Source organism: Pseudoduganella sp. UC29_71 (genome assembly GCF_042693265.1).
In the GTDB taxonomy this organism is placed as follows: domain Bacteria; phylum Pseudomonadota; class Gammaproteobacteria; order Burkholderiales; family Burkholderiaceae_D; genus Rugamonas.
Genome location: NZ_CP170549.1, coordinates 4704477 through 4762147, shown reverse-complemented (window position 1 = coordinate 4762147; position 57671 = coordinate 4704477). Strand labels below are relative to the sequence as shown.

Genomic DNA, 57671 nt, shown 5'->3' with positions numbered 1-57671 from the left:
GGCCTGACCGCCAGCGACGCCACGCCGACGGTGGGCTACACCGGCCACGTTAACGACGCGGACACGGGACTGGTGTACATGCAGCAGCGGTACTATGATCCCGTGGCGGCGCGGTTCTTGAGCATTGATCCGGTGGTCACGGATGCCAACACCGGGACGAGTTTCAACCGCTATGCTTACGCGGCCAACAGCCCTTACAAGTACACCGATCCGGATGGCAGGCAGGAAAGAGCTGCCGAGGGATTCGGCGCTGCAATGGCAAGAGACCCGAGGTCAATGGAGGCTTTCGCTCCTGCGGCAGCAGTAGTCACAGCAGTCATGGCAGCGCCGGTGGCTTTTGAGTTGGGTATGGCAGCGCTAACAAATCCTGTTGCGGTGAATTCCGCTGTGGTCACGCTTGGCGAAGCTGTTGGTGTTACGGGAACCGCAGGCGTATCGGCAGTTGCTGGAAAAGAGGCAGTAGCGGTTGCGGGAAAAATAACTGGCTACACCAAGCACGGCCTTAATCAAGCTATCTCAAGAGATGGTGGTAGAGGCGTATCTCCCACAGCAATTCTATCGGCAGTCAAAGACCCTGCAAAAGTTACCGAACAAGCGGGCGGAAAAGTTGCATACACTGGCAAGGATGCCAAAGTCGTTTTGAACGGTGACGGAAAAGTAATCACCATTATCCCAAAGAATAGTGAAGCTTCGCGCGATCCGAATGTGAAATGAAAATGAGCAAAATAGCACCGCATCTTCTTGTACTTCTCAACGAGATCGTTGAAAAGCATAAACTTGGTCTGCCGCTAGAAGCGGTGTTGACCGGAGGGCAAGGGCTTGATGAACACGAGCGCGAATTATTGATCGACGCGCTTGTTTTTGAGTTCACTGAGACTGGTCTTCACGCAGACGACGAGCCTAATGAGCGTGGGAGGGAAATCGAAACGCTAATAGATTTGTTGGGTGCCTCGCGACGCCCATAAGTCATGAGGGGCAACATTTCATCACGAGCGACGCAGTAGCCGCGATTCCCCCGACTTGGTTCCGACTTGGGGCCAGCCCAGACTTCGCAGCGGCGGACATGATGGAACACCTTGGCTACTCCGGGTCTCTTCCAGCCAGACTTAGAGAAGCTCCCATAACTGCCTGAACTCCGCGCGCTCCAGCATGGCGCGCAGGCGGGCGGCGAGGTCGGGGGCGGTGGCGCCCAGGGGGTCGGTGAGGCGCTCGATGCGGGCCAGGTCGAGGTCGGCGACGGCTTGCTTGAGGGCGCTGCGCAGTTCGGCCGGCAGCGGCGCAAGCTCGGCACCGGACAGCGGCGCGTGCACGGCGGCGGGGATGGTCAGCGGCTCGCGCAGGAAGTGCAGGCCGAGCTGCAGCTCCAGCATGGCGAACAGGTCGTCCTGCTCCAGTGGCTTGCGCAGGAAGTCGTCCGCGCCCGACTGCAACGCTTCGCGGCGTTCTTCCTCGAAGGCGCTGGCGGTGAGGATGACGATGCGCGGCTGCTTCAGGCCGGGCTGGGCGCGCACGCGGCGCGTCAGTTCCAGGCCGTCCAGGCGCGGCATGCGCCAGTCCATCAGCACCAGGTCCGGCTGCAGCGCCAGGATGCGTTCCTGGCCTTCCACGCCGTCGCGCGCTTCGTGCAGGTCGAAGCCGAGCGGGGCGAGCAGGGTGTGCAGCAGCATGCGCCCGTCGGCGTTGTCGTCCACCACCAGGATGGTCTTGCCGCGCTCGGACTCGGGCAGGCCGGCCACGCGCTCACGCGCCTGCGCCGGCGACAGTGCGCCGGGGCGCTGCTGCACCGTCAAGGTGAAGCTGAAGGTGGAGCCGGCGCCGGGCGCCGATTGCAGCTGCAAATCGCCGCCCATCAACTGCACGAATTCGCGGCTGATGGTCAGGCCCAGGCCGGTGCCGGCCTGGCTGCTGGGGTTACCGGCCTGGATGAAGGGCTGGAAGATGCGGTTGCGGTCGTCCTGCGAGATGCCGGGGCCGGTGTCGATGACGGCAAAGCGCAGCCGCACGGTGTCGCGCTCGGCCGCGCTGCCGCGCACCTGCAGCGTGACGCTGCCGCGCTCGGTGAACTTGACGGCGTTGGAGAGCAGGTTGAGCAGCACCTGGCGCAGCTCGGGGCCGTCGGCCACGATCACTGGCGGCGCGCCGGCCACGTCCAGCTTGAGGGCGATGCCGCCCTGGCTGGCGCGCAGGCGCAGCATCTCGAGCACGGATTCGAACAGGCCGTACAGATCCACGGGCAGCAATTGCAGCTCGGTGCGGCCGGATTCGATTTTCGACAGTTCCAGGATGTCGTTGATGAGGGTGAGCAGGTGGTGGCCGGAGCGGTTGATCATGGCCAGCTGCTCCTTCTGCGGCGCGCCCAGCACGGGGTCGTTCTGCAGCAGCTGCGAGAAGCCGATGACGGCGTTGAGCGGGGTGCGCAGCTCGTGGCTCATGTTGGACAGGAACACGCTCTTGGCGCGGTTGGCCGATTCGGCACGGCTGAGCGCCACCGACAGCTCGGCGGTGCGCTCGCGCACCAGTTCTTCCAGGTGGGCGCGGTGGCGGCGCAGTTCGTCCTCGGCCTGCTTGCGCTCGGTGATGTCTTCCACGCAGCCTTCGATATAGGCCAGTTGCCCGGTCTCGGGGTCGGCCACCGGGCGCGCCACCACGTTGACGTACATTTCCTTGCCGTCGCTGGGGCGGCGCATCAGCACGGCGGTGCGGTGCGAAATGCCGCCGCTGCGCTCCAGTTCCTCCTGCCAGCGCAGGCGCGCCGCGCGGTCTGGGTACAGGTCGAGCACGTTTTGCAGGCGCACCTGTTCGCGGGCCTGCACGCCCAGCAGGCGCATGCCGGCGTCATTGATCTCGTCCAGCATGCCGTCGCGGTTGGTGCGGAACAGGGGAATCGGCACGTCCTCGTACAGGTTGCGGTAGCGCCGCTCGCTTTGCTCCAGCGAGCGTTCGCGCGCGGCCAGCTGGTCGGTGACGGCTTGCAGCTGGTCGAAGGAATTTTGCAGGCGCTCGGCCATGTGGTTGAAGGCGTGCGCCAGTTCGCCCAGTTCGGCCAGCGGGCCGACCGGCACGCGCTGGCTCAGGTCGCCCGCCGCCATGGCGCCGGTGGCGCGCGCGATGCGGCGGATGGGCGCCGTCACCATGGCCGACAGCACGCTGGCGGCGACCAGCGACAGCAGCAGCGCCAGCGCCACCATCATGGCGGACTGGCTGTTGCCGGTGCGCACGCCTTCCTGGTACCACGCTTGCGGCAGCGCGGTCAGCAGCAGCCAGTCGTGGCTGCCGTTGCGGTCCAGGTAGGGCGTGGCCTGCATCAGCCAGCGCTCGCGCGCCAGCGGTTTGCTGGTCAGCACGTCGAATGGCAGCTGCTGCGGCTTGCGCACGGCGGCGTAGCTGCCGGCATGCACGCGCAGCGCTTGCAGCGCGGCCTGGGCGACGGGGTCGGCGCCGGGTACGGCAGGCTGCGAGCTGGCGATGACGCGGCCCAGGCGGTCGATGACGATGGCGCGGCCATGGCCGGCCAGCGGCAGGGCTTGCAGCACGCCGGCCACGTCCTGCGCCTGCGCGTCATTGCCGGCCGCCTGGCGCGCGGCCACGTAGTCGTCCAGCCGCAGGTTGATGTTGTCGGCGATTTCCTGGTGCAGCCGGGCGGCCAGCTTGTCGGCCGAGGATTCCGCGCTGCGCAGCGTGAGGAAGGCGGTGGCGCCCACCATCAGCAGCACCAGCGCGATGAAGGGCGCGGCCAGGAAGGCGGGGATGGGCACGCCACCTGCGCTGCCGGCGGCGGGCGGTGCGCTGGCGGGGGCGGCGCCGGTCCATAGCCATTCGCGCTGGCCGAAGCGGCGCTCCTGCACGTGGCGCGGCAGTTCAGCCCAGAACATGCCGGTGCGGCGCGCCAGCGGCAGCGCCAGCAGCATGGCGAACGGCGCCAGCGCCCAGGTGATCAGCGTGGTAAACACCAGCGCCGGCGTCACGCTGCGGTAAGCCAGTTCGGGCGTGAACTGCGGCGACGTCACATAGCCCCACAGCAGCGGTTCGATGGCCATGAAGGCCAGCACGAACAGCACGTACCAGCCCCAGGTGCGGGCGCGGCGGAAGTCCGGATCGCGCCCGATCAGCTGGTGCGCCAGCCAGAAGCAGGCCGGGTTGATGAAGTAGCCGAAGAGCCAGTCGCCCAGGAAGGCCGGCGGCACGCCTTCCACCAGGTCGGACAGGCCGTAGGCGAAGGGCGCGGCCAGCAGCGCCGGGTAGCCGAACAGCACAATGCACAGGAACACCGACAAGTCCTTCAGCGATTCGAAGGTCTGCGCGCCCGGCACCAGCACGATGGCCGAGCCGAGGTAGCCGGTGATGAAGATGATGGCGAAAGTGAAGATGGCCGACAGCAGCGCGCGGCTGTTCCAGCTCTGGCTGGTGAGCCCGAGCGCCCAGCGGCCGCCGGCGCGGAAGGTGAGGCCGCCGTAGGCGCACAGCATCAGCGCGAAACCGATCAGGTAGCCCAGGCGGCCCCACACTTCAAGCAGGCTGAGGGGTATCTGGTTGAACAGCGCTTCCAGCATTCTAATGACTGCGTGCATAAGCTCCGTTCCCGATGGTGGGGGCCGCGCGGGCCGTCAGACGTGCCAGGCGCCGTCCCGGTAGACCGTGTCCTGGTCCAGCCAGACCGCTTCGGTCACGGCGAACACATCCACATGATAGCGCGCATCCTTGCGCTTGAACTGCGGTTTCTGGTACTGCCCGTGCTTGGCGCCCAGCGACAAATGGATGCCGCACATGCGCTCGAAGGTGCCGATGTCGTTGACCAGGCAGCTGCGCGAGAACGCGCGGTTCATGCCGAAGCCCAGCTCGCGCAGCCACACTTCGCCTTCGTGCGCGCGGATGATGGCCAGCATGTTGTCGAATTCGGGCGTGGAATCGATGGCGCCGGTGACACGGCCCTGTTCCACGATCATGGTGATGGGCTTGGCCGGGTGGTTCACGTGGAAGGAGGTGTCGCCGAACACGAACACGCGCACCCTGCCGCTCACCGCTTCCAGGTCCTGCGCCTCGGTGAACACCTCGCCGATGGGGAACTGGCCGCCGACGTTGTTCATGCCGCTGTAGTCGCCGATGTTGAGCTTGGCCGGCTCCAGCGGCGAATCGAAGCGCAGCAGCGCGCCCTCGCCGCTGTCGACCACGGCCGACTGCGCCGCGTCGATGCGCGCCTTCAAGGCGCGGCCCACGCCGCGGTAATAGGCCGGGTCGTAGGCCAGCGAGGCGATGTAATGCAAGCCCTGCTTGCCGGGCATGCGCGACAGGTGCACGTGCTCGATCACCTTCAGGCCGCGCTTGAACAGCTCGATGCGGATGCGGAACGCCTCCAGGCGGAAGCTGGTGGACTGGACCAGCACCACCAGGTCGTGCTGGCCCAGCTCGGCGAAGGCGGCCAGCACGTCGTCCGGGCTGACGGTATCGAAATCGATGAAGCGGCCGTGCGGCAGGGCGCGGCGGTACGCCTCGGTCAGCGCCAGGTTGAGTTCGCAGCGCCTGTCATGGACAACCAGTGCCCGCTGTGGCGGCGCGTATTCAATCGCCATGGCCAGCAGATCGGCGACGTTGCGCGCCGCCGCCTCCGCAGCATCGGGTGTCAGCCAGCCTGAGCCGCATTCGGGGTCAGACCCCGAATGCGGCTCAGCTTGCTTGGTTTGGGGGGCGGGCAACTGTGTCATTTTTTAATCAGAAGTAATACATATTGGAAGCATGAGCATTATATGCCCTGCAATTTCCTTGTACAGCGCTGGGGAGGGGCGTAAAATCGATGGAATATAGCCGGACGGCAACTTTACAGATCCGGCGTCACACTATAGGCCAGGAGGCAGCGATGAGCTCAGTGAAGGGAATGGATTTGCCGCTGGAACGGCCTGACGACGGCGACGGACGGGCGGCGCTGTTCGTGCCGACCACGGCCATCAAGGAGGAAGTGCTGCAAACGGTGCGCAAGGGCGCGGCCATTGTCGGCTTCGGCAACCACGACCGCACGCTGACCGTGTATTACGAGAGCAACCGCTTCTCCGAGCCGGCGCTGGCGAAGTGGGAGCAGAAGGCGCGCAAATGCTATGAGCGCCTGCTCGACAACCTGCCGACCACCAGCAAGATGGTCAGCAAGCCGGAGAACTTCGAGCAGGTGGGGTATATCAGCAGCAAGGGCATCGTGATCCGCCGCATGGAGGTGCTGCAGCGCTGGCTGGAGTACTCGGACGCGATGGACAGCGCGCCGGGCGGCGAAACCGTGGCCTTCGCGCCGCCGCCGCCGCCCAAGAAGATCGTCGCCGAGTAATCCTTTCTACACCACCATGATGCTGGCCTGCGCCTTGAGCGGGCAGGGCAGCGTATCGTCAAACGTGATCTCGATGGCGCTGGCCACGAAGAAGCCGCCGATGTGCTGCGCGGCGATCTCCGGCGGCGTGCCGGGCTTGGTCAGGTTCACGTCCTGCGCGAACAGGAAGATGCGCCACATGCCGTACACCGTCTGCCCGTACTTGAGCAGCAGCCGGTAGGCCAACTCCAGGTTCAGGCTGCCCGCGTAGCCGCCGTCGTTGGCGCCCGGGTCGAAGCCCAGGCCGTCGTCGGTGAGCGGGATGACGAAGTTCAATCCCTGCGGCGCCTGGAAGATGGCAAAGGAGTACAAATCCGTGCCGTGGAACAGGCTGCCGTCCTCGCGGTGGAACCTGGCGCGCACCCACAGGGGACTGAAGGCTTGCACTTGCGGCGGCGCTTCCACGTCCACCGCGCCGGCGGTGTGGATGTTGGTCTGCGTTTCCGTCACGCTGTAGCTGTAGGTGGCGCCGGTGGTGATGCGCTGGTAGGTCCAGCTGACGTCGGTGGCGTAGGGCACGCCGGCGTTGGGCGCCTCCAGCATGGTCCACTCGGCCACCACGCGCTCGCCCACGGTGAGCTCGCCGGCGGCCGGCGGCGTGGCTTCCTGGCCGCGCCAGAACGGGTCGGCCGCGTCCGAGCAGGCCACGGCGATGGCCACCGAGGCGATGGCCGAGGCCACCCCGGCCACCGTGTATTCCGGCTCGCCCGAGGCGGCGCCGTCCAGCGAGCAGCAGGTGACACTGGGGTCGGTTTCTTCTATGCTGCCGCCGACATTGAAGCTGGCCTTGCCCGCGCCCAGCGCCGCCGCGATGATGGCCACCAGCGCGGCGATGATGGCGATGATGATGGCCAGGATTTTCCACCACGGGTCGGCAAAGGGCAGCTCGCCGTGCACGCCGGCGAAGGGCGGGTTCGGCGCCCACACCATGGTCAGCCCGGTGGGCACCACGGGGCCGCCGCCGGGCGGGCAGATGCATTCCTTGCCTTCCGGCCCGGTGTGTCCCCAGCGCTTGCCGGGCAGGTGGCCCTTCAGGCCGGACACGGTCAGCGTCCCTTCCTGCACGGTGCAGGTATAGGTGTTGCTCACCGCGTCGAAGCGGGTTTCGGAGACGAAGATCTGCTGGATGGAGCGGCGCGATTCGAAGCCGTCGGCGCGCGCCAGGATGCTCACCAGCGGCTTGCCGGGGCTGGCGTGCTGGAAGTCGGCGTCCCACATCACTTGCATGGCGGCGCCGGCCGGTATGCTGGCGAAATAAAAGGTGCGCGCCACCGGCACGATGCCGGGATCGCCCACGCTTTCCAGCCACACGGTGACGTTGGTGAGCGCGCTGGAGGACAGATTGGTGATGTGGGCGGCTATGCGCAGGCCGTAGATGGCGTTGTCGAAGATGCCGTCCGGCAGCATGATGTTGGTCACGGGCTCGATGGCGAACGGGCGCGTGAGCACCTGGAGTGGGGTCGCGCTCATGCTTGTTCTCCTTGTTGTGCTTGTTCTGCGTGCCGCCGCGGCGGCTGGACCACGACGTAGCTGACACCGCCCAGCACCTTGCCCTGGCTGTGTTCGACCAGGTGCACCAGCTGGTATTGGCCGGGATGCAGGCGCTCCGCGCTGAAGGCGGCGTAGACGGCCGCCGCCGTGCCGCGCTTGACTTCCACGCGCAGCCCGCGCTTGCCGTAGTCCGCGCCTTCCAGCGCGCCGCTGTCGACGGCGCCGTCCGGCCCGGCGCTGCCGGCCGCGCCCATGTCGTCCTCCACCGCGCCGGGCTCCTGGTCCAGCGTCTCGTCGCCGCCCACTTCGGAGCCGGCGGCATAGGTCTTGGCCACGCTGACCGAGAGCACCTGCTCCTGCTGCTGCTCCTGCTCCGCCGGCTGCCCGGCGCTCTCTTCCCCGACGCCGTGGCCGTGGCCGTGCTTGCCGCCGCAGATCGGCTCCAGGCTCAGTTCCACCTGTACGGCGCCGCGCTGCGCCGGCCGCAAGTCCATCTTGTCCAGTCCCAGCAGCGTCAGTTGCCGCTGGTCCAGCTCGCCGCCGTATTCGACGCTGACGAAGGCCAGCTTGTCCTGCCTCGGCAGCGCACGCACGCTGATCACCATGGCCGCGGCCAGCATGCTGGCCATCAGCACGCTGATGTTGCGCTGCGCGATCTGGTCGTGCGCGGGCGGATCGAACACATAGCCGTTCGGCAGCGGATCGGGGATGGGATTGCTGTCGCCCGGCCCGTGCGCCACGGCCAGCAGGCACTCGTGCCCGCCGTTGACGACGACCGGCACCCAGGGCACCAGGCACAGCACGTCCTGCCCGGCCGGATTCAGGTCCAGGTCGACAAAGGCCGAGCCGATCGGGTTGGCCGTGCCGACGATCACCTGCGCGCTCGGGTCGGCCCAGTAGAAATCGATGCGGGTGCCGTTGGCCAGGCCGCTGCCGGTGTTGGCGGCGTGCGCCCAGAGATAGGCCGGCTGGCCGGCGACCGGCGTGCCGGGCGCGCCGTTCGGGTCTGCTCCAGGCACGACCCAGATATCGGTGCTGGCCCACCAGTAGGGCGAGCCGTCGCGGATGATGATGTGAGCTGGCATGGCAGTCCTTTCGGAAGCGGCGCGGGAAGACCCCGGAGTCCAGCTTATGCCGCTGCGCGCGGCGCCATTTGATGTAAATCAGACTCTGGCGTCGGCTTTGCGCAACCCGCTTGCGGAAGTCGTAGTGTTGCTGTAGGGCATGTGCTATGTTGGAGGTGACGGGCAGCAATGATCTGTCCGCGCAAAACACCCACAGGAGACGTTTCATGATCAAACATGCATTCCAGGTTTTGTTTGCCGCCGTACTGGCGCTGTCCTTGGGCGGCGCGGCACGCGCGCAGGACGCCAACCATCGCGGCACGGCCGACGAGGCGGTGGCCATGGTGAAGAAGGCCGGCGCCTTCATGGAGAAAAACGGCCGCGACAAGGCGATTGCCGCCTTCAACGACCCCAAGGGCGAATTCATCAAGGGCGACCTGTATGTGTTCATGTTCGGCATGACCGGCGACCAGCAGGGCGTGGCGCTGGCGCACGGCCAGAACGCCAAGATGGTCAACAAGAACCTGATGGAGCTGAACGCCGGCGGCGTGTTTCCGATCAAGGAATTCCTGAAAGTGGCGGGCAGCCCGGCCGGCAAGGGCTGGGTGTCGTACAAGTGGCCGAATTCCATCAGCAAGAACATGGAAGATAAATCGACCTATGTCGAGAAATTCGGCGATGTGCTGATAGGTGTCGGCATCTACAAATAGCCCCGCCGGAAAGTTCGGCTAAAATCCGCGATACAGCGCAATACGCCCCACTAAAATGGGGCGTATTTTTTTCAGGCGTCTTGCCCGAACCGCAAGGCGCTGCGTTATGATGCAAAGAACAACTTGGGCTCGCGCAGGCGGAGCTCAGGTTCCGCAAGCGGATTATTTCGAGCATATACATGGCATACAGGTGGGAGACTTCCGACAGCGTCTGGCTGGAGGACGATGAAAGTGGACAATTTCAGCTGGCGTCCAGCCAGGGCTTGAGCCGCATCGAGTGGCAGGCGCAGGCGCGCAGCCGCTTGCCGGACGTGGCGCAGCTATTGGGCGCGTCGCTGCCTGCGGGCTGCGCGCATGCGGCCATTTATCCTGAAGGTTTTGCGTTTTGTCCGGAATGCGGCGCGGCGCTGCAGGTGTGCGCGCCGCCGGCGCCGCGCTTGCCCGCGTGGTGGGGGCCGAGCAGCGCGCCGCTGCCGGTGCACGAGGCGCCGCTGCCGCGCTATGCGCCGCACGGCTTGCCGCTGACGGCGCTGCCGCTGGCGGCCAGCCTGGAAACGCGTCCGCCTGAGCCGGAAGTGGGGCAGGCGGAGCTGAAAATTCCTGCGCCGCCGAACGCGGTGTGCATGTTTGCGGCGGCCGATTTCGGCTTTGCCGCGCAGCGCTTGCTGGCGCTGGCCTACACGCGCAATGTGCTGCAGTACTGGGACCCGGCCGCCGCGCGCTGGCATGTGATGACGTGCGAGGACCATTTGGCGGATTTGACGTTCAGCGCGTCGGCGTATGCGTGGCTGCCGGTGCATGGCGGTGCGGGCGGGCAGGCCAGGCGCGGCGAGGTGGCGCTGGTGCCGTCGGCGCAGGGGCTGGTGCGGCTGGTGATCAATCCGGTCAGCGAGAGTTTTCATACCGAGGTGGTGCTGTCGGCCAGGCTGGCGAGTGCGCCGGGCATGGTGGGGCGGCTCATGGCATGCCTGATCGTGGCGGCTGATGGGGTGCGCTTGTGGACGGCGGATGCCAACGGGGCGGATGGGGAGACGCTGGAGATTGCGGCGGAGCCGGCGGGTTACGCTGCGCTAACCCGCCCTACGGAGGCTGACGCCATCCCGGACCCGGATGCGGTTGACGTACCCGTAGGGCGGGTTGATAACCCGCCGCGCGCCGCCGACGGCGTCATTCCAGCCGATGGCTGGTCGCGTCCATTGAGCTATGACGGCAAGCTGATGTGGCTGCATGCGCTGGGCCATCTGGTGTGGCGGCCGGGCAGCGCGCCGCTATGGCTGCCGTGGCCTGCGGACTGGGCGCCGCGCCTGCAACTGGGGGCGCCGGCGCGCAGCCGCGACGGGCGCTTGTGGCAGATCGGCCATCACCACGGCCAGGGTTATTCTTTCCGCGAGCTGGGCGTGGCGCAGGCGCAGGAGCATGTGCTGCCGGATGGCGCGCGCCTGGGCTTCGGCACGCTGCTGTTCCGGCGCGGCCACCAGGTGAAGAACGAGCCGTGGGACGTGGAGAACGTGGAGGACCAGACGCGCGATTCGGCGCTGGTGCTGCCGCTGCTGGAGAACGTGAGCAGCACGCGCAGCCAGCCGACCGGCCTGGTGCTGCGCATGGAGCGCCCGCCGGCCAAGGCGGAGGATGCGCTGGGCGGCGCCGTGATCCAGCGCACGCTGATCGAGTGGGTGGGGCAGCGCAACGTGATACTGGACGAAGCGGTGCGCCTGTCGCATCCGGCCCAGTGCCAGCCCTTCGTGTATGACAATTGCCTGTGGCTGCACCACCCGAGCTGGAACGAGATTCGCGGCTGGCACTTGAAGGCGCTGCCATGATGGGGCCGCTGCCGTTGCCGCTGCCGTCGTTGACGCCGCTGCCCGTCCCTGCGGCTAGTGCGCGAGCCAGAGCGGCGCGCCGTGCGCCCGGCCGCGCCCCCGTTCGCCGGCGCGCGCGCTTGCCGCTGCATGCGGCAGCGCTGGCGCTGGCCGGTGCGCTGGCGATGCCGGCCGTGGCGCTGGCCGCGCCGGTGTCGCACGTCTTCCTGGTGCAGAACTCGGGATGGATGGAGCCGTTCTATACGGACCCGGCCTCGCAGTACAAGGCGCTGGTGACGGAGGTGGTGCTGGCCGCCATCCAGCCCGGCGATGCGCTGGTGCTGGCGGCCTTCAACCAGAGCCTGCCGGGCGCGCCGTCGCCGAAGGCCCTGCTGGCTGCGAAGGTGGACGACAAGCCGCAGCGCGCCGCCGTCGCCGGCGCGCTGGCGCCGCTGGCGGCCGCCAAAAAGCCGGGCAGCAGCGCGCTGGCCGACACGGATCTCGGCGAAGCCGTCAGCACGTCCATCTCCAGCGCGCTGGGCGGCAAGCCAGGCTTGATCTGGCTGTTCACCAACAACAAGAACAGCCCGAACAACGACCAGGCCACCGCACAGCGCAACCGCGAATTCTATGAGCTGATCCACCACGGCGGCGCCATCAGGAAGGCGCTGGCCTTCCCGCTGCACATGCCGGTGCAGGGCCGCTACAGCGCCAACGGCATGATGATCTACGTGTTCGCCATCGGCGACGAAGGCGCACGCGAGCTGGACGCGCTGCTGCGCACGGGACGCTTGCAAAAAGTGATCACCGAGCCGCCCGCGCGCCTCAAGCCGCTGGACCAGGACACCGTGCGCCTGTTCCCGGTGAAGGTCGAGAACGTGCCCGGCGTGACGTTTTCCACCCAGCCCAATGGCACCCTGCGCGCCGACATCGACGCGGGCGCCGCTTCCGCCGGTTCCGGTCCCGCCGCCCGCACCGCCGCAGCCGCGCCGGCGGGCATGCCTGCCGCGCGCATCCAGTGGCGGCTGGAGAACACGATTTACCCCTACACCATCACCAGTGCGCGCCTGGCCGCGCGCTCCGTGCTGGCTGGCGCGGAGAAGCCCATCGCGCTGGGCGCCGACGCTGTGCGCGGACTGGCTCCCGGCAAGTCGCAGCCGCTCGCGTCCACGATGGAGCTGCCGGTGGCGCACCTGCCCGGCAAGTGGTCGCTGGAAGCGGTGAAGGCTGCCGGTTCGGCCGCCGTGCTCCCCGGCGCCATCGAAGTGCAGCTGAGCGAGCAAAAGCTGGAGCTGTCGCAAGCCTTCCGCGAGCGCATGGCCGCGCTGTTCCCCGGCGACCCGCTGCCCGACATCTTCACGCCGCCCAGCCAGGTGCAAGGCTCGCGCGCCGTGCTGCCGCTGGAGGTGCGCATGCAGTTCGGCGTCGCGCCTTTGCTGGCGCTGCTCGGCGGCGTGGCTGCACTGCTGCTGGCGGGCGCCGGCGCAGTGATCGCCGCCACGCGCCCGCGCAAGGTGCAGGTCACCGTGGAGGGGGAGCTGCGCACGCTGCACGTCAAGGCCGGCAACAGCCAGCCGCTGTTCGACAAGGCCGGCAACAAGGTCGCCGTCCTGAATACCACCATGTTTGGAAACACACTGACGGACCTGCGCGAAGGCGCGCAAGTCCGTCTTGGCCGCTAAGCCCATATCGAGGATCAATCAGAATGCAAAACAATACCGACCCAGGCTTTAAGATCCCCGGCAACCAGGCCGACCCGAACGCCAAGCCGGCCAGCGAACCCGCGCTGTCGCCGGTGCCGCCCGGCGGCAGCGCTGCACCCGGCACGGCAGGCGCACCCGGTGCGCCCATCGAAGTGGCTCCGGTGCAGGGCGCCCCGGCCACCGACACCTCCACGCGCGACCTTGCCATCGGCGGCGCCGTGTTCCTGGTGCTGCTGATCGTCTTCTTCTTTGCCCGCAACGCTTATTCCAACCACCTGGTGCGCCGCCGCGTGGCGCCTTCCTCGGCCGACACGGCGGGCTGGCTCATGTTCTTCGGCCTGGCCTTCATGAGCGCGGCCGCGGTGCTGGCCATTATGAACGCCGGCAAATTCCTCACCGTGGCCATCACCGGCACCTTGCTCGTTCTCGGCATCGCCTCGCTGGCTGGCGCGCTGATCACCGGCCGCCGTTAAACAAGGAGCGACCATGGCAGAATTCCCGAACAATAGCACCGGCAAAAAAGCCGAACTCAAAGTCGACCTGCGCCCCACGCTGTTCATCGGCGCGGGCGGCACCGGCATGGAAGTGATGATGCGCATCCGCCGCCGCATCCTGTCGGCCGTGTGGAACCGCCGCCATCCCACGCGCGTGGAATCCATCGGCCAGTTCCCGGTGGCGCGCTTCCTGCACGTGGACCTGGACAGCGGCGCCGTCATCGACGAGGGCAAATCGCAGCGCACCGACCCGTGGTACGAGCTGGTGAAACTGAGCGACGAGGAACGCCTGGTCGAATCGATCGACCTGCAGCAATACCACGAGTCCGACGACAGCCTGGCGCGCTTCCCGCTGATCGAAAGCTGGATGCCGCTGCGGCCGAAGAAACTGCGCTCGCTGGGCATCGATCCGTCCAAGGGCGCGGGTCAGATCCGTGCCGTGGCGCGGCTGTACCTGTACGACAAATACCCCAAGCTGCGCGGCCGCATCAAGGGCGCGCTGAATTTCCTGAGCAGTAACGCCGGCAACGAGCGCAAGGAAAACTACCAGCGCCTTGGCCTGCAAGTCGATACGTCCAAGTTCCGCATCGTCGTCATTGGCTCCAACGCCGGCGGCACCGGCGCCGGCACCGCCATGGACCTGGGCTGGATCGCCAAGGCCATCGCGCGCCAGGAAGTGGCCGACAGCCAGGTGGACCTGGTGATGTTCATGCCGTCCGGTTACGCCAAGGCCAACAAGGAGCGCACCGAGGCCAACGCCTATGCCACCCTGATGGAACTGGAAACGGCCATGCGCGACATGAACGCGCAAGTGCGCTGGGCCGATCCGGACAGCCTTACCGGCCGCGGCGCGCCGTTCGACGACGTGTATTTCGTCGATACCGCCAACCTGGCCAACAAGGCCACGCAGGACGTGAAAGACGTCTACCAGATGGTGGCCGACTCGCTGTTCGAGGACTTCGCTTCGGCGGACTTCGCCAACCGCAAGCGCTCGGTGGCGGTCAACCAGCAGCAGCACAAGCTGGGACCGTTCAACCCGCGCGTGCCGGAGCAGCGCTTCGGCGACATGCGCCTGTCCTACTCCAAGGTGTACTCGGCCTTCGGCCAGGCGGTGCTGGACACCCAGCAAAGCCTGCGCGAAGACATCCGCGCCTACGAGCTGGCGGCCCTGATGGTGAAAGCCTTCTTCGGCCTGCTGGGCAGCGACGGCACCAAGGCGCGCCGCGCCGGCGACCAGGAGCGCGACATCTTCATGCGTGAGCAGATGGCGATGTCCGAGCATCCGTTCGATGAATTCCCGGACTTCAAAAAGGGCACGGTGGACGTCACGCCGTTCCAGGAATACGCGCTCACCGACCAGCTGCTGATGGACAAGGACGAGCGCTCGCTGCTGGAGCGGGTGGAAAGCAAGGTGCAGCTGGAGATCGACCGCATCATGGGCGACTACGAGCTGAAACAGTGGCGCGAGAAAGTGGCCGAGCTGCTGCCGCACCTGGAGCGCGACGCCATCCGCGAAGCCGGCGCCACCGCCGAGACCAGCGAGGACCGCCTGAAGCGCCACACTGCCGAGCTGCTGCAGCGCCTGAAGGGCCGTGCGCGCGAGCAGCTGTATGCGCTGCTGGACGACCGCAAGCAGGGCGGCCTGGAATTCGTGCTGTCTCTGCTGGAGCAGATCAAGGCGCGCATTTCGCAGCGCGACCTGGTGCACATGGAACGCAACGGCAAGCGCTACCGCGACATCCGCGACGCGCTGCGCACGCGCCAGGTGGAGGAGTCGCTGAACAACCTGTCGCAGGCCGCCGCCAAGATGTTCGGCAGCGAGGCGCAGTCGCGCGAAGTGATGGCGCACCTCAAGCGCGACATCGCCGACTACCTGCGCTTCCATATGCTGGCCGTGGCGGCCGGGCAGTCGGTGGAGCTGCTGCGCTCCATGTCGGCCTGGCTGGGCGACACGCAGTCGGTGGACGAACAGGGCCAGGCGGTGTGGAGCGGCATCGCCGGCGAGCTGCAGGAAGGCCGGCGCTGCGTGGAAGCCATGCTGGGCGCGGTGGACCAGCGCATCGCGCAACTGCGCGCGGATGCGCAGCACGAACACGCCACCTATATGAAGCTGGCCAGCGACACGGCGCCGGAAGCGGTGAAGCTCACTGGCGACATCAGCGTGTGGAGCGAGGAAGTGCTGCTGGAGTTCGGCGGCTCGGCGCGCCTGTTCCCGCAGCTGGGCGACGAGAAGCTGCGTTCGGCGCTGCTGCTCAAGCTGTTCCGCCGCGCGCAGACGCAGCTGAGCGCCGAGCATCTGCTGGAAGGCGAGGCGCCGCCGGACCCGCTGCTGGAGCGGCTGATGGCGATGTCGCCGCAGGAGCGGCAGCACACGTTCAACGAATGGATACGCAGCGCCATGCCGTGGGTGAACGCGCGCTTCTCGGCCGAGTTCACGCCGAATGCGGACCAGTTCAAGTGCTTCATCGGCGTGGGCGACGCGAACGCGTGGCGCAAGCTGGAGGCGGAGATCAAGGCGGCGGTGCCGACCGGCTTCTTCCATGGCGACCTGGTGAGCATCGTCAATACCGGCATCGGCGGGCGGGCGGTGTGCTACATCGAGTTGTCCGGCGTGCCGATGACGGTGCTGCGCGGCTTGCCGACGTGGCGCACGTCGTACCAGATCGAGAATCCGAAGATCCCGACGCATTTGCATTTCGACTCCACGCGCTTCCGCCATCCTATTGCGCCGTCGATGGATGAACTGAACCGGCTGGCGGACGACTATGAGTGGTTCCTGCAGGCGATTGCGTTGGGCGTCATCAAGCGCAAGGCGGACCTGGCGGACCGCGAGGCGCTGTTCCAGCCGCGCGGGCAGTATCTGTTTGAAGTCGAGCAGGGCTCGGGCGAGTGGCTGCAGATCGGGAATGAATTCGCCATCCGCTCCAATGGCTTGCCGGCCTATTACCGCGATCAGGTGATCGGCTCGGTGCAGCAGCGCCTGGCGCGCATGGGAGCGCACCAGTTCGTGCTGCTGGCGGCGCTGATGCGCTACTACCAGCACCGCGTGTATCAGCCCAAGCTGGAAGTGGATGAGACGGGGGCGGAGCTGCCGTCGCCGTCGCTACCCAATATCACGGCCAAGCGCTTGCACGACGAGTGGATGAAGCGCGCGCAGGCCTTGAGTGCGGGCTTGCAGGATGGGCCGGTCGCGCCGGTGGAACGCGCGCTGGAGGTGCTGACAGTGTGGAGCGATCCGGTGGCCGGGTCGTCCACGGACGCGTACAGCTGGGAAGTGCAGCATGCGGTGGACAAGCGCGTGCTCAAACCGGAGATGCTGGCCAGCGATGCCGCAGCAGCGTGGGTGTTGAGCGCCGGGCCTGCCGCTGCCGCTGCGGGCGCCACTGCTGCTGCACCGGCTGTCGCCGTGCCGACTATCGCTGCGCCGGCTGTTGCGGCTGCCGCCGCCATGCCTGCGCTGTACAAGGTGTTCGTCAACAAGACGCAGCAGGGGCCGTATGGGTTGCCGGAACTGGCGCAGCGCATCATGGCGGGCGAGGTGGACGGCAATACCAAGGTGTGGAACATGAAGTGGGTGCCGCGCGTGGACCAGTGGAAGCTGGCCAGCGAAATGCCGGACATCGCGCCGCTGCTGGGCGCGGCCATCCCGGATCCGCATGACGATATCCCCGATCCCGAATAAGGAAGGACGTAGTGACGTACCGTTGCATCAATAGCGATTGTGGCCGGAGTTTCCCGCGCCAGGTGAACTTCTGCCCGTTCTGCGGCACGCGGCAAGCCGCCGCCACGGCGCGACGGCCCGGGACGGCTGCTGCTGCGGGCCAGTCATCCGCTGCGCCCACGATCGCGCCCAACGCTGCGCCCACCGTTGCGCCTACCGCGCCGCCGCCACGGCGTCCGGCCAACGTGGGCAAGCAGGCTGCGGCCAGCGGCATCAAACCGGAGCGGTATGCGCCGCAGGACCTGCCGCCTGAAATAGAGCTGGATTCGGCGCCTGAGGACAATGCGCCGGCCATGACGCCCGAGCAGATCGCCACGTTGCAGGCGCGGCTCAACAGGGCGCGCGGCGTGTCGCCCGACGCCGACGCCGACGCCGCCACGCCGAACGCTGCAGCAGCCGGCACCGCCGCAGCCGCGGCTACGGGCACGGCCAAGGGCGGGCGCCCGGCAGTCGCGCAGGCCAGCACGGCTGGCGGCGCCGTGGGCACAGCGGGCATGGGCGGCAAACCTCCGCCGCCCGGCGCCGCGCGGCCGCAAGCCACGCCGCCGCTGCGCGAGCCGATCGGCCTGGGAACCTGGCTGCTGGTGGCCATGATCCTGGCCGTGATCTGGTACCTGGCCAAGCCCGCCAACAAGGAAGAACGCATCGCCGCGCGCGTCGAACAGGCCGAGAAACTGACCGTCGAATGCAAGCTGGACGACGCCCGCGCCGAACTGGCTTCGCTGCGGGCAGACAAGGCGCCCGCTGCCCAGATCCGCCGCGTGAACGACGCCATCACCGGCGCCGTCCTGGGCTGCGAAAAGAAACGCCAGCGCGCCAAGGCCTGGGCCGAGCTGAAGCCCGTGCTGGAAAACGCCGTTGAACGGTCGCCGCAAGCCGGAGCGCTGGACAACGCCGACAGCCGCCTGGCCGCCTTCGCCAGAAAATGGGGCGCGGACGACGATACCCGCGACTGGGACAAACGCATCGACGGCAAGAAGGCCGAACGGCTGCTTGACGAAGCCGACGCCTGCCTGCAGCGCGCCGACCGCGCCTGCCTGGAAGCCAAACTGCTGGCCGCCGAACGCTACAAGCGCCCCGAGCTGGAAGAGCGCATCCGCACGCTGCGCGAATCGCTGTCTCGCCTGCTGGAAGCCACTGTGCTGGAGCAGAAAGCGCCTCCCGCCATCGCCAACGACCCGCCGCGCGGCGTGCCCCCACCGCTGGTCATCACCACCTCGCCGCAGACCGCGCAAGCATCCCAGCAGGCGCGCAAGATCCTGGCCGACGCCGAGCGTGAGCTCAGTCAAGGCAATTACAAGGGCGCCATGGACAAGGCGGAGATTTGTGCCACGATGATCGATGTCGGCAACCGCGAATGCCTGGGCCTGAAGCAGCGCGCAGAACGCTTGAACCGCGACATGCTGCGCTGTGTGGCCAGCGGCGCGGACTGGATTAACGACCGATGCCAACCATGATGGAGGCGTACATGAAACGAACTCTCAGCCTCACCCTGATCGCTACGCTGCTGGCCGGCTGCGCCGCGCCCGACAACGGCGGCCGCTATGGCCAGCGCAACGACGGCGGCCGCAGCTCCGGCACGGAAGGCAGCGCCGCGCAGAACGCGGCGGCAGGCGCCGCCATCGGCGCCGTGGCCGGCTGCGCGCTGGCCGCCATCGCCGGCAAGAAGTGCGCAGAGGGCGCGGCCATCGGCGCGGCCATGGGCGCCGCCATCGGCTGGACCACTTACTCCGAAAAGGTCGCCACCGCGCAGACCGTCAACAACGAAGCGCGGCGCGAAGGGCTGGCGGTGCCCAGCAACGAGATCCGGCTGAAACAGTATGACGTGTTCTCGTCCGCCAGCGTGGCGCGCGCCGGCGGCGATCCGGTGCAGGTGGTGGGCAACATCAAACTCTACGGGCAGTCGCAGCGCGTGCCGGAAGTGGTGCAGAGCATGACGCTGCTGAAGGCCAACGGCGAGAAAGCCTCCGACAAGCCGCAGATCGCGCGCGTGGAGCGTGTCGACGGCGCGGGCCAGTACCGCGCGGTGGGCGTGTACAAGATCCCGCGCGGCATGGAGCAGGGCCAGTACACGGTGCAAAGCGTGCTGCTGCTGGACGGCCGCGAAGTGGCGCGCCGCACCGCCATGTTCCAGGTGGCGCAAGCCGCCGCGCCCGCGCTGGCGCAGCGCTGAGTTCATCTCAGCTTCAGATAAGCGAGCAGCCTGCGCGGCGTCCACAGGCGCCAGGCCTCCTCCTTAGGGCTGCATGTTGCGCAGCAGTTTTTCCGGGGTCCACCTGCGGTTGGCGAGGTAGATGCAGGCGGCCGTGGCGGCGGCCAGGAACAGCACGTACCAGGGGCCGATGGTCCAGCCGGGCAGCGCCGGCCGGCCATACAGCACTGCCGCGCCGGCGGCGATGGCGACGGCGACCAGCGCGGTCAGCGCGAGCGGGGGCAGCGCCCGGACCAGCACCGCCGCGCTGGTGGCGAACACCAGTTCAAGCGGCAGGATGGTGACCTTCAGCACGCTGGCGAATGCCTCCGCCGGCGCCGTGCCCATGGCGATGCGCGCTGCCAGGTAGACGGCGGCGACGAGCAGCATGGCCGCTGCCTGGAACGTCAGCGTGGACAGCAGGATGTGCGTGCCGATGCGCTTGCGCTGCAAACCGCCCGGCAGCAGCAGGCCGCGCCAGTGCAGGTCGCGCACGGCCAGCTTCCCGGTGGTCATCATGCAGACGAAGAACAGGCCGATGGCGCGCAGCGGGCTGGCGGCGCTGTTCCAGTGTACCGTCAGCAACTGCAGCAGCACGACGTAGAACAGGATTTCGCCGTTCATCAGCATGGCCAGTTTTTGCAGAGGGCCGAGCACCGCCGGCGTGTTGTCGTCCGCAGCCTGGCGCTGCCACTGCAGCACCGTGTAGCGCCGCATGAACGCGGAGATGGGGTTCTGGCGTGGCGGCGCGGGCGCGGCCGCCAAGCTGCCGCCAGCCGGCAGCTTGCCGCCGTGGCGGCGCCATATGGCCCATGCCAGCGCCGGCCATGCAAGAGCGAGCGCCAGCAGCAGCGCAGCCGGGAGCGCGGCGAACCACGCCAGCGCCGGGCCGGGGCCGTGCGCCAGCAGCACATACAGCAGCAAGCCGGTTCCGAGCAGTTTGACGCCATGCCGCAGCAGGCGCGGCGCCATGCCCGCTTGCGCCATGGCGCGCAGCACGGCGCCGCATAGCAGCAGGGACAGCAGCGCGGGGCCGGCCAGCCAGAAAGTGGTGGAGGCGGGCATGGCCAGCTGCACGGCCGCGCCTGTGCTGATCGCGGCCCAATAGCGCGTCATGGTGGCCAGCCAGGTCCGCAGCCAGGCGTGCCATAGCGTGGCGGGCGCGCGGTGCACGTTGAGTACGCGCACCGCGTCGCACAGGCCCAGCCCGTGGTAGTGGGCGATGGCCAGCAGGACGGCGCAGCCCAGGCCCAGCATGAGCTGGATGGCGGTGTCGGCGCCGCCGCCATGGCCGGTCGACACCGTCAGCAGGCACACCCAGTACACGCCGAGGCAGGCCAGCATGATCTTGGCCACCGACGTGGTCATCGGCGGCACTACGGGCAGGGCGGCGGTTTTCATGTGTTCAGTTCCATGAACAGTTCATCCAGGGTCAGGGCGCGGCCGGCGTCGGCCAGGTGCGGCGCGCGGCGGCTGTCGACCAGGACCTGGCCGCTGGAGCGGCCGCGCCAGACCACCGCGCCGGCCGGCGGCTCGCTGCCCGGCGCCGCCAGGCGGTAGTGCTCCAGCATCGCGTCCCAGCTGTCGAAGGCTTGCAGGCGGCCGTCGCGGATAAAGGCCACGTGCGACACCACCCGTTCGAGGTCGCTCAGGATGTGGCTGGAGATGAGGATGGTGCGCTGCTGCTGGCGTTCCGGCTCGCCGCTGAAGATGGCGCGCATGAACTCGCGCCGCGTGAGCGGGTCCAGGCTGGCCACCGGCTCGTCGAACAGCAGCACGTCCGGGTCATGCGCCAGGGCCAGCACGACGGACAGCTTTTGCTGGTCGCCGCCGGACAGCTTGCTCACGCTGGTGGACAGCGGCAGGTCCAGCCGCAGCGCCAGCGCCAGGCAGCGCTCCTCGTTCCAGCGCGGGTAGGCGCGGCCTATGGTTCGCAGGTGCTCCAGCACCGTCATCCAGCCGAACAGGTCGGGCGTCTGCGCCACGTAGCCGAGGCGTTCGCGCACCGCGTCGCTCAGGTCCAGCGACGGGCAGCCCAGCAGCGTGCTGCTGCCCGCATCCGGCGCCACCAGGCCGGCCAGGCATTGCAGCAGCGTGGACTTGCCGGCGCCGTTGCGTCCCACCAGGCCAACCACGGCGCCGGCGGGAATGTCCAGGGAAATGTCGCGCAGCACGTCGCGCTGTTTGCGGTGCAGCGTGAGGCCGCGGGCGCGGATGACGGAGTCAGTCATGGTGTTCCTTTGCGGAGGAGGTGTTGATGCACTGTTCAAATAGCTTGAGCGCGTCGGCCGGGGCGATGCCGAGCTGGCGCGCCATCTGTGCGGCCGCCTGCAGCGCGGGCTGCAGCATGGCGGCCTTGTCCTGCGGGGTGGAAGCCGGCTGCGCGTCGGCGATCACCATGCCCAGGCCGCGCCGGCGCGCCAGCAGGCCCTCGGCTTCCAGCAGGCTGTAGGCCTTGCTCACGGTCATGGGGTTGATCGCGTGGTGCTGCGCCACCGCGCGCACCGATGGCAGCTCGTCGCCCGGCATGAGCTGCCCGCTGGCCGCCAGCCGGCGCACCTGCTCCACGATCTGGCGGTAGATCGGGATGGGGGAAGTGGGGGCGATGTCGAAGTTCATGCGAATTAGTGTATCACTACATCAATACACTTGGGAGAAAAAAACCGATCCGTGTGGATCGGCAGGAACGGGATCAGCGCGGCAGGGAGGCGCAGGGCATGGCGCTGCATTTGTCCGCCGCGCCCGCGTCCAGTTCGTCCCACGAGGGCAGTGCGTGCACCCGCTTGCCGTAGGCGTAGTAGCCGGCCATGCCCAGGCCGAACGCCACGCCGGCCAGTGCGGCGATGCCGGCGGCGCGCAGCGGCCCCTGGCTGCCCTGCCACAGCGTCAGCCACATGAAGCCGCCCCAGACCAGGCCAAACAGCGCGCCGCTGAACAGCGCGTTGTACAGGAAGCTGCAAAAATGCGGCGGCCGCGCGTCCACCCCCATGCGCCACAGCAGGCGCAGCGCGGGCGGCTGGTAGTTGCCCGGCTTGATGGAGGTGCGCCGCAGCAGTTGCAGGGCGGCGTTCCGCTTGTCGAGATTGGTCATGGCTGCCACGGGGATGGGGTGGAGATGTTAAACAGTTTAGCAAGCCGATGTCCCGCAAAACTATTGAAATCTCACGATTTCTGCCCGTGTTTGCAAGTCACACAGGCGCCATCGTGATCGGCACGCCGGACAGCACGGCATTGCCGGACAGCGGGTCGCGCAGGTTCTCGTCCAGCAGCACGTTCAGGTTCACGCCGGGGCGTTCGGCCGCCACGCCCATCTGCGTGCCGGGCAGGTTGTGGCCCCAGCCGTGCGGCAGGCTGACCACGCCGGGCATCATGTCGCCGCTCACTTCCACCTGCACCTCGATCTGGCGCGCGCCGTTGCGTATCGTGGCCTGGCCGCCGTCGGCCAGCCGCAGGCGGTGCGCGTCTTCCGGGTGCACCAGCGCCGTGCAGCGGTAGGCGCCCTTGGCCAGCACCGGCAGGTTGTGCATCCAGCTGTTGTTCGAGCGCAGCTGGCGGCGGCCGATGATGACCAGCTCCGCCGCCGGCGAGGCCAGGTCGGCCGCCACGCGTGCCAGGTCGTCCAGCAGCAGTTGGGGCGCCAGTTCGATCTGGCCGGACGGCGTGCGCAGCGCTTCGGGGATGCGCTGGGTCATCGGGCCGAGGTCGATGCCGGAGGGCGCGGCCTGGATCTTGGCCAGGGTCAGTCCGCCGGGCGCGCGGCCGAACTGGTCGCCATAGGGGCCGCTGCGCAAGCCCAAGTCCAGCAGGCGCTGCACGCCGCGCTGCGGGGCCAGCATGCCCAATACCGCGTCCGCCAGCGGGCCGACGGATTTTTCCAGCTCCTCGCGCAGCAGTGCGTCGTCCAGCGCGTCGATGTCCGCATCCGCACCCAGGCCCTTCACGATGGCTGCCAGGCGCAGCAGGGTTTCCCACTCGTCCGGCTGGCCGCCGCTGCGCGCCAGTACCGGCGGGCTGTAGCGCGCGTGGTTGCGGTGCGAGAACTGGGTGAAGGTCACGTCGTAGTGCGCGTCCTCCAGCGGCGACACGCCGGGCAGGATCACGTCCGCATGGCGCGACGTTTCGTTGAGGTAGATGTCCATGCTGACCATGAATTCCAGCTGCTCCAGCGCGGCCGCCAGGCGCGGGCCGTTGGGCGCCGACAGCACCGGGTTGCCGGCGATGGCGATCAGCGCCTTCACCTGGCCGGGGCCGGGCGTGTCGATTTCCTCGGCCAGGCAGGTGATGGGCAGCTCGCCCGCCACTTCGGGCGCGCCCGACACGCGGCTGCGGTAGCGCCCGCTGGTGATGCCGCGTCCCGTGCCGGGCTTGCCGCGCGTGTTGGCAGCGAAGGCGGCCGCCTTCGGGAACATCATGCCGCCTTCCTCGTCCAGGTGGCCGGTGAGGATGTTGACCACGTCGATCAGCCACGAGGCCAGCGTGCCGTACTGCTGGGTGCAGGTGCCGATGCGGCCGTACACCGCCGCGTGCGCGGTGGAGGCCAGCGTGCGCGCCAGCTCGCGCATGGTGGCGGCGGCTATGCCGCAGCGCGCGGCCACGGTCTCGGGGGCGTAGGGGCGCACGGCGGCCTGCAGTTCGTCCATGCCGGCCAGATGCCCGGCGAGCCGGCCGGGCTGGACGAGGTTTTCGTCGAACAGCGCATGCACCAGGCCGAGCAGGAAGAATACGTCGGCGCCGGGGCGGATGAAATGGTGCTCGTCGGCCACGGCGGCCGTCTCGGTGCGGCGCGGGTCCACCACCACGATCTTGCCGCCGCGCGCGCGCAGCGCCTTGGCCTTGCCGCGGAAGTCCGGCACCGTCCACAGGCTGCCGTTCGACACCATGGGATTGGCGCCCAGGATCAGCAGGAACTGCGCGCGCTCGATATCGGGCACTGGCACCGACAGCCAGGAGCCGTACATCAATCCCACCGACAGCATTTTCGGCACCTGGTCCACGCTGGACGCCGAATACATGTTGCGCGTGGACAACGCTTTCGCCAGTTTCGGGAAGTAAAGCATTAAGCTCATTTTGTGCGACACCGGGTTGCCCAGTACAGTGGCTACGGCATGCGGTCCGTCGCGCGCGATGATGGGCGGCAGGCGGCGCTCGATTTCGGCATAGGCTTCCTGCCAGCTGGCCGGCTCGAAGACGCCGTTGCGCTTGACGAGGGGAGTGCGCAGGCGGTCGCCGTCCTCGTGCAAGTCCTTCAGGCCGACTGCTTTCGGGCACAGAAAGCCGGCGCTGAACACATCGGCCTCGTCGCCGCGCACGCGCAGCACCTGGTCTTGCTGGAGTTCCACTTCGAGGCCGCAGCTGGCCTCGCAGAAGGGGCAGATGCGGCGCGCGGTGCGGGCTGGCTGGTCGGCTTGCTGGTCCATGACGGCTTCCTCTAAAAAGTGAACGCTCGTGCTATTGTCAGGATTTGTTACATTGATGTCAATCGTGTTTTACTTGCCCAGGTGTATGCTGAGCTTGTTAGGAGAACAATTATGAAACCAAGGAACTTATTCTACGCCGCACTGGCGGTCGCCATCGTGGTGGCCAGCCTGACGGGCTGCCAGAAGCAGCCGGAAGCGGGCGCAGGCCCGGCCGAGCAAGCTGGCCGCAAGCTGGACCAGGTCACGCAGAAAGCCGGCGCCGAATTGACGCAGGCCGCGCGCGACACCAACGAGCAGCTCAGCGAAGCGGCCAAGAAGACCAGCGAGAAGCTGAACGAAGCGACCGAGGAAGCCGGCCGCAAGATCGAAAAAGCCGGCGAAAAGATCCAGGAATCCGCCCGCGAAGCGCGCGACAAGTAAGCCCCGAAAATGGGGTCAGGGTTAATTTTCCAGGAAATCTTTCCTGGAAAATTAACCCTGACCCCGATTTTGAGGTTTAGATTTTGAGGGCGGGCTTGAGGGGGACGACGTTGCTGTGCTCGCCCGGCGGGGGCGGGACTTCGGGTTCGCCGCCCAGCACCACGCTGAGCTCGACGAAGCCGGCGCGCCAGGCGCGCTCGAGGTCTTGCTCGATCGCTTCCATCGAGGTCTGGTGGAAGCGGTCGAAGCCGCGCACGCCGTAGGCGCGGTTGCGGCCGTGGGCCTTGGCCAGGTAGAGCGCCATGTCGACCAGGTTGACGGCGCGCTCCCACGGCAGCGGCGTCTCGGCCGGCACCAGCGGGAAGGGCGCGAAGCCGACCGATACGTTCACGCTGAACCGGTGGTTCTGGTATTCGATCTGCTGCGAGGAGATGCTGACCAGGATGCGGCGCGCGATCTCTTCCACGCCGCTGCGCGGGATGGCCGGCAGGAAGGCGAGGAATTCTTCGCCGCCCCAGCGCACGATCATGTCGGTCTCGCGCAGCGCTTCGCGCAGGGTGGCGGCAATCATCTTGAGCACCACGTCGCCGGCCGCGTGGCCATAGGTGTCGTTGACGTGCTTGAAGTGGTCCACGTCCAGCAGGAATAGCGCGCCGACGATGTCTTCGCCGCCCGGGCCGCGCTTGTCCACCTGGTTGTGGGTGCGCATGAATTCCTGGAAGTGGCGCCGGTTGTAGAGCGAAGTGAGCGGGTCGAGCGAGCTTTGCACCTTCAGTTCCAGGTTCTTCACTTCGAGCTGGGCGTTGGCGTGCCGCACCTTGCGGTACAGCAGGCCGACGATGGCCGAGGCCAGCGCGAACACCACCGCCAGCAGCCACCAGATGCGCTGCTGCAAGCGGCGGTTGTCCAGCTCGGTGCTCTTGACCTGGTTTTCGCGGCTCAGCAGTTCGATCTGGCGCTGCTTCTTCTCGGTCTCGTACTTTTCCTGCATGTCGTACACGGCCTTCTGGCGCTCCTGCTCGAACAGCGCTTCGGAGATGGCGCGCTCGCGGTGGTAGGCCGACACGGCGCCGCGCAGGTCGCCGGCGCGTTCGAGCGCCTGGCCGTATTCCTTCAGGATCACCTGCAGTTCGGGCTGGTCGCCGGTCTTTTCGTAGTACAGCAAGCCGGCGTCGAAGTGCTTCCTGCCCTCGGCCAGGTTGCCCATGCCGAGGTGGGCCTGGCCCAGGTTGACCAGGGCGGTGGCGCGCGTGCTGGCATCGCGCGTTTCGGCCGACGCGGCCAGCGCTTCGCTGGCGTAGCGCAGCGCGCGCGGGTAGTCGTGCTCTTTCAGGTAGCTGTCCGACAGATTGACCAGGGTGTTGGCGGTGAGCGTCTTGGCGCCCATCTTGCGCGCCACTTCCAGCCCGGCTTGCAGCGCGGCCAGCGCGCGCTTGGGCTGGTGCGAGTCGATCGCCAGGCCGTACTCCGTGCCCTTGGCCGTGGCCAGCCGGCCGGGCGAGTTGAGCTTTTCGGCCACGCGCACCGACTCGTCCAGGATTTCCCAGCCCTTGTCGTATTCCTTCATCTGCGTGTAGAGCAGGGCCAAGGCGTTGAGCGCGCTGGCCAGCGGCACCATGTCGTCCAGCTGGCGGCCCAGGTCGACGGCGGTTTGCAGCTTGCCTAGCGCGGCCGGGAAGTTGCCCTGTTCGGCGTAGGACTGGCCGGAGGTGATGGTGGCCTGCACGCGCAGCGCCAGGTCGGAAGTGCCGTTGGCCAGCTTTTCCGCCTCGAAGGCGAGCTGGTGCGAGGCCTTGCGGTCGGCCATGGACGAGAACACATAGGCCTTGGTGAGCAAGCCCTTGGCCAGGATGGCCTGGCTGTTCTGCAGGCGGCCGAAGGAGATCAGTTCCTCGGACAGCATGAGGGCGGTTTCCAGCTGGCCCAGCGCGCGCCAGGCGTTGCTGAGCTGGGACAGGAATTCGGCCTTGGTGGCGGCCGGCGCGGCGCGCGCGGGCCGGCTCCATCTTTTGCAGCAGCACCAGTGCCTTGTCGGGCACGTAGCGCGCCTGGTCGCGGATTTCGGCGATGCTGGCGTCCATGGCGGACTGGCCCCAGGCCAGCGCGGGCGCGAGGATGCAGCTGGCCGCCAGCAGGCGCATGCCACGCGAAATCGACTTATCCCTGAAGCCAGCCAACGTATTGTCCTTGTATGTGCACCGCAAGATGTCTGGACAATTATATTCTTGTTGCAGGCGAGAAATCGGCTTCAGGGAGGAGATTTTCGTCAAAAACGCACAGTTTATTAGTGCAATTGCAAGTGCATAGGCCTCGCGGCGGGCTCGCCTCGCTGCAGGTGGAAGATGCTGACTGCGCGCGACAGCGCCTGGGCCTGCTCCTGCAGGCTTTCGGCGGCGGCCGCCGCCTGTTCTACCAGCGCGGCGTTCTGCTGGGTGATGGCGTCCATGTCGGTCACCGCCTGGTTCACTTCGGCGATGCCGGTGCTTTGCTCCTGGCTGGCGCTGGTGATCTCGCCCATGATGGCGGCCACCTGGCGCACCGAGGCCACGATCTGTTCCATGGTCTGGCCGGCTTCGTCCACCAGGCGGCTGCCGGTGTCGACGCGCTCCACCGAGTCGCCGATCAGGACCCGGATTTCGCGCGCGGCGGCCGCGCTGCGCTGGGCCAGGTTGCGCACCTCGGAGGCCACCACGGCGAAGCCGCGGCCCTGTTCGCCGGCGCGCGCCGCTTCCACCGCCGCGTTCAGCGCCAGGATGTTGGTCTGGAAGGCGATGCCGTCGATGGTGCCGATGATGTCGGCGATGCGGCCCGAGCTTTCCTTGATGGCGCCCATGGTGCTGACCACCTGCGCCACCACCGCGCCGCCCTTGCTGGCCACTGCGGACGCGGTGCCGGCCAGCTGGTTGGCCTGGCTGGCGCTGTTGGCGTTCTGCTGCACGGTGGAGGTCAGCGTTTCCATCGAGCTGGCGGTTTCTTCCAGCGAGCTGGCCTGCGATTCGGTGCGCGCCGACAGGTCGGCGTTGCCCAGCGCGATCTCGTTGGTGGCCGTGGTCATCTGCTCGGCGCTGCCGCGGATCTCGCCTATCATGCGCGCCAGGCTGCTGTTGATGGTGGCAATGGCTTGCATCAGCGTGCCGATCTCGTCCCGGTGGCGCACCGTGATGTCGGCGCTCAGGTCGCCCGCCGCGATGCGCTCGGCGGCGGTGATGGCCGTGCCGAGGTCGCGCTTGAGCTGGCTGTAGATGAAGCGCAGCCCGGCCACCGGCACCGCCACCGACAGCAGCACCAGCACCACGGCCAGCGTGAAGGCGGTGCGCACGGCCTGCTCGGCGTCGTGCACGGCGGCGCCGGTGCGGGTGTCGAGCGCGGTCAGGAATTCGTTCACCGGCTGCATGATGCGGGCCTTGTTCTGGTGGTAAGCCTGGTCGTGCATCAGCTTGCGGGCCTGCTCCAGGTCCGGTTCGCCCTTGCGCGTGAACTTGCCGCTGCCGTCGTCGAACAGGCCCTTGACGGCGTTCATGGCGGCCACTTCGGTGCGCACCAGCGCGTCCGAATTGTCCTGCGCCGCTTTCAGGCTGGCGAATTCCTGGTCGCTGAAGCCGGCCTGTTTCATCAGATCCTGCAGCGGCACGGCCTGGCCGCTGGCGGGCGGCGCCGGCACGCCGCCGGCCACGAAGTCCCAGTAGATGCGCTCGTAGTGTTCGGGGCGCGGCTTCTTGCCGTTGCGGATGTCGAGGATGTCGTTGTATTGCTGCTCGTAGCGGGCGTCGCCCGTCACCACGTAGGTGCGCGCCAGCCGGGTCAGGTCGTCCGAGCTCTGGCGCAGTTCGTCGGCCAGCATGTAGGAGTGGTAGCGCGCCTGGTGGGCTTGCGTGGCCGCCGCCTCGCGTTCGCTGACCCGCATCATGGACCACAGCGTCATGGCCGCCAGCAGCAGGGTGACGGTGAGCAGGGAAATGAAGGCTTGCTTAATGGAAAGGTGCGGGATCATGGCAGACACTCCTTGGCTGTGTGTGCCGAGTATCTGCCATGCGTTGCGGAAAGGAACTTGTCCTTTGGTGCTACTGCCAAGCTGACAAGCTACGCCGCCAGTTGCTGTAACAGGTAGAGCCGCTGGTACAGCCCGCCTTCGATCTGCATCAGCGCCTCGTGCGCGCCGGCCTCCGCTATGCGGCCGTGGTTCAGCACCACGATGCGGTCGGCGTCGCGGATGGTGGACAGGCGGTGCGCGATGGCGATGATGGTGACGCGTCCGCGCAACTCGTCCAGCGCAGTCTGCACGATCTGCTCGGTCTGGCTGTCGATGCGCGAGGTGGCTTCGTCCAGCAGCAGGATGCGCGGCTTGCCGGCCAGCGCGCGCGCAATCGCGATCAGCTGCTTCTGGCCGCTGGACAGGCGCGAGCCGCCTTCGCCCAGTTCGGTGGCGTAGCCGTGCTCCAGCGCGGCGATGAAGCCGTGCGCGTGCGCGGCGCGCGCGGCCGCCTCGATGTCGGCGTCCGACAGGCCGCGCCCCATGTCGATGTTCTCGCGCGCCGAGGCGGCCAGCAGGAAGGGGTCTTGCGGCACCAGGCCCACTTCGCCGCGGAAGCGCTCGTTCGGGATGCCGGCCAGCGCTTCGCCGAGGATGGCAATGCTGCCGTGCTTGACGGGGTAGTAGCGCAGCATCAGCGACAGCAGGGTGGACTTGCCGCTGCCGGTGTGGCCGACGATGCCGAAGAAGCCGCCCTGCGGGATGTCCAGCGACAGGTCGTGCAGCACGGTCTGTTCCTCGTTATAGGCAAAGCTCAGGTGGCGGATCGAGACGGCGGGCACGTCCAGCCGCGCGCCCGGCGCGGCGGCCGGCGTTGCCGCCTCGTCGACAACGTGCTCGTCCGCCACCGGCTCGTCCAGCAGCGCCGACACGCGCGCCGTGGCCACCACCGATTGCTGCAGCTGGCTGAACTGCATGGTGATCTGGATCAGCGGTTCGATCACGCGCGCGATATAGCTGATGAAGGCGTACAGCACGCCCACTTCGGCCGCGCTCATCTCGCGCTGGCCGAAGGCAAAGATGACGGCGGCCAGCAGGATGATGTTGAGCATGTCCAGCGCCGGGCGCAGCAGCCAGGCGTTGGCGCGGATTTCGGCCAGGCGCTGGGTGTAGTGCTCGGCGTTGGTCTTGCCGAAGCGCTCGGCGAAGCGCGCCTCGGCGTTATTGGCCTGCAGCACCGGCATGCCGCCGATGGACTCGGCCATCTGGCCGTTGATCTCGCTGCGCAGCTGGCGCGCGCGCGTCACCGCCGGCGCGCTCCAGCGCTGGTACAGCCAGACGATGCCCAGCACCGCCGGCAGCAGCGCCAGCACGATCAGCATCAGACGCCAGTCCAGCCAGGCCATGGCGATGATGGTGCCGACCAGCACGATGGTGCTGTCGAGCATGACGAACAGCACCTGCACGTACAGCGTCTTGACCGCTTCGGTATCGTTGGTCACGCGCGACACCAGCTGGCCGATGATGGCGCGGTCGAAGAAGGCCATCGGCAGGCGCAGCACGTGGCCGTAGACCTGTTCGCGCAAGCGCTGCACCGAGCGCATCGCCAGGCCGGACAGGCGCACCAGCTGCAAGTAGCGCAGGCCGCTGGCCACCCAGCCGGTGAGCAGCACGGCCGCCAGCAGCATGGCCATGCGTGGCCAGTCCAGCACGCGCGGCAGCAGGTGCTCGTCGATCAGCGCCTTGCCGGCAATCGGGCCGAGCACTTCCAGGAAGGCGGCCGTGATCAGCCACAGCAAAGCCCAGCCCAGGTGGTGGCGGTCCGGCAGGGCGGCGCGGTGCAGCAGGCCCATGGCCTGGATGGTTTGCTTGCGGGCGGAAGTTTCGTCCGGTTTAGAGAGCATCGAGGCTGGCCTCCAGTTGTTGATAGCGCCACTGGCTGGCGTACCAGCCGTCCTGCTCCAGCAGGCTGTCGTGGGTGCCGGTTTCGCTGATGCGGCCGTCGCGTAGCACGATGATCAGGTCGGCGTTGACCACCGCGCTCAGGCGGTGGCTGGCGATGATGGCGCTGCGTTCGGCGCCGCTCTGGTGGCCTGCGCGGCGCAGCGCCTCCAGGTGTTCGAGGATGCGCGTTTCGGTGCCGGTGTCCACCGCCGACAGCGCGTCGTCCAGCAGCAGCAGGGAATTGTTGGCCAGCAGCGCGCGCGCGATGGCCACGCGCTGGCGCTGGCCGCCGGACAGGGTGATGCCTTTTTCGCCCACCTCGGTCTCGTAGCCCTGCGGGAACAGCAGGATGTCGTCGTGGATGGCGGCCAGGTCGGCGGCGTGCTCCACGTCGGCGCGGCTGGCGTGCTCGCGCGCCAGCGCAATGTTCTCGGCGATGGTGGCCGAGAACAGGAAGGATTCCTGCGGCACCCAGCTGATGGCGCCGCGCAGCGCGCGCAAGGTGTAGTCGTGCAGCGGGTGCGCGCCCCAGCGCACCGTGCCATGCTGCGGCGTGAGCTGGCGCAGCAGCACGCGCAGCAAGGTCGATTTGCCGCTGCCGGTGGGGCCGACCAGGCCCAGTGTCTGGCCCGGTTTCAGGCGCAGGCTGATGTCCTGGAGCGCCGGTGCCGCGTCGGCGGCCTGGCCAGGATAGGCGTAGCTCACCTTGTCCAGCACCAGTTCGCCCGGCGGCAGCTGCGCGATCTTGCCGTGGTCGTCCACCGCCAGCGGCGCGTCCAGCATGGGCTGCAGGCGGGCGTAGGCGGCGCGGCCGCGCTCGATCAGCGACAGCACCCAGCCAGCCGCGAACATGGGCCAGATCAGTTGGCCCAGGTACATGCTGAAGGCGGTCAGCGAACCGATGGTCAGCTGGCCCTGCCAAACCAGGTAGCCGCCCAGGCCCAGCGTCAGGCCGGTGGCGGCGGTCAAGGTCAGGCCCACGGCTGGCTCGTATGCCGCTTCCCAGACCTGCGCGGTCAGGCTGGCCTTGGCGGCGTGGCCGGCCAGTTCGCCGAACTGCGCGCTGCTGCGCTGTTCCAGGCCCAGTGCGCGCAGGGTGCGCACGCCGGACAGCGTTTCCTGCACGTGGCCATTGAGCGCGGAAAAGCGCTTGAGCGAATCGGTGGAAGCGGTGTGGATGTGGCTGGAAATGCGCCAGAACGCCAGCGCCATCAGCGGGAAGGGCAGCAGCGCGATGCAGGCCAGGCGCCAGTCCACGCCCAGCAGCATGATGCCCAACACCATCACCAGGGTCAGCGAGCCGTCGAAGCCAGCCAGCATGGCTTCGCCCGCCGCCATTTCAATGGCGTCGATGTCATTGGTGGCCAGCGCCATCAGGTCGCCGGTGCGCTGTTTCTGGTAGAAGGCCGGGCCTTGCAGCGACAGGCGCGCATAGAAGCGCGTGCGCAGCTGCACGCCCAGCTGGTAGGCGGCCGCGAACAGGCGCAGGCGCCAGCCCACGCGCAGGAAATAGATGGCCGTGCCGATCAGCAGCAGCTCGCCCAGCTGCAGCAGCAGGCCGGTTCCGGACAGGGTGTGGGCAGCCAGGCCGTCTATCATGGCGCCGATGCGGCGCGGGACCAGGATGCCCAGGAAAGCCACGCCGGCCAGCATGGCGCCGGCGGCGAGATAGGCCGGCCAGTGCTGGCGCACAAAGCCGGCGATCAGCCTCGATAAACTCATGAAATATCCTTGCAGCGTCAAGCCCGCTAGGATACCTCAGTGAAGTCCGCCCTGCTGGGCGGCGTGTGTTTTTGATCTGCTGCGGAGGCTTACTTCCGGGGGTTACTTCTGCGGCTTGGCCGACTTCAGCGAAATCGGCTCGCCGCCCGGGGCCGGCTTGGCAGCGGCGCCCTTGGCTTTGCCCGCTTTCTGCGCCGGCGCCTCTTCCCGCGCCGCCGTTTCGTTCACGGCCTCGGATACGGCCGCTGCCACGGCTTTCTGGGCCGGCGGCGTGACCACGGTGGCGGGCGCGGCCGGTTCTTCCTCGGCCTTGGCTGCCACAGGCGCAGCCGCCGGTGCCGGCGGCACGGCAGCGGCCGGCGCCTTGGCAGGCGCAGCGGCGGCTGCGGGCGCGGCAGCGGGGGCTGCAACCGGAGCAGGAGCGGGAGCCGGAGCTGCTGCCGGCGCGGGCGCGGAGCCAACCAGCGACAGCGGCTTGGCGGCCGCGCCGGCTTCGGCGGCCTCCTTGATCTGTTCCTTCACCACTTCCAGCAGCTCGGCCTGGGTGCGGCTGGCGATGCTGACCAGTTCGCGGCTATAGGCCAGCAGGCCGTCGAAGTTGGGGGCCTTGAAGAACTCGCTGGGGTCCCTGGCTTCAAACAGCTGCCTGGCTGCGGCGGACGACTTCTCGACCGACGCCTTGGTGGTGCTGACATTCAGGGCAATGATCTTCTGCACGCCGTCGAAAGCCGTGGCGGCGAATTCGTTGGCGATGTTCAACTGCTTATTCAATTGCTGGTCCAGCTGCGACTTGGCAGTGGCGGTGGCGGCGGAAAACTGTTCGGTGAACGAAAACATGACTTCTCCTGGGAACGTTTATATTGCGCTGCAATAAAATCCATTCTAGCGGCGATTGATGGCGAAGAAAAGTTATTTTTTCCGCCAGCTCAGCAGCTTGCAAGACGGTATTGGCGCAGTGCAACATTGCGATAGTGTTTGCGCCATCGCGCGGCCTCTGCCTACAATCGGCCATCGCAGCCCTGGGGGAAAGCATGGAAGCCACGATGGACGTAGTGATCAGGAACGCCAGCCTGCCGGACGGGCGGCGCGGCATCGATGTAGCCATCGCGGACGGCAAGATCGCCGCCGTGGCGGCGGCGCTGCCGGCGCGCGGCGCGCAGGAAATCGACGCCGGCGGCGACCTGCTGTCGCCGCCCTTTGTCGACGCCCACTTCCACATGGACGCCACGCTGAGCTACGGCCTGCCGCGCGTGAACCAGTCCGGCACGCTGCTCGAAGGCATCGCGCTGTGGGGCGAGCTGAAGCCGCAGCTGACCCAGGAGGCGCTGGTCGAGCGCGCCCTGCGCTATTGCGACTGGGCCGTGGCGCGCGGCCTGCTGGCCATCCGCACCCATGTGGACGTGTGCGACGACCGCTTGCTGGCGGTGGAGGCGCTGCTGGAAGTGAAGCGCCGCGTGGCGCCCTACCTGGACATGCAACTGGTGGCCTTCCCGCAGGACGGCCTGCTGCGCAGTCCCACCGCGCTGGCCAACCTGAAGCGCGCCATCGGCATGGGCGTGGACGTGGTGGGCGGCATCCCGCACTTCGAGCGCACCATGGCGGACGGCGCCGAGTCGGTGCGCATCCTGTGCGAGTTCGCGGCCGGGCAGGGCTTGCGCGTGGACATGCACTGCGACGAATCGGACGACCCGCTGTCGCGCCACATCGAAACCCTGGCCTACCACAGCCACCGCCTGGGCCTGCACGGCCGCGTGGCCGGCTCGCATCTGACCTCGATGCACTCGATGGACAACTACTACGTGAGCAAGCTGCTGCCGCTGATGAAGGAGGCCGGCGTGGCGGCCATCGCCAATCCCCTCATCAACATCACGCTGCAGGGCCGCCACGACAGCTACCCCAAGCGGCGCGGCATGACGCGCGTGCCCGAGCTGATGGCGGCCGGCATCGACGTCGCCTTCGGCCACGACTGCGTGATGGACCCATGGTACAGCCTGGGCTCGGGCGATATGCTGGAAGTGGCCCACATGGGCTTGCACGTGGCGCAGATGACCGGCCAGGACGCCATGCGCGCCTGCTACGCCGCCGTCACCGAGGCGCCGGCGCGCATTCTCGGCCTGCACGGCTACGGCATCGCGGCCGGCTGCCACGCCGACTTGGTGCTGCTGGACGCGGCCAGCCCGGTGGAAGCGATCCGCCTGCGCGCCGCGCGCCGCCTCGTCATGCGGCGCGGCAAGGTCGTGGCCGAATCGCCGCGCGCGGTAGCCAGGCTAAGCCTGCCCGGCCGGCCGGAGCAGGCTGATTTCCGGCTGTAGTTGGGCTGCAATGCGTTGCGCGATTGCGCCGCCGGCGAAAATACATGACAATCATGCATCAAAATAGTGTGCCGGGGGCGTTTTGAAAGAGATAGACATCCGTCCGATCGCGGAAGCAGATTTCGATGCCGTGTGGCGCATCTTCCAGGACATCCTTGCTGCGGGCGATAAATACCCGTTCGACGACGGCAGCCGCGAAGCCTGCCGCGCCTACTGGTACGGCGCCGGCGTGAAAACCTGGGTGGCCGTGCTGAACGGCGAGCGCCTGCTGGGCATGTACCGCGTGGTGCCCAACCAGGCCGACCGCGGCGCGCACGTGGCCAACGCGTCCTACATGGTCAGCCCGGCCGCGCAGGGCATAGGCGTGGGCAAGCTGCTGGGCCGCCACAGCCTGGAGCAGGCGCGCCAGGACGGCTACCTGGCCATGCAGTTCAACTACGTGGTCAGCACCAACGTGGCCGCCGTGGTGCTGTGGAAGCAGCTCGGCTTTTCCGTGGTGGGCACGCTGCCCAAGGCCTACCGCCACCAGAAACTCGGCTACGTGGACGTCTACGTGATGTACCGCCTGCTGGACGACCCCAACAACTGGCCCTTGTGAGGCCGCGCCGCGCCCATGCTGATCATTGAAACCGAACGCCTGCACCTGCGCACCGTGAGCCCCGACGACGCGCCGTTTTACCTGGAACTGGTCAACGACCCCTCGTGGATACGCTTCATCGGCGACCGCGGCATCCGCACCGTGGACGCGGCGCGCGCGGCCATCCTGGACGGGCCGGTGGCCATGTACGAGCGGCTCGGCTATTCGCTGTACCTGGTGCAGCGCCGCAGCGACGGCGCGGCCATGGGCATGTGCGGCCTGATCAAGCGCGACGTGTTGCCCGACACCGACATCGGCTACGCCATCTCGCCGCGCTACTGGGGCCAGGGCTACGCCTACGAGGCCGCCGCCGCCGTGGTGGCGCACGCGCGCGGCCCGCTGGGCCTGCCGCGCCTGATGGCCATTACCTCGCCCGACAACGACGCCTCCATCCAGCTGCTGGGCAAGCTGGGCATGCGCTTCGTCGAACGCACCCACCTCGAAGGCTGGCACGAGGACAGCAACGTCTACCGGCTGGACTTCCACAACGCCTGAGTTATTTCTCCTTGGTTTTTTCTTTTTGGAAGCACATGATGTAGTGGACAAGGCGCAGACCTTGCATCGTGTTGTATTTCCAAGGGGAATCATCATGAAGTTCTCGAACCTCAAGATCGGCGTGCGGCTGGGCATGCTCAGCGGCTTTTTCTTCGTGGCGCTGCTGGTGGTCGGCTACGTCGGCTGGGACGCGCTCAATTTCATCAAGGACCGCAATGGCGAAGGCATGCAGCGCTCCGTCACGCTGACCGAAGCGGTGGACACGGCGCGCAGCTCGCAGGTGGAATTCAAGATCCAGGTGCAGGAGTGGAAGAACATCCTGCTGCGCGGCAACGACGCCGGCAACCTCAAGCGCTACACCGAGGCGTTCGTGAAGTCCGGCAAGCAGGTGCAGGGCGAGCTGCGCAAGCTGGAAGGCCTGCTTGGCAAGCTCAAGCTGGCCACGCCGCTGGTGGCCGAAGCGGCCCGGATGCATGAAGAACTGGGCGCCAATTATCTGAAAGCGCTGCAGCAATACGACTCGGCCAACCCGGACAGCGCCAGGACAGTCGACGGCCTGGTGAAGGGCATGGACCGCGCGCCGACCAAGAAGATAGACGACATCGTCGACTTCATCGGCGAGCAGTCGCGCCGCCTGGCGGCCGAGATGGAGGCGGACAACCAGGCCGCGCACCGCAGGGCCAGCATCTCCCTGCTGGTCATGCTGGTGGCCACGCTGGCGCTGGGCAGCGTGCTCGTGACGTGGCTGATACGCGGCATCACGCGGCCGCTCACCCAGGCCATCGGCATCGCCAAGACAGTGGCGGCGGGCGACTTGCGCTGCGACGTTGAAGTGTCCAGCCGCGACGAAATCGGCGAACTGCTGGCCGCGCTCAAGCAGATGAGCGGCAACCTGGCCACCATCGTTGGCCGCGTGCGCGCCGGCACGGACACCATCGCCACCGCCAGTGCCGAGATCGCCACCGGCAATATGGACCTGTCCTCGCGCACCGAGCAGCAAGCCAGCTCGCTGGAGGAGACCGCCTCGTCCATGGTCGAGCTGACCAGCACGGTGCGCCAGAACAACGAGAACGCCGGGCAGGCGCGGCAGCTGGCCCATACCGCGTCCGAAGTGGCGGTGCGCGGCGGCGCCACGGTGTCCGAAGTGGTGGCCACGATGGGTGCCATCAACGAGTCTTCGCGCAAGATCGTGGACATCATCGCGGTGATCGACGGCATCGCGTTCCAGACCAACATCCTCGCGCTCAACGCGGCCGTGGAAGCGGCGCGCGCCGGCGAGCAGGGGCGCGGCTTCGCCGTGGTGGCCTCCGAAGTGCGCAACCTGGCGCAGCGCTCGGCGGCGGCTGCGCGCGAAATCAAGGAACTGATCGGCACCTCGGTAGAGCGGGTCGAAGCGGGCAGCCGGCTGGTGGGACGGGCCGGGGAGACCATGACCGAAGTGGTGGCCAGCGTCGAGCGCGTGAACGCCATCATCGACGAGATCGCGCTGGCCAGCGGCGAGCAGCGCGACGGCATCGAGCAGATCAGCATCGCCATCAGCCAGATGGACAGCGTGACGCAGCAGAACGCCGCGCTGGTAGAAGAAGCCGCCGCCGCTGCGGACTCCCTGCAGCAGCAAGCGCAAAGCCTTACCGAAGCCGTCAGCATCTTCAAGCTGCACGACAGCGCCCCCGCGCTCCCCGCGCGCCCCTTGCGCGCCCTGCCCAGCTGAAGCGGCCTGAAGCGGCCTGAGCCGCATTCGGGGTCTGACCCCGAATGCGGCTCAGGCTGCTATTTGGCTGGCTGCGCGGGGGCGGGGAAGAACCAGGTCAGGGGTTTGTCGACGCGGGCGGCCCAGGATTTTTCGTTGTGGATGCCGCCGGGGGCCTCGTGGTAGTAGAGGTTGTCGCCTTCGCGCCAGCCTTGCGCCACCATTACGGCGCGCATCAGGGCGGTGTCTTCCAGGCCGTCGTTGATGGTGCCGGCGTCGAGGTAGAACTTGACCGGCAGCGGCTGCAGCTTGCCGATCAGGTTGCGCTGGTTCCACCAGAAGGAGCTGGAGACGCCGCCGGCCTTGGAGAAGACGTCCGGCCGGTGCTGCGCGATCAGCACCGAGGCGATGCCGCCCAGCGATGAGCCCATGATGGCGGTGTCTTCCTTGCCGGGACGGGTGCGGAAGCTGCGGTCCACATAGGGCTTGACCGTGTCCACCACGAAGCTTTCGTAGGCGGGCAGCTTGCCGCCGCCGTACTTGGCGTCGCAGCAGGGCGTGTATTCGTCGATGCGGTCTTTGCTGTTGTCGATGCCGACCACGATGATTTCGGCCATCTTGCCTTCGGCGACCAGCTTGTCCGCCGTTTCATCGATGCCCCATTCGGCGCCGTAGGCGGCGGTCTTGGCGTCGAACAGGTTCTGGCCGTCGTGCATGTAGAGCACGGGGTAGCGGCGCTCCGGGTGCGCGGCGTAGCTGGCCGGCAAATAGATGCGCAGCGCGCGGCTGTTGCCCAGTTGCGGCGAGGCGAAGTTGTCGATGATGCGCAGCTCGCCGCGCGGCACGGCTGCGGCCGCAGTGGTGGCGATGGCGGCGGTGGTGGCGGACGGGGCTTCGAGCTCCAGCACCAGCGCCGAGCGCGCAGGCAGCGTCACTTCGCCGTTCAGTGCGTAGTGCTGGCCGCTGATGACGTCGGTGCCGCCCGGCACGCCGGCCAGCATCTCGTGGAAGCGCGCCGTCTGCAGCGTGACCGGCTTGGCGTTGCGGTTGAGCGCGACCATTACTTTTTTCTGGCCGTCGTAGCGGAAGTAGACGTAGGTATCCTGCTCGGGGCCGTAGTGCATCAGCTTGCCCTGGTGGATCACCGTGGCGCCCTTGCGCCAGTTCAGCAGCTTCTTCATGAAGGCCTGCGCGCTGCGCTGCTGCGCGGTCAGTCCCGCGCCGGTGAAGGCGTTTACTTTGTCGCCGGCCCAGCCGCCGGGGAAGTCGCGCCGGTACGAGGCGTCGTCGCGCGGGCCGGTGTTGCTGGTCATCTGGATTTCGGTACCGTAGTACAGCTGCGGAATGCGCGGCATGGTCAGCACGTAAGCGATGGCCATGCGGAACAGCGCGTCGTCGTTCTTCAGCTCGCTGAACAGGCGCGACATGTCGTGGTTGCCTTCGAACAGCACCAAGTTGGACGGGATCGAGTACAGCTGGTCCTGCGCCAGCGTTTCGTACAGATTGGTCAGGTTGGGCTCTTCGCCCTTGCCGGTGAGCGCCTTGCGCAGCACGTCGTTGAGCGGGAAGTCCATCATGCTGGGCATGTAGGAGGCGTAGCCGTCGTTGTTGCGCTTGCCGTACTGCCAGCGCGCCACCACGGGGATCTGGCTGCTCCATTCTTCGCCCACCAGGTTCAGGTTGGGGTATTCGCCGGTGATGCGGCGCGACCAGGCGCTGAGGAAGGCGGCGTCCGAGTAGCCGTAGGTGTCCACCCGCAGGCCGGCCAGGCCGGCGTATTCTATCCACCAGATGTTGTTCTGGATCAGGTAGGTGGCCACGTAGGGATTGGCCTGGTTCATGTCCGGCATGTTGGGCGAGAACCAGCCTTGCGTGAAGTTGCGCTTGTCTTCGGTCGAGCCGTACGGGTCGGCCACGGCCACGCGGTGGTGCTGGGTGGGCACGTATTTGCCGCCGTAGGTGATCCAGTCCGGCATGGGCATGTCCTGCATCCACCAGTGCTTGCCGCCGATGTGGTTCAGCACCACGTCCTGGATCACGCCGATGCCCTGCGCGCGCGCCTTGGCGCTGAAGCGGCGGTAGTCTTCGTTGCTGCCGTAGCGTTCGTCCACCTTGTAGTGGTCGGTGGCGGAGTAGCCGTGGTAGGAGTAGGCCGGCATGTCGTTTTCCACCAGCGGCGTGGGCCAGACCATGGTGTAGCCCATGGCGGCGATGTAGCCGAGCGCGTTTTCCATGCCTTGCAGGTCGCCGCCGTGGCGGCCGCCGCCTTTGCTGCGGTCGGCCTTTTCGGCCAGGCGCGGGCTGTTGTCGTTGGCCGGGTTGCCGTTGGCGTAGCGGTCCGGCATGACCTGGTAGATGGCGTCCTTGGTGGAGAAGCCCTGGCGCTCGGCCGAGCCGGCCTCGCGCGCCAGCAACTGATAGCTGTAGCTCACCGTGGGCTTGCCTGCCGCCGAGAAGCGGATGTCGAGCGTGCCGGGCCGGGCGCTGTCGTCCAGCGCGAGGTCGATGAACAGGTAATTGCGGTTCGCCACGCGCGCTACTTTCTCGATGCGCACGCCGGGATAGCTGATGGCCGGTTCCAGGTCGGCGATCTGCTGGCCGTGCACCATCAGCTGCAGCGTCTTGCCGCGCATGCCCACCCACCAGTTGGGCGGCTCCATATGGTCGATGCGATAATCTTCGCCCATGGCGGGCAGGGCGCTGGCGGCCAGCAGGGCGGCTGCTATCAGGCGTTTCATGGGGCGTCTCCGATTTTTTATCCCTGCGTAGTATGGCTACGCGACGAGGGTATTTCTGGGGAATTTCCCAGATAATACAAGGAAAGCGGCAATTTTTTAATCTAGTTTGAGTACAGGAGTGAAGATGGTGCGAGCTGTGCGGCGGAAGATATTGGCTGGGCTGGGGCTGGCGCTGGCGGGCGTTTCGCCACAGCCGGCGGCGGCGGGGCCGGCAGGGGCGGCGGCAGCGGCGGCGGCGGCCGAGGCGGGCAGCTTCGTCGCCCTGGGCGATTTTCCGTCTGCGCAGGTGGCGCCGCGCAAGGTGGTGGTGTGGCTGCCGCCCGGCTACGGCGCCAGCGGCGAGCGCTATCCTGTGCTGTATATGCACGACGGCCAGAACCTGTTCGACCCAGCCACCGCCATGGGCGGCCAGGCCTGGGAGGTGCACAAGCGGCTGGCGGCGCTGGCGGAGACGGGCGCGGTGCGGCCGGCCATCATCGTCGGCATCGCCAGCACGCGCGACCGGTCGCGCGAGTACGGCCCGGCACAGGCGGTGGAGGCGCTGGCGCCCGAGCTGCGCGCCGCACTGCTGGGCGATCCGCCCACGCCGGGCGGCTTGCCCACGCTGTCCGAGCAGTACCTGCGCTTTGTCGTGGAGGAACTGAAGCCCGCCATCGACGGGCGCTTCCGCACCAGCCCCGAGCGCGCCGATACCTTCATCATGGGCTCATCCATGGGCGGGATGATCTCGCTGTACGCGCTGGCGCGCTACCCGGAAGTGTTCGCCGGGGCGGCCTGCCTGTCCACGCACTGGCCGCTGACCACCAATTTCAACATGCTGTCCGACAAGGACGACCCGCGCCCGGTGCGCTACGCGGCCGCCTATTTCGACTGGCTGGCCCGCAAGCTGCCGCGCGCCGGCCGCCACAAGCTGTATTTCGACCATGGCGACGCCACGCTGGACGCGCTGTACGCGCCTTACCAGCAGCAGGTCGATGGCATCGTGCGCGCCAAAGGCTACCGTGCCGGGGTGGACTGGATCAGCCAGGTGTTTCCCGGCGCCGACCACAGCGAGACGGCCTGGCGCGAGCGGGTGGAGGTGCCGCTGCGCTTTTTGTTGTCTCGTTAGAACTGGTCTGATGGCACATTCTGTAGTTCGACTACAGATCCCCCTCACTCATCATGTAGCTGAAATACAACGAGGATAGCGTTTTCATAGGCACAGCAAGGGGCGTAACACGCAATTATGCGTAGCCCGGATGAACTTTAATTGACTTGATATCTAGTTTTAGTACAAAATTCCGCATAGAACGTCTTGAGAGCGTTTGCTTTGCTGGCTCCCGTGTAGTCGAAATAAACAGCCTGCGGGACTTTTGATCTGTCTAAAGAGGGGACATCCTAATGAAGAATTTGCAACTGAGCCCGGTCGCTGCCGCATGCGCCTTGTTCGTTTCCGCACTGGCCGGCTCGGCCCAGGCACAAACCAGCGGCGAGCAAGCTGCCGCGCCGATGGCGACCGTGACCGTGTCCGGTATCCGCCGCGGCATCGAAGACGCCATCTCGGTCAAGAAAGAAGCGACCTCCATCGTTGAAGCGATTTCCGCCGAAGACATCGGCAAGCTGCCGGACGTGTCGATCGCCGAGTCGATCGCCCGCCTGCCAGGCCTGGCCGCCCAGCGCGTAGCCGGCCGTGCCCAGGTGATCTCCGTGCGCGGCCTGTCGCCGGACTTCTCCACCACGCTGCTGAACGGCCGCGAGCAAGTGTCCACCGGCGACAATCGCTCCGTCGAGTTCGACCAGTACCCATCCGAGCTGCTGAGCGGCGTCACCATCTACAAGACCCCGGACGCCGGCCTGATCGGCCAAGGCCTGTCCGGCACGCTGGACCTGCAGACTGTGCGCCCGCTGGCCTTCGCCAAGCGCACCTTCGCCGTGAACGTGCGCGGCGAGAAGAACTCGGTCGGCAAGATCTCCAACGCCAACGACCAGGGCAACCGCGTCAGCTTCAGCTACATCGACCAGTTCCTGGACCGCACCCTGGGCGTGGCCATCGGCTATGCCCACCTGGAATCGCCAGTGCTGGCGCAGGAAACCGGTATCTACGAGCCGTGGAAGACCGATTCGCGTCCAGGCATCGCTGCCGGCACCACCATCACCGACGGCATCAAGGCCCTAGGCCGCAGCGGCTACAACCGCCGCGACGGCCTGATGGGCGTGCTGCAGTACCGTCCGAACAAGCAGTGGACCAGCATGATCGACATGTATGCGTCCCAGTTCAAGCATGAAGACACCGCCAACCAGTGGGAAGTGAATCTGGGCGGCTACAACGGCGGCCTGAAGCCTGACCCTGTCTTCACCAATGTGACCAACAACGGCAATGCGCTGGGCAGCGCCACCGCCAACAATGTGTACCCGCTGGTGCGCGGCATGTACGACAAGCGCAAGGACGACATCCGCGCCATCGGCTGGAACAATGAAGTGCGCCTGGACGGCGTGACCCTGGTGGCTGACGCCAGCTACTCGAACGCCAAGCGCGACGAGCTGAGCCTGGAAAACAACCTGCAGCTGGGCGCCGTGAACTCGGTGCAGTACCTGGACAACGTGAAGCTGCAATTCGGCAGCGGCACCTTCCCGCTGATGACCCCGACCCGCAGCTACAGCGATGCATCGCAGCTGTACGTGAAAGGCACCATCTACGGCTCCGGCTACGGCAAGACCCCGAAGGTGGAAGACACGCTGAAGAGCTTCAAGCTGTCGGCCAGGTTCGAAGCGCCGAAGGCGGTTGAATCGTGGATGTCGAGCTTCGAAGTGGGCGGCAACTACAGCGACCGCCAGAAGGTCAAGGAACAGCCAGAGGGCAACATCAACCTGGTGGGCAACCCGACCACTATTTCCAACGACCTGCTGTTCTCGCCGGTGGACCTGGGCTTTGCCGGCATCGGCAGCATCCCGTCGTGGAACGTGCCTGCCGTCGTGGCCAAGTACATGACCTTTAAGCCGACCGCCACCGAGAGCTACCTGATCTCGAAGAACTGGGAAGTGTCGGAGAAGATCACCACCGCCTTCGTGAAGGCCAACCTGGAGCATGACTTCGGCAGCGTCACCATGCGCGGCAACGTGGGCGTGCAGGCACAGCACACCGACCAGTCGTCCGACTCGAACTACTACGACGGCACCGCGCCGGCCGGCCAGCAAGTCAAGCCTGTCCACGACGGCAAGACCTACACCGACTACCTGCCGAGCATGAACCTGGCGTTCGCGTTCGAAGGCGAAAACACCGTGCGCGTGGCGCTGGCCAAGCAGATCGCCCGTCCACGCGTGGACCAGCTGCGTTCCGCGCTGGACTTCGGCGTGAGCGACACCACCTTCAAGCCGGGCGCCAGCGGCGGCAACGCACGCCTGGACCCATGGCGCGCCAAGGCCTTCGACATCTCGTACGAGAAGTACTTCGGCAAGAAGGCTTACCTGGCTGCGGCCGCGTTCTACAAGAAGCTGGACACCTACATCTTCACGCAGACCAAGAGCTATGACTTCTCGGCCTACATCCCGGGCACCAAGGCCAACACCGCGATCGGCGACTACAAGGCACCGTACAACGGCAACGGCGGCAACATGAAGGGCCTGGAACTGTCCGGTTCCCTGCCGCTGAACATGGTCAGCCCGATGCTGGACGGCTTCGGCGTGGTGGCCAGCCACACCTACACCGACAGCGCCATCGCGATCGAAGATCCGGACGGCAGCATCGGCAAGGGCATTCCGCTGCCAGGCCTGTCGAAGCACACCACCAACCTGACCTTCTACTACGAGAAGAACGGCTTCGAGACCCGCATCTCGCAGCGCAAGCGTTCGGACTTCGTGGGCGAGATCGGCAACTTCGCGGCAGAGCGTTCGCTGCGCTACGTGGTGGGTGAGAACATCATCGACTTCCAGATCGGCTACTCGTTCCAGGACGGTCCGCTGAAGGGCGTGGGCCTGGTCGCCCAGGTGAACAACCTGCGCAACGCCGCCTACGAGACCTACAACGGCAACCGCAATCAGCAACTGGAATACCAGAAATACGGCCGCACCATCCTGCTGGGCGCGAACTACAAGTTCTAAGCCGCTTCAGCTGACGTAGAAAAGCCCGCCATGCGCAAGCATGGCGGGCTTTTTATTTGCGGCGGAAATTACTTCTTCGCGGCTTCGGCGGCGGCCAGCTGGCGGTTCTGGTCGTCGAGCCAGGTCTTGAGCGGGGCGAAGTAGTCGAGCAGCGCCGAGCCGTCGATGCGCTCTTCGCCGGTGGCCGCTTTCAGCGCTTCAGGCCAAGGCTTGCTGGCGCCCATGGCCAGCATCTGCTGAGCTTGGCACCGGCTTTCTGGTTGCCGTACACCGAGCAGCGGTGCAGCGGCCCGGTGTAGCCGGCTTCCCGGCACAGCGCGCGGTGGAACTGGAACTGCAGCATGTGGGCCAGGAAGTAGCGCGCGTACGGCACGTCGGCCGCCACGTGGTACTTGGCGCCGGCGTCGAAGCCGTCGGCCCCAAGCGGCGCCGGACGGCTCACGCCCATGTACTGCTCGCGCAGCTGCCACCAGGTCTTGTCATAGTCGGCCGGCTTGGTCTTGCCGGCGTAGACGTCCCAGCGCCATTTGTCCACCGAGTAGGCGAACGGCAGGAAGGCCACCTTGGCCAGCGCGCGCTGCAGCAGCTCGCCGATGTCGGCGTTCGCTTCCGGCTCCTGGTTCATCAGGCCGATCTTCTTCAGGTAGTCCGGCGTGATGGACAGCGCCACGGTGTCGCCGATGGCTTCATGGAAGCCGTCGTTGGCGCCGCCCTGGAACAGGAAGGACTGCTTGTTGTAGGCCAGGTCGTAGTAGATGTGGCCCAGCTCGTGGTGGATCACCTTGAACTCTTCGTCGGTCGGGCGGATGCACATCTTGATGCGCACGTCTTCCTTGCCGTCCATGGTCCAGGCGGAGGCGTGGCACACCACTTCGCGGTCGCGCGGCTTGGTCAGCAGGGAGCGCTGCCAGAAAGTCTCGGGCAGCTTCTGCATGCCGAGCGAGGTGTAGAAGCGCTCGGCGTACTGCGTCATCTGCTTGGCGTCGGTCTTGCGCTCTTCCAGCACCTTGGTCAGGTCGAAGCTGCTGGCGTTGCTGGCCGGCTTGAGCAGCGGGTAGATGTTCTCCCAGCTCTGGCTCCACATATTGCCGAACAGGTGGGCGGGGATCGGACCGGTGGCCGGCACCACGTCCGGGCCGTAGGCGGCGCGCAGCTTGTAGCGGGTGTAGGTGTGCAGCGAATCGTACAGCGGCTTGACCTGCTGCCACATGCGCTCCATCTCGGCCGAGAAGGCTTCCGGCGGCATGTCGTACTGCGAGCGCCACAGCGCGCCGGTATCGGCGAAGCCCATTTCGCGCGCGCCCTTGTTGGACAGGGCCACATAGTCCACGTACATCTGCTTGTACGATGGCGACTGCGCGTGCCAGCCCATCCATACTTCCTTCAGCTTGGCCGGGTCGCGGCTGGTGGCGAGGATTTTTTCCAGCTCGCCCAGCGGCAGGCATTCCTGGCCGCCGGTGGGGCAGTATTTGGCTTTGCCGTAGGCACCGTTCAGGGCCGCGTTCTTGGCGGCGTAGGCTTCGCGCTCTTTCGGGTCGGACAGCATCAGGGTCAGCTGCAGCAGCTTGAGCTTGCGCGCGTAGTCTTCCTTGAGCTTGAGACCGTTGTAGCGGCGCGCGCCGAGGGCCGCTTCGCCGGAGGCGCTCAGCTGGCGCTCGCCGAAGTAGGTGGCCAGCGCTTCGGTGTCGTCGGTGATGAAGTTCTGCGCCACCCATTGGGCGCGGGCGCTGTCCAGGTTCAGTTTTTCCAGCTTGGCTTCGGTGTCGTTGAGGAAGCGTTCGGCTTCGGCGACGGTCGGCTTGCCCGCCGTGCTTTTGGCAGGCGCTTTGGCTCCCTCTGCCTGGGCGGGCTGGAACGCGCAAGCGGCCAGCATCACGGCGGCGGGGATGGCTTTCATATACAGCGGTTGTGGCACTGCAGTCTCCTTCGGGTTGGTGAGTTGGCTAATATACACCGGCCAGAAGGTAGGCGACAGATCCACAGGCGTAGGCGGCCACGCCGAGCACAGCGGCCAGGCGCAGGGCGCAGGACAGCAGCAACACCAGCAGCAGGCAGGCGCCGGTCAGCGCGCCCAGCCACAGCAGCAAGCCGTGCGAGGCGCCCATGGCGTGTACCGACGCGGCCAGCGAGAGCGCCAGGGCTGCGGCGCCGCCCAGCTGCAGGCGTTTGCGCAGCGCGGACGATGGCGCGGCGCCGCGTCCGCGCAGGTCGGCGTAGTGGCGGTCCAGCGCCATGCTCAGGGCGAACATGCCGCCGTAGCTCAGCGTGAACAGCGCGAGCAGGTACAAGGCGGTCATGTCGCCTCCGGCAGCGGCGCCGCACCGGACGCGGCGCCGCTGCGCGCCGTACCGGCGGCCTTGGCGTCGCGGCCGAGGCGGCGGGCGGCGCAGGCGAGGAGGAGGCCGAGCGCAAACACGGTGAGGTCGAAGCCGGCCACGGCGGCGGGACCGCGGCTTTGCAGCAGCGTCACGCCGAGGTGCGAGCTGGTGGTGAACACGTTGAGCACCGGGATGCCCATCAGCAGCAGCGCGCCTGCACCGAGCTGCAGGCGCCACATCAGGCGGTCGGGACGGACCTGCGCCAGTGTCATGGCCGCGCCCCAGGCGATGAAGAACCACGCGATTTCCGTTTCCGGCCGCTCCGCCATCCCCACCGGCAGCAGCCGGTTGGCCCAGAAGTAGGCGCCGTACGCGATGGGCAGGCCGGCGATGGCGCCCAGGTTGAGCGCTTCCACCAGCCGCGTGCCCAAGCCAACCTTGCCGCCCGCCTTGAGCGCCTTGGCCTGCCGCTGCCGGCTCTTGACGGCCCACAGCAGCGCGCCGGTGGCGACCATGGCGCATCCCGCCAGGCCGGAGATAAACAAGAAGCCGCGCATCAGCGGCCCCGCGAAGCGGGCGATGTGCAAGCCGTACATCACGCCGTGCGTGGCCGCCGCGCCGCTCGGATCGTCGCCCGCCTGCGCCAGCAACGCGCCGCTGGCGCCGTCGAACTGCATCGCCGCCTGCTTGTGCGACAGTTCGCGCCCCGCGGCCCGCGTGACGGAGATGCGCGCGTTCGCGTCATTCGGGCTGGTCACGCTGAGCGCGCCCGCCGCGCGTCCGCCCCAGTGTTTTTCCGCCTGCTCGACCATGGACCGCACCGCCGCCAGCGGCATATGGACCCTGGCCGGCTTGACCGGCTTGCCCGCACTGGGGAAGACCTCGGCGTTCATGGCTTCACGGTCTCCCTTGTACGCCACCTGCGTGGCGGCCGGCATGTACAGGAACATCAGCGTCACCAGCCCGGTGTAGGTGATCATCAGGTGATAGGGCAGGGCCAGCACGGCGCTGGCGTTGTGCGCGTCCAGCCAGGAACGCTGACCCTTGTTGCCCCGGAAAGTGAAGAAGTCCTTGAAGATGCGCTTGTGCGTGATCACGCCGCTGACGATGGACACCAGCATGAACATGGCGCAGAAGCCCACGATCCAGCGCGCCCAGATGGCGGGCATATAGTGCAGGTCGAAATGCAGCCGGTAGATGAATTCACCGCCGCGCGTCTCGCGCGGGTCCTTCAGTTCCACGCCGCTGGCCGGGTCGATCAGCGCCGACTTCAGCCCGCGCTTGCTGCGGTCCGGGTCCGTCCACGCGATGCGGATGGCCGGCGTGCGGTCCGTGGGCAGGGTGATGAACCAGCGTTTGGCATCCGGCGCGCGCTCCTGCAGGGCCTGCACCGCCACCACGGCGGCGGTGGCGGGTGCGACGCCCTGCACGTTGACGGCGTGCAGCTCCGGCTTCATCCACAGGCTGATCTCGTCGCGGAAGTAGCTGGCGGTGCCGGCACTGAAGACCAGGAACAGAATCCAGCACACCAGCAGGCCGGACCAGGTGTGCAGCCATGCCATCGACTGGCGGAAGCTTTCTTTCATCGGGAACCTCAGGACATCAAGTAGGCGGCGCAAGCCAGCATGGCCGCCGGCAGCAGCAGGCCTAGCCAGGCGCGCGCCGCGCTGCGGGCGGCGAACACCCACAGTACGGCGCAGGTGTAGACGGTGAACGAGAACAGCGTGGAAGCCATGACGGCGTCCGCGCGGCCCATGTGTAGCAGCGGCGGCAGCGGCAGCTGCGGCAATCGCTGCAACAGCAGCGCCAGGAAGGCGGTGGCTGCCGCAGCCAGCGCGTAGCCGCCGGCGATGGCGGCGACGGCGCGCGCGCCGACACCCAGCCGGTAGGCCAGCGGAGCGGAGAGAGCGGGCGCGCGCATGGGCTTACCAGGCGTAGCGCGCCGTCAGCGCGGCGGTGCGGCGCTGGCCGTAGAAGCAGTCGCCGCGCGCCAGGCAGGTGGAGATCTGCACCTTGTCCGCCAGGTTGGTGACGTTCAAGGCGAAGCGCCACGGACCGCTGCTGTAGGACAGCATGGCGTCCAGCAGCGTGATGCCCGGCGTCTCCAGCGCGTCCAGCCCGTCCCACGAGGACGACAAGTGGCGCGCGCCGGCGCCCGCGCTGAAGCCGGTCTTGCCGGCCACGGCGAAGCGGCGCGTCAGCCACGCGGACACGTTGTGCTCCGGGACGCCGCTCAGGCGTTTGCCGTTGTCGGCGCCGTTGCTGCGCGCGACCTTGGCGTCCGTGTAGGCATAGCCTGCGGTCCAGCTCCAGTCGCGTCCCAGGCTGCCGCCGCTTTCCAGCTCCAGGCCCTGCACCTGCACTTCGCCGATCTGGATGCTGTTCAGCGGATTGGCCGGATCGGTGGTCTTGCGGTTGGTGTCGCGCAGGTCGTACACGGCCAGCGTGGTGTTGAAGTCGCCATCCTTAGGCTGCCACTTCACGCCCGCTTCCCACTGCTTGCCGCGCTGCGGCGCGAAGGCCTTGCCGTTCAAGTCCACGCCGCCCAGCGGCAGGAAGGATTCGGAATAGCTCACGTACGGCGCCCAGCCCTGCTCCGACAGGTAGAGCAGGCCGAAGCGTTTGGTAGTGGCCTTGTCGTCGGTGCGGCTGGCGGCGCGGCCTTCGATGTCGTTCTCGGCGGCGTCGCGGCGCAGGCCGAGCAGCGCGGTCCAGTTGGGCGTGAACTTGACCTGGTCCTGCAAGTACAGCCCCTTCTGGTGCAGCCTGGTGGTGGGCAGCTGAGAGAGCGACGTTGGCGCCGTGTAGTTGCCGTACACCGGCGCGTACACGTCCAGCGGCGCAGCCACGCCGGTGCCGCGCGCCTGGCGCGTTTCCACGCGCTGCAGGTCGAAGCCGGCCAGCACGGTGTGTTGGATGGCGCCGGTGGCGAACTTCGCTTCCAGCTGGGTGTCGGCCAGCAGCGTGTCCAGTTCATTGAACTGCTGGATCAGGTCGCGGTTGATGGTGCGCTGGTCGGTGTTGAAGACCGGGCGCGCGGGGCGGCCGGTGGACGGCACGGCGGTGAAGCTGGTGTAGGCGCTGCGGTAGTCCACTTCGCTGTTCGACTTGCGCACGGTCTGGCGCAGCTGGATGCCGCTGCGGAAGCGGTGGCTGAAGATGTAGCCCAGGTTGGTCTGCTCGGTGTTGTAGGCGTCCCAGCCCGGTTCGCCGGTGAAGGTGCTGGTGTCGATGCGGCCGAACTTCGACGGCAGCAAGGTGCCCTGCCACGGGAAGAAGCCGATCATCGAGCCGCTCTTGTCTTCCTGGCGCAGCGCCATCAGGGTCAGTTCGGTGTCGCCGTTGGGCGACCAGGTGAGCGAGGGCGCGAACACGCGGCGGTCGTCGGCCACGTGGTTCACCTGCGTGCCGCTGTCGCGCGCGATGGCCACCACGCGCGCCATCCAGTGGCCTTGCTCGTCCAGCACCTGGTTGATGTCGGCCGACACCTGCTTGCGGCTATCGCTGCCCAGCTGCACCTGCAGCTCGCGCTGGTTGCTCGACAGCGGGCGCTTGGACACCAGGTTGACCACGCCGCCGATGCCGCCCTGGCCGTACAGCACGGACGACGGGCCGCGCAGCACCTCCACGCGCTCCAGCGTGTACGGGTCCGGGCGGGTGGTGTTGTAGGAGCCGAAGTTCATCTGCACGCCGTCCTGCAGCAGGGCGGGGTTGCCGCCGCGCGAGCTGATGGAATCGACGCGGCTGTCGAAATAGGCGGACACCAGGCCGGCGCTGTAGTTCACGGTCTGGCGCAGCGTCTGCGCGCCCTGTTCCTCGAAGCGCTCGCGCAGGATCACGGAAATGGATTGCGGGGTTTCGATCAGCGGCGTGTCGGTCTTGGTGCCGGTGCCGGCGCGGCGGGCCGCATAGGTGTCGTCTTCCTTTCTGCCATCGACGGTGACCACTGCCATGACAGCAGGGGCTGGCGCGGCTTCGGCCTCGCCGGCCGGGCCGTCGGCAGCGTATGCGAGTGGGGCGCCGCCGCCAAGCGCGGCGAAGACCAGGGCTGAGCGCACGGCGGCGCTCAGCGGCGAAAAGGAAAAACGTGGGTGCGGCATCGGGCCATCCTTGTGGGTGAAGGGCTGGCGACGCGCTGCGTGGGCTGGCTGGTTTAAATGAGAACGATTCTCATCTTAACATGCCCTTGCCGTAGTGGCTAGTATCAAAGATGGCGCGTTTCGGCGGGCGGGTGTTGCCAATTGTCGTGGCGGCCGTCGGCGTAGCGCACCGGCGCGGCGATCAGTTCTTCCGGCGTCACGTCGTCCAGGCAGGCCACCTGCACGCCCACGTAGTGGCCGCCGATTTCCTCCACGTAGCCGCGCCCGAAGGGGTGCACGCCGCAGGTGCGGCAGAACAGGTGGTGGCCGCTCATGGTGTTGAACTGGTAGTCGCTCAGCGCCTCCTCGCCTGCCAGCAGGCGGAAGGCGTCGGGCTTGAGGATCACGCCCCAGTTGCGGGTCTTGGTGCAGATGGAGCAGTTGCACTTGCCGGTGCCGGCGCTCAGGTCGATGTCGGCTTCAAAGCGCACGGCGCCGCAGTGGCAGCTGCCGGTGTAGGTCTTTTTCATTGAAAGTCTCCTGACGGCCGGGCCAAATCCGGCCTGCCGGGAGTGTAGCGCGGCGCATCCCGGCACGGTGCACGGCTGCGGCCTGGCGCGCCGTCAGGCTTCCGGGATGGTGCTGCGCTCTTCCATGTCGGCCGCCAGCAGCTGGTTCATGCGGTCGCTCGATTCGCGCAGCGCCACCGCGTACTTCTCCTCGTCGCCCCAGACCTTGGCCAGCGCGGTGATCATGTCCTCGTCGTGGCGGCGGAAGCTGGCGCTGGCCTTGGCCGCTTCCTCCGGCGCCACGCCCAGCGCGCGCAGGGCCTTTTCGCCGATGGCCAGGCCGCCCTCGAAGGTTTCTCGCTCCACCACGTGCGCGCCCCGGTCCAGCAGGCGGTAGGCGTGCCGGCGGTCGTAGGCGCGCGCCAGGATGGTGAGGTTGGGGAAATACTGTTTGGCGATTTCCACCAGCGCCTCGGCCTGGTCGCGGTCGTCGATGGCCACGATCAGCAGCTTGGCCTGGGCCGCGCCGGCGGCGCGCAGCAGGTCGAGGCGGGTGGCGTCGCCGTAGTAGACGCGGCGGCCGAAGCGGCGCACCAGTTCCACCTGTTCCGCGCTGGCGTCCAGCGTGGAGATGTTGAACTTGTTGACCATCAGCAGGCGCGCGGCGATCTGGCCGAAGCGGCCGAAGCCGGCCACGATCACGTCCGGCTCGTGCTCCAGCGCGCCCGCTTCCGGTTCCGGCTTGCTGGAAAAGCCCGGGCCGGCCAGGCGGTCGTACAGGATCAGCGCGAACGGCGTGAGCGCCATCGAGATGGCGACGGCGGCCACCGACAGCGCCGAGATGTCGGCCGCGATCACGCCGGATGCCGAGGCCAGGCCCAGCAGCACGAAGGCGAATTCGCCACCCTGGCTGAGCGCCGCGCCGGTTTGCGCCGCCGTGCGGGAGGGCATGCCGAAGGCGCGCATGATGCCGTAGATGACGGCCGTCTTCACCACCATCAGGCCGAACACCATGGCCGCCAGCAGGCCGATTTGCTGCGCCGCCAGCGCCAGGTTGACGCTGGCGCCGACGGACATGAAGAACAGGCCGAGCAGCAGGCCGCGGAACGGCTCGATGTCGCCTTCCAGCTCGCGCCGGAATTCGCTGTCGGCCAGCACCACGCCGGCCAGGAAAGCGCCCAGTGCGGCCGACAGGCCGACCGCCTGCATCAGCAGCGACACGCCCACCACCAGCAGCAGCGCGGCGGCGGTGAAGATTTCGCGCGAGCGGATCTTGGCGATGTAGCGCAGCGCGGGGCGCATCAGGAAGCGACCCACCACGATGACGATGACCACCGCGCCGATCACGGCGGCGGCGTGGACCCAGGCGGGCGAGCCTTTCAGCAGGCCGGTGTCGGCGGCGTTGGTCACGCGTTCGTCGGCCAGCAGCGGCAGCGCGGCGATCATGGGGATGGTGGCCACGTCCTGGAACAGCAGGATGCCTTGCGAGGCGTCGCCGGTGGGGGTCTTGCGCAGGCCTTTTTCTTCCAGTGATTGCAGTACCACGGCGGTGGAGGACAGCGACAGGATGAAGCCCAATGCCACGGCGGCTTGCCAGTCCATGCCGAACGCCAGGCCGATGGCGGCCAGCGCCAGGCCGCTGAGCAGCACCTGCAGGCCGCCCAGGCCGAAGAAGGCGGTGCGCATGTGCCACAGCAGGGAGGGCTGCACTTCGAGGCCGATCAGGAACAGCATGATGACCACGCCGAATTCGGCGAAGTGCATCACCTCGGCCGGGTCGTGCACGAAGGCGAGGGCGGACGGGCCGATCAGCAGGCCGGCCACCAGGTAGCCTAGCACCGAGCCAAGTCCGAGCCGCTGCGCCACCGGCACCGCCAGCACGCCGGCGGTCAGGTAGACCAGGGCCATCAAGAGGAGATTGGAGCCTTCCATCGCAAATCCTTTACTGTGTGAGACAGCAGTATGCGGTGGCGTGGCGGATTTTACAATTGCGCGGGAGGGGGAGGCGGGGCTGGTTGGCGGATTACGCGCTGCGCGCTAATCCGCCCCACGGGATAACGGTACGTGATACGTTTGGGCGTGCGGGCGTAGGGCGGGTTAGCGCGCGAGCGCGTAACCCGCCGATCGCGCCGCCCGCTCAGCGCAGGGCGATGGCGACCGTACTGGCGGCGCGTGCGGTGGCGGGCACCTGCACGGTCAGCAACTGTCGCTTGGCGTCCCAGCCGAACTTGGCCGGCTGGCCTTCCAGCGTCACACCGGCCGGCTTGGCGCCGATATTGTGCACGCTCAGCGTCACGCTGCGTTCCGGCCGCTGATACTGCTTGCCCACTTCGGACTCCAGCGTGATGACCAGCTGCTTGCCGCTGCCGCTGAGCGCGCTGGCGAAACGCACGATCTCGTACTTGCCCTTCGCGTACGCGTCCGGCGTCGCGCCGTCGTCGTCATACAGCTTGCCGCTGCCGGACAGCACGGCCGCGTCATGGTAGTAGTGCAGCTCCAGCTTGCGCGTGCTGTACTCGCGCGTGCTCTGCACCGGCGCCACCATCGGAATGAACGCGCCAGCGCGCACGAACACCGGAATATGGTCCAGCGCCACCGGCACCACGGCCGTGATGCCGCCCGCGTAACGGCGGCCGGTATTGAAGTCGAACCACGCCGGGCTGGTGGCCGGCAGGTAGACTTCCTTGCGGCGTGCGCCCGGTTCAGTAATCGGCGCCACCACGAACTCGTGGCCCCACAGATACGACGACACCAGATTGCGCGCGCTCTCGTTCTGCGGCTCCTCGTACAGCATCGGCCGCATCAGCGGCAGGCCTTGCTGGCTGTTGTCGAAGCCCAGCGTGTAGTTATACGGCAGCATGCTGTAGCGCAGGCGGATGGCTTCGCGCGCCAGCGCCTTGGTGGCTTCCTCGCGGAACACCGGCTCGGACGGCACTTCCTGCTGCGCGTGCGGACGGAACACCGGCTGGAACACGCCATACTGCAGCCAGCGCGTGTACAGCTCATCGTCCAGGTAGGCATTGGCGAAGCCGCCCAGGTCCGAGTGCATATAGCCCAGGCCCTGCATGCCCATCTGCACCGCGATCTCGGGCTGGGCCTTCAGTCCGCCCCAGCTGCGGTTCACGTCGCCCGACCATGGAATCAGGCCGAAGCGCTGCGAGCCAGAGTAGCCGGCGCGCATCAGGATGAAGGGGCGTTCGTTCGGGAAGTCCTTCTGGTAGCCCTCGGCGATCAGGCGCGCCCAGTCATGCCCGTAGGTGTTGTGCACCTGGTCCGCCGTGCCGGTGCCGTGGCGCACGGTGGACGGATGCACTTCCGGTTCGCCCAAATCGCCCCACCAGCCGGCCACGCCATAGTCGTTGCGCAGGCCCTTGTAGATGTTCCAGAACCAGTCCTTGCCTTCCTTCTTGTAGATGTCGATCAGGCCCGTGTTCCCGAAGTAGAAGTCATAGCGCGCCGGGGCGCCGGCCGGGTCGGTGGCCAGCGCCTTGCTGTCCACGGCGTCCTGCCACTTGCTGGAGGTGGTCAGCACGAAGGGCTCGGTGATCAGCACCGTCTTCACGCCCTGCGCCGCGAAGTCCGACACCATCTTCTTTGGCGTGGGGAAGTTATCCTTGTCGAAGGCCAGGTTGCCCATGGTGCCCTTGATGTCCTTGCCGAACCAGTACAGGTCGAACACGATGGCGTCCAGCGGAATCTTCTCGTCGGCGAACTTCTTCACCACGTCGCGCGCTTCCTGCTCCGTGTGATAGCCGAAGCGGCTGGCGAAATTGCCGAAGGCCCAGCGCGGCGGCAGCGGCTGGCGGCCGGTCAGGCTGGTGTAGCTGCCCACCACGTCTTCCCAGCTGTCGCCCGCGATCACCTGGTAGGTCTTGCGGCCGCTGATGGTTTCGTAGGCCAGCGTGTTGTCCTTCTTGCTGTCGAAGTCCAGGTGGCCGATGGCCGCGTTGTCGAAGTGCAGCGCATACATTTTGGACGACATGGCCACCGGCAGCGTGAAGTTCAGCAGTTCCGAGCGGTCGTCGTAGCCGTAGTGCGCCTTGTTATATAAGGTGAAGCGGTTGCCGCGCCGGTTCATGCCCACCGCGCGCGCGCCGGCGCCGTACAGCGCCTCGTCCTTGTCCAGCTCGAAGTCGATCACCTCGGCGCCGTCCTTCTTAGCGTAGCCGCGTTTTTCCATCACCAGCGGCTTGCCCTTGTAGGCATAGGCGATGCGGAACGGCGCCTTCGTCACCGTCACGCTGATGCCGCCCGCCACCGCGTATTCCAGCTTGCCGTCCGCATCTTTCAGCGTGGCGCTGTCCTTGCCCGGCGCCAGCACCACGGCATGCGAAGCCGGCTCGAACGCCTCGCCCTGCGGCACAAACGTGGTTTCAACGATACGCGGCGAGTACGGTTTGATGAGGTATTTGCCGTCGCTGGTTGTAATCTCTAGCTGGTTGCCGTTCAGGGTGGCGCTGTGCAGTTTGCGGTCGGCGTTCTGGGCCAGCGCGAGGGGGCTGGCCAGCAGCAGGAGGGCGATCTTGGCGTAGGTAGGTGTTGTCATATAGTTTTCTGTTATTTGACTACAAAACAGGGTCTCGAAGTGGGCTGAAAGCGGGCTAACCGTCTAATTCTACTATGAGTGTGCGGATTGACACGGCATTATCACCGTGTTACTTTACTACAAAGTAGCGTTAAACATTCCGTCCGGCATCCAGCCAGGACCACAAAAATCGGGGACAGGCAGGTATGCAATCACCATCCATCAAGCCCAGGCTGAGTTTCTGGCAGCTCTGGAACATGAGCTTCGGCTTTTTCGGCATCCAGTTCGGCTTCGCGCTGCAGAACACCAACACCAGCCGCATCTTCGCCACGCTGGGCGCCAGCCCCGACGACCTGCCGCTGTTCTGGCTGGCCGCGCCGGTGACGGGCCTGCTGGTGCAGCCGATTATCGGCTACCTGAGCGACAACACCTGGCACCCGCGCTGGGGCCGCCGCCGTCCCTTCTTCTTCGTCGGCGCCGTACTGGCTTCGCTGGCGCTGTTCCTGATGCCTAACTCCAGCGCGCTGTGGATGGCCATCGCCATCCTGTGGCTGATGGACGCGGCCATCAACGTCTCCATGGAACCGTTCCGTGCCTTCGTCGGCGACAAGCTCGATTCCTCGCAGCAGACCACCGGCTTCGCGATGCAGACCTTCTTCATCGGTTGCGGCGCGGTGATCGCCTCGCTGCTGCCTTACCTGTTTGCCGACGTGCTGGGCGTGAGCAATGTGCCTGTCAACGGCGCCATTCCCGACAGCGTGCGCTACTCCTTCTACGCCGGCGGCGCAGCCTACTTCCTGGCCGTGATGTGGACCGTGCTGACGGCCGACGAGATCCCGCCGGAAAACCTGGAAGCCTTCCGCGCCGAGAGCAAGCCGGGCGTGAGCCATGCCATCATCGAAATCCTGGGCGGCTTCATGAGCATGCCGAAGACCATGGTGCAGCTGGCCTTCGTGCAGTTCTTCACCTGGGTGGCGCTGTTCGCCATGTGGATCTATACCACCAACGCCGTGGCCGACAATGTGTTCGGCACCGCCGATGCGCAATCGGCCGCGTTCCAGGAGGCGGGCAACTGGGTCGGCATCATGTTCGCGGTGTACAACGGCGTGTCCGCGCTGGCCGCCTTCATCCTGCCGATCTTCGCGCGCGCCACCAGCCGCAAATTCGTGCACATGGTGTGCCTGGTGATCGGCGGCGCCAGCCTGATGAGCATCATGCTGATCCACAACCTGAACCTGCTGATCCTGCCGATGATAGGCGTGGGCATTGCATGGGCCAGCATCCTGACCATGCCATACG

40 protein-coding genes and 1 pseudogene (2 of these 41 cut by a window edge) are annotated in these 57671 nt (G+C 67.2%); 18 read left to right on the top strand and 23 right to left on the bottom strand.

What is annotated here, in order from left to right; all coding sequences use genetic code 11:
• Positions 1-714: the end of an RHS repeat-associated core domain-containing protein gene (locus ACFJI2_RS21145; RefSeq protein ID WP_377701749.1), read on the top strand. 2472 nt of this gene lie to the left of the window's left edge; 714 of the gene's 3186 nt are visible here — the last part of the coding sequence; its start codon lies off the left edge, out of view; the stop codon is at positions 712-714.
• A gap of 2 nt (positions 715-716) precedes the next feature.
• Positions 717-965 carry a hypothetical protein gene (locus ACFJI2_RS21140; protein WP_377701748.1) on the top strand — a complete coding sequence of 83 codons (249 nt, stop codon included), beginning with the start codon at positions 717-719 and terminating at the stop codon, positions 963-965.
• Positions 966-1106: 141 nt separating this feature from the next.
• On the opposite strand, the gene ACFJI2_RS21135 is transcribed toward ACFJI2_RS21140, so the two are convergent.
• Both ACFJI2_RS21135 and ACFJI2_RS21130 read right to left on the bottom strand, forming a co-directional pair.
• On the bottom strand, positions 1107-4568 hold the full coding sequence (locus tag ACFJI2_RS21135) for an ATP-binding protein (RefSeq protein ID WP_377701747.1): 3462 nt from the start codon (positions 4566-4568) through the stop codon (positions 1107-1109).
• Between the two features lie 36 nt (positions 4569-4604).
• Positions 4605-5699 carry a hypothetical protein gene (locus tag ACFJI2_RS21130; RefSeq protein ID WP_377701746.1) on the bottom strand — a complete coding sequence of 365 codons (1095 nt, stop codon included), beginning with the start codon at positions 5697-5699 and terminating at the stop codon, positions 4605-4607.
• Between the two features lie 152 nt (positions 5700-5851).
• Between ACFJI2_RS21130 and ACFJI2_RS21125 the strand changes: the two genes are divergently transcribed.
• Positions 5852-6307, top strand: coding sequence for a hypothetical protein (locus ACFJI2_RS21125; RefSeq protein WP_107873051.1), 456 nt, complete (start codon positions 5852-5854; stop codon positions 6305-6307).
• A 6-nt stretch (positions 6308-6313) separates the two neighbouring features.
• Here the strand turns inward: ACFJI2_RS21125 and ACFJI2_RS21120 are convergent, their stop codons facing one another.
• The gene (locus ACFJI2_RS21120) at positions 6314-7816 is read right to left on the bottom strand and encodes a hypothetical protein (RefSeq protein WP_377701745.1); all 1503 of its coding nucleotides are present in this window, start codon (positions 7814-7816) and stop codon (positions 6314-6316) included.
• Entirely contained in the window at positions 7813-8922 is a 1110-nt protein-coding gene (locus ACFJI2_RS21115; protein ID WP_377701744.1) for a hypothetical protein, read from the bottom strand. Before ACFJI2_RS21115 ends, ACFJI2_RS21120 begins: the two co-directional genes overlap by 4 nt.
• Positions 8923-9128: 206 nt before the next feature.
• On the opposite strand from ACFJI2_RS21115, the gene ACFJI2_RS21110 reads away from it, so the two are divergent.
• From ACFJI2_RS21110 to ACFJI2_RS21080, 7 genes are all read left to right on the top strand, one after another.
• Entirely contained in the window at positions 9129-9611 is a 483-nt protein-coding gene (locus ACFJI2_RS21110; RefSeq protein ID WP_377701743.1) for a cache domain-containing protein, read from the top strand.
• Positions 9612-9790: 179 nt separating this feature from the next.
• Positions 9791-11431, top strand: coding sequence for a hypothetical protein (locus ACFJI2_RS21105; RefSeq protein ID WP_377701742.1), 1641 nt, complete (start codon positions 9791-9793; stop codon positions 11429-11431).
• Positions 11428-13092, top strand: coding sequence for a hypothetical protein (locus ACFJI2_RS21100; RefSeq protein WP_377701741.1), 1665 nt, complete (start codon positions 11428-11430; stop codon positions 13090-13092). The genes ACFJI2_RS21105 and ACFJI2_RS21100 overlap by 4 nt, the downstream gene beginning before the upstream one ends.
• A 23-nt stretch (positions 13093-13115) precedes the next feature.
• Positions 13116-13586: a hypothetical protein gene (locus ACFJI2_RS21095; RefSeq protein ID WP_377701739.1), complete on the top strand. Its 471-nt coding sequence runs from the start codon at positions 13116-13118 to the stop codon at positions 13584-13586.
• A 13-nt stretch (positions 13587-13599) separates the two neighbouring features.
• Complete coding sequence (locus ACFJI2_RS21090; RefSeq protein WP_377701738.1) at positions 13600-17289, top strand: tubulin-like doman-containing protein; 3690 nt, start codon at positions 13600-13602, stop codon at positions 17287-17289.
• Between the two features lie 11 nt (positions 17290-17300).
• Positions 17301-18785 (top strand): hypothetical protein, encoded by a 1485-nt coding sequence (locus tag ACFJI2_RS21085; RefSeq protein WP_377701737.1) that lies wholly within the window; start codon positions 17301-17303, stop codon positions 18783-18785.
• Positions 18786-18796: 11 nt separating this feature from the next.
• Complete coding sequence (locus tag ACFJI2_RS21080) at positions 18797-19501, top strand: hypothetical protein (protein ID WP_377701735.1); 705 nt, start codon at positions 18797-18799, stop codon at positions 19499-19501.
• 63 nt (positions 19502-19564) lie between these two features.
• Here the strand turns inward: ACFJI2_RS21080 and ACFJI2_RS21075 are convergent, their stop codons facing one another.
• The 5 genes from ACFJI2_RS21075 to ACFJI2_RS21055 all read right to left on the bottom strand — a co-directional run bounded on the left by ACFJI2_RS21075 (position 19565) and on the right by ACFJI2_RS21055 (position 24936).
• Positions 19565-20920, bottom strand: a complete 1356-nt coding sequence (locus ACFJI2_RS21075) for a hypothetical protein (RefSeq protein WP_377701734.1) — start codon at positions 20918-20920, stop codon at positions 19565-19567.
• Positions 20917-21750 carry an ABC transporter ATP-binding protein gene (locus ACFJI2_RS21070; protein ID WP_377701733.1) on the bottom strand — a complete coding sequence of 278 codons (834 nt, stop codon included), beginning with the start codon at positions 21748-21750 and terminating at the stop codon, positions 20917-20919. Before ACFJI2_RS21070 ends, ACFJI2_RS21075 begins: the two co-directional genes overlap by 4 nt.
• Positions 21743-22138 carry a GntR family transcriptional regulator gene (locus ACFJI2_RS21065; protein ID WP_377701732.1) on the bottom strand — a complete coding sequence of 132 codons (396 nt, stop codon included), beginning with the start codon at positions 22136-22138 and terminating at the stop codon, positions 21743-21745. The genes ACFJI2_RS21070 and ACFJI2_RS21065 overlap by 8 nt, the downstream gene beginning before the upstream one ends.
• 73 nt (positions 22139-22211) lie before the next feature.
• Positions 22212-22610, bottom strand: a complete 399-nt coding sequence (locus ACFJI2_RS21060) for a DUF6404 family protein (RefSeq protein ID WP_377701731.1) — start codon at positions 22608-22610, stop codon at positions 22212-22214.
• A gap of 97 nt (positions 22611-22707) precedes the next feature.
• Positions 22708-24936: a molybdopterin-dependent oxidoreductase gene (locus ACFJI2_RS21055; protein WP_377701730.1), complete on the bottom strand. Its 2229-nt coding sequence runs from the start codon at positions 24934-24936 to the stop codon at positions 22708-22710.
• A 111-nt stretch (positions 24937-25047) separates the two neighbouring features.
• Here ACFJI2_RS21055 and ACFJI2_RS21050 point away from each other — a divergent pair, with 111 nt between their 5' ends.
• Positions 25048-25356 carry an apolipophorin gene (locus ACFJI2_RS21050; protein WP_107873027.1) on the top strand — a complete coding sequence of 103 codons (309 nt, stop codon included), beginning with the start codon at positions 25048-25050 and terminating at the stop codon, positions 25354-25356.
• 76 nt (positions 25357-25432) lie between these two features.
• Here the strand turns inward: ACFJI2_RS21050 and ACFJI2_RS21045 are convergent, their stop codons facing one another.
• The 5 genes from ACFJI2_RS21045 to ACFJI2_RS21025 form a co-directional block, all read right to left on the bottom strand.
• Positions 25433-27259: a diguanylate cyclase gene (locus ACFJI2_RS21045; RefSeq protein ID WP_377701729.1), complete on the bottom strand. Its 1827-nt coding sequence runs from the start codon at positions 27257-27259 to the stop codon at positions 25433-25435.
• A 381-nt stretch (positions 27260-27640) separates the two neighbouring features.
• The gene (locus ACFJI2_RS21040; RefSeq protein ID WP_377701728.1) at positions 27641-29347 is read right to left on the bottom strand and encodes a methyl-accepting chemotaxis protein; all 1707 of its coding nucleotides are present in this window, start codon (positions 29345-29347) and stop codon (positions 27641-27643) included.
• An 89-nt stretch (positions 29348-29436) separates the two neighbouring features.
• Positions 29437-31230 (bottom strand): ABC transporter ATP-binding protein, encoded by a 1794-nt coding sequence (locus ACFJI2_RS21035; RefSeq protein WP_377701727.1) that lies wholly within the window; start codon positions 31228-31230, stop codon positions 29437-29439.
• Positions 31220-32992: an ABC transporter ATP-binding protein gene (locus ACFJI2_RS21030; RefSeq protein WP_377701726.1), complete on the bottom strand. Its 1773-nt coding sequence runs from the start codon at positions 32990-32992 to the stop codon at positions 31220-31222. The genes ACFJI2_RS21035 and ACFJI2_RS21030 overlap by 11 nt, the downstream gene beginning before the upstream one ends.
• A 102-nt stretch (positions 32993-33094) precedes the next feature.
• Positions 33095-33829 (bottom strand): phasin family protein, encoded by a 735-nt coding sequence (locus ACFJI2_RS21025; protein ID WP_377701725.1) that lies wholly within the window; start codon positions 33827-33829, stop codon positions 33095-33097.
• Between the two features lie 206 nt (positions 33830-34035).
• On the opposite strand from ACFJI2_RS21025, the gene ACFJI2_RS21020 reads away from it, so the two are divergent.
• From ACFJI2_RS21020 to ACFJI2_RS21005, 4 genes are all read left to right on the top strand, one after another.
• Positions 34036-35304, top strand: coding sequence for an amidohydrolase family protein (locus tag ACFJI2_RS21020; RefSeq protein WP_377701724.1), 1269 nt, complete (start codon positions 34036-34038; stop codon positions 35302-35304).
• An 82-nt stretch (positions 35305-35386) separates the two neighbouring features.
• On the top strand, positions 35387-35902 hold the full coding sequence (locus tag ACFJI2_RS21015; protein WP_107873014.1) for a GNAT family N-acetyltransferase: 516 nt from the start codon (positions 35387-35389) through the stop codon (positions 35900-35902).
• Positions 35903-35917: 15 nt separating this feature from the next.
• Positions 35918-36436 (top strand): GNAT family N-acetyltransferase, encoded by a 519-nt coding sequence (locus ACFJI2_RS21010; RefSeq protein WP_377701723.1) that lies wholly within the window; start codon positions 35918-35920, stop codon positions 36434-36436.
• Between the two features lie 94 nt (positions 36437-36530).
• Positions 36531-38147 carry a methyl-accepting chemotaxis protein gene (locus ACFJI2_RS21005; RefSeq protein ID WP_377701722.1) on the top strand — a complete coding sequence of 539 codons (1617 nt, stop codon included), beginning with the start codon at positions 36531-36533 and terminating at the stop codon, positions 38145-38147.
• Between the two features lie 59 nt (positions 38148-38206).
• On the opposite strand, the gene ACFJI2_RS21000 is transcribed toward ACFJI2_RS21005, so the two are convergent.
• Positions 38207-40864 carry an alpha-amylase family glycosyl hydrolase gene (locus ACFJI2_RS21000; RefSeq protein ID WP_377701721.1) on the bottom strand — a complete coding sequence of 886 codons (2658 nt, stop codon included), beginning with the start codon at positions 40862-40864 and terminating at the stop codon, positions 38207-38209.
• 124 nt (positions 40865-40988) lie between these two features.
• On the opposite strand from ACFJI2_RS21000, the gene ACFJI2_RS20995 reads away from it, so the two are divergent.
• Positions 40989-41972 (top strand): alpha/beta hydrolase, encoded by a 984-nt coding sequence (locus tag ACFJI2_RS20995; RefSeq protein WP_377701720.1) that lies wholly within the window; start codon positions 40989-40991, stop codon positions 41970-41972.
• A gap of 272 nt (positions 41973-42244) precedes the next feature.
• On the top strand, positions 42245-44941 hold the full coding sequence (locus ACFJI2_RS20990; RefSeq protein ID WP_377701719.1) for a TonB-dependent receptor: 2697 nt from the start codon (positions 42245-42247) through the stop codon (positions 44939-44941).
• Between the two features lie 68 nt (positions 44942-45009).
• Here the strand turns inward: ACFJI2_RS20990 and ACFJI2_RS20985 are convergent.
• From ACFJI2_RS20985 to ACFJI2_RS20950, 8 genes and pseudogenes are all read right to left on the bottom strand, one after another.
• A pseudogene (locus ACFJI2_RS20985) lies at positions 45010-46814 on the bottom strand (M2 family metallopeptidase).
• A gap of 70 nt (positions 46815-46884) precedes the next feature.
• Positions 46885-47238: a DUF3325 family protein gene (locus tag ACFJI2_RS20980; RefSeq protein WP_377701718.1), complete on the bottom strand. Its 354-nt coding sequence runs from the start codon at positions 47236-47238 to the stop codon at positions 46885-46887.
• Positions 47235-48845 (bottom strand): PepSY-associated TM helix domain-containing protein, encoded by a 1611-nt coding sequence (locus tag ACFJI2_RS20975; RefSeq protein ID WP_377701717.1) that lies wholly within the window; start codon positions 48843-48845, stop codon positions 47235-47237. The genes ACFJI2_RS20980 and ACFJI2_RS20975 overlap by 4 nt, the downstream gene beginning before the upstream one ends.
• 8 nt (positions 48846-48853) lie before the next feature.
• On the bottom strand, positions 48854-49180 hold the full coding sequence (locus ACFJI2_RS20970; RefSeq protein ID WP_107980961.1) for a DUF3649 domain-containing protein: 327 nt from the start codon (positions 49178-49180) through the stop codon (positions 48854-48856).
• A gap of 4 nt (positions 49181-49184) precedes the next feature.
• Positions 49185-51359 carry a TonB-dependent siderophore receptor gene (locus ACFJI2_RS20965; protein WP_377701716.1) on the bottom strand — a complete coding sequence of 725 codons (2175 nt, stop codon included), beginning with the start codon at positions 51357-51359 and terminating at the stop codon, positions 49185-49187.
• Positions 51360-51463: 104 nt separating this feature from the next.
• Positions 51464-51868, bottom strand: coding sequence for a GFA family protein (locus ACFJI2_RS20960; protein WP_377701715.1), 405 nt, complete (start codon positions 51866-51868; stop codon positions 51464-51466).
• Between the two features lie 93 nt (positions 51869-51961).
• Positions 51962-53779: a monovalent cation:proton antiporter-2 (CPA2) family protein gene (locus ACFJI2_RS20955; RefSeq protein ID WP_377701714.1), complete on the bottom strand. Its 1818-nt coding sequence runs from the start codon at positions 53777-53779 to the stop codon at positions 51962-51964.
• Positions 53780-53984: 205 nt separating this feature from the next.
• On the bottom strand, positions 53985-56393 hold the full coding sequence (locus tag ACFJI2_RS20950) for a TIM-barrel domain-containing protein (RefSeq protein ID WP_377701713.1): 2409 nt from the start codon (positions 56391-56393) through the stop codon (positions 53985-53987).
• Between the two features lie 185 nt (positions 56394-56578).
• Here ACFJI2_RS20950 and ACFJI2_RS20945 point away from each other — a divergent pair, with 185 nt between their 5' ends.
• Positions 56579-57671, top strand: the 5' portion of a protein-coding gene (locus ACFJI2_RS20945) for an MFS transporter (RefSeq protein WP_377701712.1). 269 nt of this gene lie beyond the right edge of the window; the window shows 1093 of its 1362 coding nt (coding positions 1-1093); the start codon lies at positions 56579-56581; the stop codon falls past the right edge of the window.

Bases quoted from the DNA above. Each gene is read 5' to 3' on its own strand.
- ACFJI2_RS21140 (WP_377701748.1), top strand. From the start codon at position 717: ATGAGCAAAATAGCACCGCATCTTCTTGTACTTCTCAACGAGATCGTT.
- ACFJI2_RS21135 (WP_377701747.1), bottom strand. From the start codon at position 4,568: ATGCACGCAGTCATTAGAATGCTGGAAGCGCTGTTCAACCAGATACCC.
- ACFJI2_RS21130 (WP_377701746.1), bottom strand. From the start codon at position 5,699: ATGACACAGTTGCCCGCCCCCCAAACCAAGCAAGCTGAGCCGCATTCG.
- ACFJI2_RS21125 (WP_107873051.1), top strand. From the start codon at position 5,852: ATGAGCTCAGTGAAGGGAATGGATTTGCCGCTGGAACGGCCTGACGAC.
- ACFJI2_RS21120 (WP_377701745.1), bottom strand. From the start codon at position 7,816: ATGAGCGCGACCCCACTCCAGGTGCTCACGCGCCCGTTCGCCATCGAG.
- ACFJI2_RS21115 (WP_377701744.1), bottom strand. From the start codon at position 8,922: ATGCCAGCTCACATCATCATCCGCGACGGCTCGCCCTACTGGTGGGCC.
- ACFJI2_RS21110 (WP_377701743.1), top strand. From the start codon at position 9,129: ATGATCAAACATGCATTCCAGGTTTTGTTTGCCGCCGTACTGGCGCTG.
- ACFJI2_RS21105 (WP_377701742.1), top strand. From the start codon at position 9,791: ATGGCATACAGGTGGGAGACTTCCGACAGCGTCTGGCTGGAGGACGAT.
- ACFJI2_RS21100 (WP_377701741.1), top strand. From the start codon at position 11,428: ATGATGGGGCCGCTGCCGTTGCCGCTGCCGTCGTTGACGCCGCTGCCC.
- ACFJI2_RS21095 (WP_377701739.1), top strand. From the start codon at position 13,116: ATGCAAAACAATACCGACCCAGGCTTTAAGATCCCCGGCAACCAGGCC.
- ACFJI2_RS21090 (WP_377701738.1), top strand. From the start codon at position 13,600: ATGGCAGAATTCCCGAACAATAGCACCGGCAAAAAAGCCGAACTCAAA.
- ACFJI2_RS21080 (WP_377701735.1), top strand. From the start codon at position 18,797: ATGAAACGAACTCTCAGCCTCACCCTGATCGCTACGCTGCTGGCCGGC.
- ACFJI2_RS21075 (WP_377701734.1), bottom strand. From the start codon at position 20,920: ATGAAAACCGCCGCCCTGCCCGTAGTGCCGCCGATGACCACGTCGGTG.
- ACFJI2_RS21070 (WP_377701733.1), bottom strand. From the start codon at position 21,750: ATGACTGACTCCGTCATCCGCGCCCGCGGCCTCACGCTGCACCGCAAA.
- ACFJI2_RS21065 (WP_377701732.1), bottom strand. From the start codon at position 22,138: ATGAACTTCGACATCGCCCCCACTTCCCCCATCCCGATCTACCGCCAG.
- ACFJI2_RS21060 (WP_377701731.1), bottom strand. From the start codon at position 22,610: ATGACCAATCTCGACAAGCGGAACGCCGCCCTGCAACTGCTGCGGCGC.
- ACFJI2_RS21055 (WP_377701730.1), bottom strand. From the start codon at position 24,936: ATGGACCAGCAAGCCGACCAGCCAGCCCGCACCGCGCGCCGCATCTGC.
- ACFJI2_RS21050 (WP_107873027.1), top strand. From the start codon at position 25,048: ATGAAACCAAGGAACTTATTCTACGCCGCACTGGCGGTCGCCATCGTG.
- ACFJI2_RS21045 (WP_377701729.1), bottom strand. From the start codon at position 27,259: ATGCTGTCCGAGGAACTGATCTCCTTCGGCCGCCTGCAGAACAGCCAG.
- ACFJI2_RS21040 (WP_377701728.1), bottom strand. From the start codon at position 29,347: ATGATCCCGCACCTTTCCATTAAGCAAGCCTTCATTTCCCTGCTCACC.
- ACFJI2_RS21035 (WP_377701727.1), bottom strand. From the start codon at position 31,230: ATGCTCTCTAAACCGGACGAAACTTCCGCCCGCAAGCAAACCATCCAG.
- ACFJI2_RS21030 (WP_377701726.1), bottom strand. From the start codon at position 32,992: ATGAGTTTATCGAGGCTGATCGCCGGCTTTGTGCGCCAGCACTGGCCG.
- ACFJI2_RS21025 (WP_377701725.1), bottom strand. From the start codon at position 33,829: ATGTTTTCGTTCACCGAACAGTTTTCCGCCGCCACCGCCACTGCCAAG.
- ACFJI2_RS21020 (WP_377701724.1), top strand. From the start codon at position 34,036: ATGGACGTAGTGATCAGGAACGCCAGCCTGCCGGACGGGCGGCGCGGC.
- ACFJI2_RS21010 (WP_377701723.1), top strand. From the start codon at position 35,918: ATGCTGATCATTGAAACCGAACGCCTGCACCTGCGCACCGTGAGCCCC.
- ACFJI2_RS21005 (WP_377701722.1), top strand. From the start codon at position 36,531: ATGAAGTTCTCGAACCTCAAGATCGGCGTGCGGCTGGGCATGCTCAGC.
- ACFJI2_RS21000 (WP_377701721.1), bottom strand. From the start codon at position 40,864: ATGAAACGCCTGATAGCAGCCGCCCTGCTGGCCGCCAGCGCCCTGCCC.
- ACFJI2_RS20995 (WP_377701720.1), top strand. From the start codon at position 40,989: ATGGTGCGAGCTGTGCGGCGGAAGATATTGGCTGGGCTGGGGCTGGCG.
- ACFJI2_RS20990 (WP_377701719.1), top strand. From the start codon at position 42,245: ATGAAGAATTTGCAACTGAGCCCGGTCGCTGCCGCATGCGCCTTGTTC.
- ACFJI2_RS20980 (WP_377701718.1), bottom strand. From the start codon at position 47,238: ATGACCGCCTTGTACCTGCTCGCGCTGTTCACGCTGAGCTACGGCGGC.
- ACFJI2_RS20975 (WP_377701717.1), bottom strand. From the start codon at position 48,845: ATGAAAGAAAGCTTCCGCCAGTCGATGGCATGGCTGCACACCTGGTCC.
- ACFJI2_RS20970 (WP_107980961.1), bottom strand. From the start codon at position 49,180: ATGCGCGCGCCCGCTCTCTCCGCTCCGCTGGCCTACCGGCTGGGTGTC.
- ACFJI2_RS20965 (WP_377701716.1), bottom strand. From the start codon at position 51,359: ATGCCGCACCCACGTTTTTCCTTTTCGCCGCTGAGCGCCGCCGTGCGC.
- ACFJI2_RS20960 (WP_377701715.1), bottom strand. From the start codon at position 51,868: ATGAAAAAGACCTACACCGGCAGCTGCCACTGCGGCGCCGTGCGCTTT.
- ACFJI2_RS20955 (WP_377701714.1), bottom strand. From the start codon at position 53,779: ATGGAAGGCTCCAATCTCCTCTTGATGGCCCTGGTCTACCTGACCGCC.
- ACFJI2_RS20950 (WP_377701713.1), bottom strand. From the start codon at position 56,393: ATGACAACACCTACCTACGCCAAGATCGCCCTCCTGCTGCTGGCCAGC.